The sequence below is a fragment of the Kribbella sp. NPDC054772 genome (assembly GCF_053611945.1).
In genome coordinates this window covers 57,672-115,342 of sequence record NZ_JBSHBJ010000018.1, presented here as the reverse complement: position 1 = coordinate 115,342, position 57,671 = coordinate 57,672, and the positions used below count along the sequence as shown (strand labels likewise).

The following is a 57,671-nucleotide window of genomic DNA, read 5'->3' as shown; positions in this document are numbered from 1 at the left end:
GCCGAGCGGGACGCGTTCGGCCTGCTCACCGACATCCGTACGGTGCAGAACTACAACGAGGCCCGGGTGCTGGTGTCGAAGCTGAAGAACTTCGGGATCAAGGCGACCGCGGCACGGACCAAGGACGGCTGGACGATCTACGTCTGGCCGCGCGACGAGGCCGCCGCGCGCGGCCTGCTCGACCACTCCTGATCCGAACCACTCCTGAAACGAACTACCGATCCGAACTACCGGACGAGCTTGCAGGCACGGTCTAGGGTCGGGGTATGGGGACACTGCTCGAGCTCGATCTGACCCGTGGCGTACTCGAGACGCCGCCCGCTTCGCCGGTCGCCGCGTTCCGTGCGCGGCACCTGCCGACCCTGCGGGAGCTGGTGGGCGCACTCCGGAAAGCCGGGCGGGACGACGCGGTGGTCGGCGTGGTCGCCCACCTCGGCGGGCACCGGCTGTCACTCGCGCAGGTGCAGGAGCTGCGCGAGGCGGTGACCGACTTCCGTACGTCGGGCAAACCGGCCGTCGCGTGGACCGAGTCGTTCGGCGAGACCGGTCAAGGCACGGTGCCCTACTACCTGGCCACGGCGTTCGACGAGATCTGGGTGCAGCCGTCCGGTGACCTCGCCATCACGGGTGTGTCCGTGCAGGCCGTCTTCGTCCGCGGTGCGCTCGACAAGGCCGGCGTGATCCCGCAGTTCGGCAAGCGGCGTGAGTACAAGACTGCTGCGGACACCTTCACCGAGAAGGAGATGACCGGGCCGGCGCGCGAGATGACGTCGCGGCTAGCGGAGTCGGCGTACGAGCAGATCGTCGAGGGCATTGCCGTACGGCGGCGTCTGGACACCGCGCGGGTCCGGGAGCTCGTCAACACCGCTCCTCTGCCGGCGCAGGACGGTCTCGACGCCGGACTGGTCGATCGACTCGGCTACCGGTCGGATGTGTACGACGAGCTCGAGAAGCAGCTGCAGTACGACGACAGGCTGCTCGCCGAGCGCTACATCCGGCGTGGCCCGCGCACCATCGACGAACTCCGCAAGACCCTCCCTTGGCCGCAGAAACCGCTGGTCGCGGTCGTCAGGGTGACCGGCGGTATCTCGGTCGGGCGCAACTCCAACAGCCCGATGGGTGGCCCCAGCTCCGGTTCGGACACGGTTGGCGCGGCGCTCCGGGCCGTCGCCGCGAACGAGCACGTCAAAGCCGTCGTACTGCGGGTCGACAGCCCGGGCGGCTCGTACGTCGCCTCGGACGCGATCCGCAACGAAGTACTGAGGCTCCGGTCCACCGGACGACCGGTGATCGCGTCGATGGGCGGCGTGGCGGCGTCCGGCGGGTACTTCGTCGCGATGCCGGCCGACGTGATCGTCGCGCAGCCCGGCACGATCACCGGCTCCATCGGCGTGCTGACCGGTAAGGGCGTCGTCCGCGATGCGCTCGGGCGGATCGGGATCTCGCGCGAGACCGTGTCCGAGGGCACGAACGCGCAGATGTACTCGGCGCAGGAGGAGTTCACCGACGAGCAGTGGGCGCGGCTGGAGGAGACCCTCGACCGCATCTACAAGGACTTCGTCGCGAAGGCCGCGCAGGACCGTGGACTGGCCGAGGACCGCCTGGAGTCGCTGGCCCGCGGACGGGTCTGGACCGGTGCCGACGCGCACAGTCACAAACTCGTCGACGAGCTCGGCGGCTTCCAGCACGCGCTGATGCTCGCCTGCACCCGGGCCGGTCTGGACCGCGAGGAGATCGGTGTGACCTCGGTCCCGCACCGGAACCTGCTCAGTCAGCTGCGCGCCCCCACGACGACCGATGATCTGGCGGTCAGCGCGGCACCGTTGACGCTTGACGGCCTGACCACCGGTCTCTACACCGCACTCGGGCTGCCGCCGGCCGGTGTGCTCCGCATGCCCTTCAGTTGGGAGATCGGTTAGTCGCGCTCGCCGCCGGGGACCCAGAGGACGTCGCCACCGGACGACAGGTTCGCGACCCGGCCGAGGATGAACAGCAGGTCGGACAGGCGGTTCAGGTACGTGATCGAGAGCAGGTTGACCGACGGGCCGTGCGCTTCGACCGCGGCCCACCCCGCCCGCTCGGCGCGCCGGACGACCGCGCGGGCGACGTTCAGGTACGCCGCGCCCTCGGTGCCACCCGGCAGAATGAACGACCGCAGCTTGGTCAGTCGCCCGTTGTAGTCGTCGCACCAGCCCTCGAGCCGGTCGATGTAGTCCTGCGTGATGCGCAGCGGAGGGTACTCCGGGTTCGGCGAGATCGGGTTGCACAGGTCCGCGCCGACGTCGAACAGGTCGTTCTGGATCCGGGTGAGCAACACCACGATCGCGCTGTTCAGGTGCCCGGCCGCGATGGCCACCCCGATCGCGGAGTTCGCCTCGTCGACCTCGCCGTACGCCGCCAGGCGCGGATCGGTCTTCGAGGTCGTCGAGTTGTCGCCGAGGCGGGTCTCGCCGGCGTCACCGGTGCGGGTGTAGATCCGCGTCAAGTTCACAGCCATGCCAGGACTCTACGCAAACCCCGGGAGCGTCAAACGCTACAGTCGACCGGTGGAACGGTTTCGGATCGCGGGTGAGGCACGGCTCGACGGCACTGTCGAGGTGGCCGGGGCGAAGAACAGTGTGCTCAAGCTGATGGCGGCTGCGCTGTTGGCGGAAGGCACGACGACGCTGCGGCAGGTGCCGGGCATTCTGGACGTCACGTTCATGGCGCAACTGCTCGACACCCTCGGGTGTTCGGTGAAGGTGGACGCGGACAATCAGCTCGCGACGATCGCCGTACCGGGGACGGTCAAGCACCAGTGCGACTACGACCTGGTGCGCAAGCTGCGGGCGTCGATCTCGGTGCTCGGGCCGCTGCTGGCCCGCTGCGGCCAGGCGGAGGTCGCACTGCCGGGCGGCGACAACATCGGCTCCCGCGGGCTGAACATGCACGTCGCCGGCCTGGAATCGATGGGCGCGAAGGTGCACATCGAGCACGGCTTCGTGATCGCCGAGGCCCCGCAGGGCCTGCACGGCGCCGAGGTCTGGCTGGACTTCCCGAGCGTCGGCGCGACCGAGACGCTGATGATGGCCGCGGTGCTCGCGAAGGGTACGACGATCATCGAGAACGCCGCCCGCGAGCCGGAGATCCAGGACATCGCGCAGATGCTGGTCGAGATGGGCGCGCACATCGACGGTGCCGGCTCGCCGCGGATCGAGATCACCGGCGTGGACGGGCTGCTGAACCCGGTGGACCACGTCGTGGTGCCGGACCGGATCGTATCCGGGAGCTGGGCGTTCGCGGCCGCGATCACCAAGGGTGACATCACCGTGGTCAACGGGCACGCGGAGCACCTGGAGTTGCCGCTCGACAAGCTGCACAAGGCGGGCGCCGAGATCACCGTGCTGAACCCCGGTTTCCGGGTCCGGATGCACGACCGGCCGAAGCCGGTGGACGTCGTGACGCTGCCGTACCCCGGGTTCGCCACCGACCTGCAGGCCTTCGTGATCGCGCTGAACGCGCTCAGTGACGGCGCGGCGATGGTCACCGAGAACCTGTTCGAGGGCCGGTTCACGTTCGCGCAGGAGCTGACCCGGCTGGGCGCGCAGATCCAGACCGACGGGCATCACGCGGTCGTCCGCGGCGTACCGCGGCTGTCCGGCGCACCCGTCGTCGCCTCCGACATTCGCGCGGGCGCCGCGCTGGTGCTGGCCGGGCTCGCGGCCGAAGGTGAGACCCGGGTGTCCGCGGCACACCACGTGCACCGCGGCTACACCGACTTCGCCGGCAACCTGCGGCGGCTCGGTGCCGACGTCGTCGTCGAGGCTGACGACCCCGAGATGTATTGGAACTGACGATGACGCAGCGTGTGATCAAGCCCCTGGGCCGTGGATTCCTGTTCCTCGACTCGCATCCGGCCGGCTGCGCCCGCGTCGTCCGCGACATGGCCGAGCAGGTCAAGTCCCGTACGCCGGAACGCCGCACGGCGCTCGTGGTCGGCTCCAGCTCGGGCTACGGCCTCGCCGCGACGATCGCGGGCCTGGCCCGGTACGGCGTCGACGGCATCGGCATCTCGTTCGAGAAGGCCGCGACGGCCCGCCGTACGGCGACCGCCGGCTGGTACCGCGCTGCGGAGACCGCCGCGCTCGCCGCCGAGCTCGGGCGGTCGTGGACGTTCGTGAACGCCGACGCGTTCGCTGACACCACGAAGGACGACGTCCTCGATCTGATCGCCGAGCAGCTCGGCGGGATCGACCACCTGATCTACAGCGTCGCCGCGCCGCGCCGCGTCGACCCGCGCGACGGCGCGACGTACCAGTCGGCGTTGAAGGCGATCGGCGCCCCGCACACCACGAAGAGCCTCGCGTTCGACGACGGTGCGCCGGTGCTGCAGGAGGTCGGGATCGATGTCGCGACCGACGATGAGATCGCGCAGACCGTGAAGGTGATGGGCGGCGAGGACTGGGCCCGGTGGATCACCGCGCTGCAGGAACGCGACCTGCTCAAGCCCGGCTTCAACACGGTCGCGCTGACCTACATCGGCTCGGAGCTGACCGGTCCGCTGTACCGCCAGGGCTCGATCGGCGCTGCCAAGGCGGATCTCGAGCAGACCGCGCTGAACCTCGCGAAGGACGGCGTGACCGCGATGACCTCGGTCAACGGTGCCGCCGTCACCCAGGCGTCGTCCGCGATCCCCGGCATCGGGCTCTACGTCAGCCTGCTGCACAAGGTGACCGGCCTGCAGACCCCGGTCGAGCAGTCGATCGCGCTGTGGGACCAGCTCACCGGTGAGGCCCCGCTCGACCTCGACGACGAGGGCCGGATCCGCCTCGACCGCTGGGAGCTGACGGACGACGTCCAGTCCGCCGTCCGCACCCAGTGGGAGTCGGCGACCCAGGACAACATCGCCGAGGTCGCGGACGCGGCCTGGTTCCTCGCCGAGGTACGCCGGCTCTACGGCTTCGACGTACCGGGTGTGGACTACGCGGCCGAGACCGAGGTCGACGTGGAGTGGCCTACAACGGCTTGAACGAGACCAGTTCGAGGACCAGTTCGGCGGCTTCGTCGGAGGCGTCGAGGTCGACCGTGGCGGTGAGGCGCCAGTCGTGGTTGCCTTCGGGGTCGTCGATGATCTGCTGGACCTCCCAGTAGCCCGGGTGCTCCTCGACCAGGAACAGTGCGGGACCACGGGCGGCCGGACCGGTCCCGACCACGTCGTGTTCGGCGTAGTACGCCGTACCGGCCTCGGCCCAGCGGGCGGCGTCCCAGCCGGACTCGCCGTCGAGCTGACCGAGCTCGGCCCAGCGGTGCAGCGCGAGCAGCTCGACCCGGCGGAACATCGCGTTCCGGACCAGGACGCGGAACGCCCTGGTGTTCAAGGTGATCCGGCGCGGACCTGCCGGCACGACCTCGACGGTCTCCTCGGTGGCCGGGTTGGTGAGCTCCTCCCACTCGTCGAGCAGGCTGGAGTCCGTCTGCCGCACGACCTCACCGAGCCACTCGATCAGGTCCTCGAGATCCTCGTTCGCCTTGTCCGGCGGGACCGTCTGCCGCAGCGCCTTGTACGCGTCGCTGAGGTACCGCAGCACGATGCCTTCGGAGCGCGCGAGGCCGTAGTACCCGATGAACTCGCCGAACGTCATCGCCCGCTCGAACATGTCCCGGACGACGGCCTTCGGTGACAGGCCGGCGTCCGCGATCCACGGGTGCGTCTGCCGGTACATCTCGAAGGTTGCCTCCAGCAACTCCTCGAGCGGCTTCGGCCAACTGACGTCCTCGAGCAGCTCCATCCGCTCCTCGTACTCGATCCCCTCGGCCTTCATCGCGTTCACGGCCTCGCCCTTGGCGTGGTGCTCCTGCGCCCAGAGCACCGCGCGCGGGTCCTCCAGCGTCGCCTCGATGATCGAGACCACGTCCAGCGCGTACGCCGGGTCGTTCGGGTCGAGCAGGTCGAGCGCGGCCAGCGCGAACGTCGACAGCGGCTGGTTCAGGCTGAAGTCCTTCTGCAGATCGACCGTCAGGCGCAGGATCCGGCCGTTCTCGTCCGGTGCGTCGAGCCGCTCGACGACGCCGGCGGTGACGAGCGTGCGGTAGATCTGGATCGCGCGGCGGATCAGCCGGACCTGCGCCCGGGAGTCCTCGTGGTTGTCGCGGAGCAGCTGCCGCATGCTCTCGAACGCGTTGCCATCGCGGGCGATGACGTTGAGCAGCATCGCGTGGCTGACCCGCATCCGGGACTGCAGCGCCTCGGGCTCGGCCGCGACCAAGCGGTCGAAGGTCTCCTCGCCCCAGGTGACGAACCCTTCCGGCGGCTTCTTCCGCTGCACCTTGCGCTGCTTCTTCGGGTCGTCACCGGCCTTGGCCAGGGCCTTCACGTTCTCGACGACGTGGTCCGGCGCCTGGACGACGACGGTGCCCGACGTGTCGTACCCGGCGCGGCCCGCGCGACCGGCGATCTGGTGGAACTCCCGAGCCTTCAGGATCCGCTGGCGGCGTCCGTCGTACTTGCTCAACGCGGTCAGGACGACGGTGCGGATCGGGACGTTGATGCCGACGCCGAGGGTGTCGGTGCCGCAGATGACCTTGAGCAGACCGGCCTGCGCGAGCTGTTCGACGAGCCGCCGGTACTTCGGGAGCATGCCGGCGTGGTGGACGCCGATCCCGTGCAGCACCAACCGCTGCAGTGTGCGCCCGAACCCCTTGCTGAACCGGAAGTGACCGATCAGCTCTTTGATCTTCTCCTTCTCCTCCTTCGAGGAGACGTTGATGCTCATCAGCGCCTGGGCCCGCTCGAGCGCGGCGGCCTGGGTGAAGTGCACGACGTACACCGGGGCCTGGTGGGTGGTAAGCAGTTCCTCGAGGGTCTCGTGCAGCGCGGTGGTGACGTACTTGTAGATCAGCGGGACCGGGCGTTCGCCGGACGCGACGATCGCGGTCGGGCGGCCCGTGCGGCGGGACAGGTCGATCTTGAACCGCTCGACGTCGCCGAGGGTCGCGGACATCAGGATGAACTGCGCCTTCGGGAGCTCCAGGAGCGGGACCTGCCAGGCCCAGCCGCGGTCCGGCTCGGAGTAGAAGTGGAACTCGTCCATCACCACCTGACCGACGTCGGCGGCGTCCCCTTCGCGCAGGGCGACGTTGGCGAGGACTTCCGCCGTACAGCAGATGATCGGGGCGCTCGCGTTGACGGAGGCGTCGCCGGTCAGCATCCCGACCTTGTCGGCGCCGAACACGTCACACAACGCGAAGAACTTCTCCGAGACCAGCGCCTTGATCGGCGCGGTGTAGAACGTCCGCTGCCCGTTCGCCAGCGCCGCGAAGTGCGCGCCGGTCGCCACCAGGCTCTTGCCCGACCCGGTCGGCGTCGACAGGATCACGTTCGACCCCGTCATCACCTCGATCAACGCCTCTTCCTGAGCCGGGTACAGCGAGATCCCCTGCTCCCCCACCCACCTCTGGAAGGCGTCGAACAGGTCGTCAGGCTCAGTGGTCCCGGGAAGTCCCTCAGTCAGCGTCATCGCGGTCCATTGTCCCCGAACAGACAATCCAGCAGGTCCGCCGGGTCCTGCGACGCGGGCCAGTCGCTCACCTGGCCGTCCCCGAGCTCGACCACCCGCCAGGCTCCGTCGGCCCGCCTGACCACGTCAACCGTCACGAACGGCAACCCGAGACCGCGCACGACCGCTTCCAGCTCAGCGATCTCGAGTCCGTCCGGCAGCTCGTCCGGCGTGTCCGGGTGCGGCGTGACCAGCGCACCGCCCATCGACCCACCAGGTCCGCGCCTCGGCCCCCTCGAACTCCTCGAACCGGCGCAGCACGAATCCGCCGACGAACGCGTCCTCCCGCAGCTCCCGGAACCGCCGGGCGACCCGCTCGACTCCGCTGCCGTCGGCGACGTCCGGAACGTAGGCGGCCTCGTGCCAGTAGTGCTTCATCGACTTCACGTAGTCCCGCAGCGTGTCGTACCAACCGGGCAGCTCGTGCGCCGCGCGGTAGTCGGCCGCCGACGTTCGCAGCGCGACCCCGCGCGCGGCGAGCGCGGCCGCGAATCCGTCGTACTCCGTTGCCGTCATCATCCAACCGCGGTACACGGCATCGTCCGACGCCGGCACGCCCGCGACCGCGGCGGCCGGGTCGGCCAACGCGTCGTGGTCGATCCGGGCGACCGGAACGCCGTACTCGCGCGCCGCGCCGGCCTGGGCGGCGAAGTGCGGGTCGACGCGGCGCGGGTTCAGGGGGTCGGCGGGGACGAGGAGCATGGGCCGATCGTCGCACTACCGGCAGGTCGACAGTACGTATACGGCCACTGCGCGGGGATCGGGACGGGCGTCAGGCGTGGGAGTGGCGGCAGTGGGCGTACACGTCCTGTCGAGCTGCCGATCGACCGTTCGGCTCGGGGAATGGGCCGTTCGTCGCGTGATCGAGTGCAAACGATTGCACGCATGGCTATTCGGGGGTGACTTGATGGGCATGATGACTTCTTCTTGGCGCCGGGTCGGCGCGAGTTTGTTGGTGGTGGCGGTGGGCGCGGGCGGTCTGGTGGACTCCGCGGCGTCGTCAGGACCGTCCGAGACCGGGTCGCGACTGGTGACGACCTGGGGTGCGGCGGACGACATCGCCGGCGGGACGCTGAACGACGTGACTGTGCGGAACGTCGTGCGGACCTCCGTCGGCGGGAAGGATCTGCGGATCCGGATCTCCAACGCCAACGGCGACCAGCCGCTGGTGTCGGACTCGGTGTACGTCGGCCGGCAGGACTCCGGCGCGAGCGTGGTCGCGGGGTCGAGCCGGCAGCTGACGTTCAGCGGCAGTACGACGGTGACGATCCCGCCCGGCGCGATGGCGATCAGCGATCCACTCCCCGGGACCGTCCCGGCCACCACGAGCCTGACGGTGAGCCTGCACGTCGTCGGCACCACCGGCATCATCACCGCCCACAACCGCTCCATGCAGCACAGCTACAAGTCCACTTCCGGCGATCACGCCGACGACGAGACGAGTACGGCGTACCAAACCGAGTCCTCGGCCTGGTACTTCGTCAACGCCGCGATCGTCGACGCACCACAACAGGTGGAGACGGTCGCCACCCTCGGCGACTCGATCACGTCCTCGGTCGGTACGGCGATCGACACGAACCGCCGCTGGCCGGACGTCCTCGCCGACCGGTACGCGAAACTGCCCGAGCCGCGCCGGCTGGCGATCTCCAACGAGGGGATCTCGGGCAACCGTGTCCTCGGCGGCGTCGCGAAGGCCGGCAGCGCGGGCGCGAGCGCACTGGCCCGGCTGGACAAGGACGTGCTGACGAAGCCCGGCGTACGGACGGTGCTCGTGCTGGAAGGGATCAACGACATCTACGCCGGCGCCACCACGGAGCAACTGCTCGCGGGGTACCGCCAGCTGATCGAGCGGGTGCATGCGTCCGGGCGGTGCATCGTCGGCGGGACACTGACGCCGATGGGCAGCTCGTTCGTCTACACGCCTGAGAAGGAGGCGATCCGCCAGGCGGTCAACACCTTCATCCGCACCAGCCCTGACTTCGACGGTGTGGTCGACTTCGACGCGGCGACCCGCGATCCCGCCGACCCGTCGCGCCTCGCGGCGGCGTACGACGGTGGGGACGGTCTGCACCCCAACGACGCCGGCAACGCGGCGATGGGTGCCGCGCCTGACCTCGACACCCTCCGCTGCAACTAGTACTGCGAGTAATGCTGACCGCGTGCACCGCCCCGAGAGGCGGTGCACGCGGTCACTTCACTTCCTGCCTTGGACCGACAGAGCCTGCTCCAGCTCGCCCCGGATGGCGTCGCCACCGGACTTCCGCCAGTCGGCCACCGCCTCGTCCCAGGAGTTGATGTCCTTGCGGCCGAGCTGGATGTCCTTGGTCAGGGCATCCATCCGGGTGTCGAGGATCTTGCCCTTGGTGGACTGCGTCGACGAGTACAGGCCGTACGTCGGCGGCAGGATCGCGGTCGGGAGAACCTCCTTGAGGTGCTTGTGGGCCATGTCCACTGCCTCGGGGTGACCGGGGAAGTAGAGCGGGTACGGACCGTCGGCGAGGTACTGGATCGGGAACTCACCCAGGCACACCTCGCTGCCGCCGTCCTTCGTCAGCTGCGGATCGGTCCCGTTCAGCGTGTAGTGCCGGCCGGGCAGACCGAACTTGCGGAACAGGTACTCCTCGGTGCCGAACGGCGCGGCGAACCAGTTCAGCACCCCGAGCAACGTCTTGATCCGGTCCGGCGAGCTCGGCCGGATCGCCGCGATCGAGTTGTTCGGCGACCCGAGCAGCACCCGCCCGACCTTGCCGTCCTGACCGCGCGGCACCGGGATCGTGATGCTGAACTCCTTGTTCGTCGCTCGCCGGTAGAAGCTCTGGATCGACGAGTACGTGTCCTGCGTCAGGACCGCGGAGCCCTGGGTGAACCAGACCTTCTGGTTGGCCTTCGCGATGCCGTCCGGATGGATCAGGCCCTGCGCCTGCATCTGCTTGGTGATCGACAGCATCTGCTTGTGCTCCGGGACCTCCCGGCTGTGGACGAGGCGCCCGTCGCGGACCTCCCAGCCGTTCGGCAGCCCGAGCATCGCGCTCAGCGCCGCCGCCGGCGGGACGGCGAACGCCCACCGGTTCTTCTTCCCGTCGGTGACCGCCGCGGCCACCTTCATCAGCTCGTCGACGTTCGCCGTCTCGAGTTCGACGCCGAGCTGATCGAGCAGGTCCTGCCGGGCCAGCAGCGTGTTCGACGACATCACGCCACGCTGGATCGGCACCGCCCGGATACCGCCGGAGAACACACAGCCCCGCCACGAGTCCGCCGGCGCGTTCGCCAGGAACGGGTAGTCGAGGATCGCGTCGCCGGACAGGTACTCCGTCAGGTCCTGCGCCCGGGCCTCGAGGAACTGCGGCAGGTACGCGAACCCACCGTCGACGTTGAACAGATCGCCGAGCGTGTCACCCGCGACCGCGGTGGCGAACTTGTTCGAGTAGTCGGCCGCCGAGGTGATGTTGAGCTCGAGCGGCGCGCCGAGCCGCTTGTTCAGCTCCTGCCAGTACGGGTTGCGGTCCGCCGTCGGCGGGATCGGGTTCGACGTCGGCGCCGAGCCCGTGACGGCGACGCCGTTGCCCGGTGGCCCGTCGGTCACCTTCGTCGGATCCGCCGGGAACTTGTAGAAGCAGTCCGGCATCAACGGATGGCTCCGCGGCAGGTCCGGCTTCGGTCCCTCGAACCTCTTGTACGTCGGCAACGCGACCGGCTTGTTCAGCGCCGCGATGTCGTCGGAGCGGGTCACCGTGGAGCACCCGCTGAGACCACCGGCCGTCGCCATCGCGGCGATCGATCCGCCGAGGAGTCTTCTTCTGCTGATCGTCATGTCGTTACCCCTTCACCGCGCCGGTCATCATGCCCTTGGCGAAGTGCCGCTGCAGGAACGGATAGACGATCAGGATCGGTACCAGCGACACGACCAGGATCGCCATCTGAATCGACTCCTGCGGCGGCAGCTGATCCGCCCCGGCACCACCGAGGTCACCACTGCTCAGCTCGGTGTTGTTGATGACGTACGTCCGCAGGACCAGCTGCAACGGCCACTTCGCGGTGTCGTTGATGTAGAGCATCGCGTTGAAGAACGCGTTCCAGTACCCGACCGCGTAGAACAACCCGACGACCGCGAGCACCGCCTTGGACAACGGCAGCACGACCGACCAGAAGATCCGGAAGTCGCCGGCCCCGTCGATCCGGGCCGAGTCCAGGACCGAGTCCGGGATACTCATGAAGAACGACCGCAGCACGATCACGTTGAAGCCGCTGATCGCCGTCGGCAGGATCAGCGCCAGCAACGAGTCGAGCAGCCCGAACTCCTTCACCACCAGGTAGTTCGGGATCAGGCCCGGGCTGAACAGCAGGCTGAACAGCACGATCAGCAGGATCGGCCGCTGCCCGAACGAGCCGGACCGGCTGAGCGCGTACGCCAGCATCGTGGACCCGGCCAGGCTGATCAGCGTGCCGCCGGCGGCGATCACGACACTGATCACCAGCGCCCGCTGCACCACACCACCGTTGAAGATGGACTTGTACGCGTCCAGGTTGAACGCGTCCGGCCAGAGCACGAACCCACCGGAGTTCGTGACGTGCTCCTGACTCGCGATGCTGGTCGAGATCACCCCGATGAACGGGATGATGACGATCGCGCAACACACCAGCAGTACGACACCCTTCAACGCCCGCGACGGCATCCCAGGAGCGTCGTCGATGCCTTTCTGCACACTCATATCCGTCGTCATTTCTGGTACACCCCAGACTCACCGAAGATGTGTGCGACCTTGTTGGCGCCGATCACCAGGGCGACGCCGAACAGACCCTTGACCAACCCAACGGCCGCTGAGACTCCCCATTGGCCTGCTAGTACGCCGTTGTTGTAGACGTACGTGTCGAGTACTTCACTGGCTGGTCTGCCGACCAGGTTCTGCTGCAGGATGATCTGCTCGAAACCGACGGTCAGCGAGTCGCCGAGCCGCAGGATCAGCAGCAGGATGATCAGGCTGCGGATGCCGGGCACCGTGACGTGCCACAGCTGGCGCCACCGCGAGGCACCGTCGACGCGCGCGGCCTCGTACAGCCCCGGATCGATCTGCGTCAGCGCGGCCAGGAACAGGATCGTCCCCCACCCGGTGTCCTTCCAGATCACCTGGCTGGTGAGCAGCGCGATGAACCCGTCCGGGTTCCCGAGGAAGTCGATGGTGTTCATCCCGTGCGAGCGCAGGAAGTTGTTGATCAGTCCGCTGCCGCCGAGGATCTGCTGGAAGATCGCGATCACGATCACCCAGGACAGGAAGTGCGGCAGGTACAGCACCGACTGCACGACCCGCTTGATCCGCTCCGACAGCAGGCTGTTGAGCAGCAGCGCGAGCGCGATCGGCGCCGGGAACACGAAGATCACCTGGACGATGGTGATCAGCAGCGTGTTCTTCAGCGCGTTGAGGAACTCGGCATCACCGTTGAAGATGACCGAGAAGTTGTCCAGCCCGACCCACGCGCTGCGGCCGAGCGGCACGAACGGCAGGTACTCCTGGAACGCGATCAGGTTCCCGAGCAGCGGCAGGTAGTGGAACACCAGCAGCAGCACCAGCCCGGGCAGGGCCATCAGCAGCAGCACCTTGTCCCGGCGGGCGCGCGCCCACCAGGACAGCGGCTTCCCTCCCGAACGCCGGCCGGACCTACTGTCCGTAGCCGAACCCGGTGGACCGGATCCCGGCTGGGCGGTGTCTTCCTCCGATGTGGACCGGCCGGTCCGGAGACCGGAAATTGCCTCTGTTCGAGCCACGCGAGACTCCCATGATGGTTGCCGACGCCCTCCAAGGGAGAGCGCTTTCCGTTCCCCTTTGTTCGATATTGTCGCGTCTTGGGGGGTCGCGCAGCTCCGCGCGGTGCGTCTCGCGGGAATCGGCAGTGTCTTCCGGAAGTTCGACTGGTTTGAACCGGTTCGACAGGAAATCGACAGGTTCGGCGGTTCAGCCCCGGTGGTGCCAGCGGGGCTCTGCAGCACCCTGTTGGGCCAGATGTTCGAGATGCGCCCGGGCCATCCGGACGGTCTGCAGGTTCACGCCGCCGTAGGCGCCGAGGTCGGTGCCGATAGCATCGGCCAGGTCACGGACAGTCAGCGAACCTTTCGCTCGCAACAGGTCCGCGGTCAGGGTGTTCACGTCGTCGACCCAGGCGAGGCTCTCCTCGATCTGCCGGCGCCCGGCGGTCGCGTCCAGGGCGTCGCCGTGCGACGGGACGAGCGCGTCGAAGTCCAACTCGAGGAGCCGGCGCAATCCGTTGGTATACCGCACGACGTCGGTGTACAGCGGCGCGAGCCAGACCGAGCTGTCGAGGTACGGCCGTCCCCGCCCCTGTACGTCGTCGAAAGTGAAAAGTGTTCGCGAAGGCTCGTCCAGTACGGCGATGTGCCCCGGACTGTGGCCGCTCGTCGTGATCACCTGCAGACCTCGATCGCCGGGCAGCCGATCCCCGTCGCGCAGCAGCACGTCGATGCGGACCCGGTCGTCGAGCATCTCGAGCAACTCGGACCGCTCGGCCTCGGTCAGATCCAGCGCGTCCGGGTCCGAACCCCACAGCTCGGCCAGCAACCGCTCGTTGTCCTCGAGCCACCCGGCCTCCAGCGCCGGCGCCGCGAACCGCGCCCCACTGTGCTTCTGCAGTACGGCGTTCCCGCCCATGTGATCGGGATGCGCGTGACTGTTCACGACCAACGTCAGATCCGACAGCCCGAGTCCGAGCGCCGCCAGCTCCGGCGCCGTCGTGGACTCCGGGGTCGACGCGATCCCCGCGTCCAGCAGCACCAGTTCGGATCCCGCGTCGATCACATGCAGCCAGAGCGGCAGCCCACACACGTGCGGATAGTCCGTCGCGAGCTGATGGATCCCGGGAGCGATCTCGGTCGCCATATCGTCACCGTCCCTCGAAGTTTCCGGTACGCCGTTCCGCGAACGCCGCCCGTCCCTCGGTCGCGTCCCGGGTGCCCAGGGCAACTGCCTGCAGCTCGCGCTCGTACTGGATCGCCGCCTCCAGCCCCATCGACCAGGCCGCCCGCAGGTTCGCCTTGGCCGCGGCGGCCGCGACCGGCGGCCGGGCGGCGATCCGGTGTGCGAGTTCGGTTGCGACGGGCAACAACTCGTCGGCGGCCACGATCTTGCTCACCAGCCCGATCCGCAGCGCCTCGACGGCATCGATCGGGTCACCGGTCAGCAGCATCGTCGCCGCGTCACTGGCCGGCACCGAGGCCGCGAGCAGCGCCGTCACTCCCCCACCGCCGATCCAGCCGAGCTTGATCTCTGCCGCCGCGAAACTCGCTGTCGACGAGGCCAGCCGGATGTCGCACGACAATGCCAGCTCCAGCCCGCCGCCGTACGCGTAACCGTTGACCGCGGCGATCACCGGAGTGCGCAGCGAGCGCAGGGCGTCGCAATAGTCGCGGCGGTTCCGGAAGTGCCACGGGCCGTCGTACCGGTCGAGTTCGCTGATGTCGCTGCCGACCGAGAACGCGCGCTCGCCGGCCCCGGTCACCACGACCGCACGGATCGACGGGTCCTCGTCGATGCGCGGAATCAGCTCGAGCAGTTCGGTGCTCATCGACCGGGTGGCCGCGTTCAGTTTCGCGGGACGGTCGAGGGTCAGCAGGCCGACGTACCCGTCGGTCTCGAAGCGGATCCGGCCGTCATCCATCGCGCACCTTCCGGTAGTCGTCCTCGATCCGGTCCACCGCGGCGGCCGGATCGTCGTCGTTGTCCAGCAACTCGCGCACCCGCTCGGACAGCTCGTCCTGGAACCCGATCCACCCGTCGAACCGCGGCCGGACGTACGAGGCCCGGACCGTCCCGAGCGTCGCGGAGTAGTGCCCGTTCCAGGCCGCGTCGACCGCCGGCGACTCCCAGACCGCCGTGGTCGCGGACTGCCCACCGACCGCGGACACCAGATCCAGCTGCGTCCGTACGTCGAGCAGGCCGCGCGCGTACTTTGTGACCGCGAGAACCTTCGAGTAGGCCCGCGGCGTCACGGCCAGCCCGGTCCCACCGAGTGTGCCGTTGCCCACCGAGTCTCCAGCGAACAGCCGAGGCGCGGCAGACCACGCCAAGGCGGCCCGGTCAGCGGTCGGCTGACCGTAGTAGGCGTAGCTGTAGACCAGCGGGCAGCACACGAGGTCGCCCGTACCCATCAGCTCGTGGATGCCGATCGGGTCGAGCTCGGCGAACGCCTGCTCACTCCGCGACCAGACAGCACGCAGCAACTCCAGCGCTCCCACAGCACGCTTCTGGTCGAGGAGGTGCTCGCCAGAGCGGTCTCCTGCCATACCCAGCAACATCAGACCGGCATGCGGCCCAGCGATGCAGAGCACTACACCGGACTGCTCCAGCACGTCGGACCAGGACGCTGGCGGCGTAGCCAACCGGTCCGGCCGGTAGAGGCACGTCTGCGTCGCAGCGTCGAGTGGGAGCGCCCACCCGTGCCCCTCCAGCCGATAGCTGTCCCACGTCGGCGGCACTGCCCGCGACTGCCACGTCGCCAGGTCGTCCGCCGAGAACACGTCCTCGACCGGCAGCACTGCCCCGGCCTCGATCGCCGCACCGAGCCCCGGGTGGTCGATGACGAGCAGGTCGTAGCGACTGGCCAACTCCTCCAGCGGAGTGGACTCGAAGCCCGACAGCGGCTGCCGGTCCCACTGCACCTCGACACCTGGGTACGAGAACTCGGCCAGCGGTCGATAGCCCCGCGGGTGGTCCCAGGTGAGGCCGTGTAAGAGCACCGTCACGGCGATACCACCGAGCCCTGGTCGAACAGGGCCTGTCGCTTCGCCGGCGACAGTCCGAGCTCGGCCAGCAGCTCATCGGTGTGCTCACCGACCAGCGGCGCCGGTCGGTCGACTTCGGCCGGCGTCCGGCTGAAGCGGTACGGGAACCCAGGCGTTGTCACCGTGCCTTCTGTCGGGTGCTCGTAGGTCACGAACGACTCGTTGTGCATCACCTGCGGATCAGTGCGCAGATCGTCGTACGACAGCACCGGACCGCACCAGACGCCGCGCTCACGCAGCTTCAGCAGCCAGTGCTCCGTTGTCTCGCGCAGCAGGGCCGTCGACACCGCAGCGGCGATCTCGTCGCGGCGGGCGAACCCGTCCCGCTCCGCGTCCAGACCGGCGAGCTGTGGAGCGTCCAGCACCTCAGCCAGCACCGGCAGGTTGGCGAACGCCAGCGAGATGTACCCATCCGCCGTCGTGAAGATCCCGTACGGCGCTCTGATGTAGCAGTGCGCGTGGACCTCCTCGGACCGTGTCTGGGGCACTCCACCGACGGTGTGCACCGACAGCTCCTGCATCTGCAGAGCAATCACAGCGTCCAGCATGTTCACCTGGACCAGCTGACCTTCACCAGTCCGCTCACGGTGCAGCAGCGCGGCCAGCACTCCTTCGAACGCGCTGTACGCCGTGACCGCGTCGGCCAGGAAGTACGGCGCAGCGACCGGCGGCTCGTCCGGTCGACCGGAGCTGAACAGCGCACCGCTCATGGCCTGCACCAGCAGGTCCTGTCCGGGCCAATCGGAGTACGGACCGCTCTCGCCGTACCCGGAGATGGAGACGTAGACCAGCGACGGCTTCAGCGCGCGCAGGGTCTCGTAGTCGACGCCCAGCCGGGCTGCCACGCCAGGCCGGTAGTTCTGCAGGAACACGTCGGCTGTGCGGACCAGCTCGTACAGGAGCTCGCGGCCCTCGTCGGACTTGAGGTCCACGGCCAGACTGCGCTTGTTGCGGTTCAGCGACAGGAACGACGCGTTCACCTCGTTGCCGGCTGCACCGCCCGCGGACGTGTGCCGCTGCCACTCACCCGACACCGGCTCGACCTTGACCACGTCGGCGCCGAGGTCGCCGAGCCGCATAGCGGCCAGCGGCCCGGCCATCGCCACGGACAGGTCCAGGACCCGGTATCCACCCAGGATCTTCATTGCGCCGTCCATCCCGCGTCGACCGGCAGCACCGCACCGGTGATGAACGACGCATCGTCACTGGCCAGGAACGCAATCGCCGCGGCGACCTCCTCCGGACGGCCGATCCGGCCGAGCGCGTGGTGCCGGTCGACCATCGCCTGCATCGCGCCCGGATCGTCCGCGCCGCCGACCTTGCCGTTGCGGATCAGTGGCGTGTCGATCAGCCCGGGCGCCACGCAGTTCGCCCGGACGCCGGCCCGGCCGTGGTCCAGCGCCATCGCGCGGGTCAGGTTCTCCACACCGGCCTTCGCCGCGCAGTACGCCGATCTGTTCCGCTCCCCGACCGTGCCGATCGCCGACGAGATCGTCACGATCGCGCCACGGCCCTGCTCGAAGAAGCGCGGCAGCACGGCCCGGCACGAGTTGTAGACGCCGGTCAGGTCGACGTCCAGAATCGTCCGCCACTCGTCGGGTGACGTGTTCGGCACGGTGTCGCAGACGTCCACACCGGCCGCACTGACCAGCACGTCGACACGTTCCAGCGACGCGACGACCTCCAGCGTCCGGTCCAGGTCGGTGACGTCCAGCTCGTAGGCCGTGCCGCCGACCTCCGCCGCGACCTTCTCGGCCGCGGCGAAGGAGCGGTCACAGACCACTACGGTGCCGCCCTCGGCGGCGAAACGGCGGGCGCCGGCCGCGCCGATCCCGGAGCCGCCTCCGGTGATCAGCGCGACCTTGCCCGAGAACCTCTCGGTATCCATAGAACTCTCAGAACTCTCAGGGCTTCTCGTAGGGGAAGGACGGCAGTACGCCGATCTGGTCGTACTGCATCGCGGAATCGTCGAACCCGGCTTCCCAGCTGACGTTCGCGAAGGTGTCGCACGGTCCCGCGGACGGCCCGTGGTACGGGTCGCTCTCGGTGTTCGACACCTTGATGTTCGAGAACGCGAACCCACAGCCGCCGAAGTCCATGTGCACGCCGTACGGCTTCGCGTCCGGCATCGACGGGTCGGCGTTCGCGTCGTCGATGATCATCTGCGACACCTGCGCGTCCGGCGTGTACGGCGGCTGGTTGCGGACGCCGTACGCGTAGAACGGACCGGTGTCACCGCTGTCCTGCGCCAGGTGGGACAGCCGCACGTGATGCACGGTGTTGCCACCGGTGTAGTTGTCCGCGTTCGGGATCTCCGGACGGGACTCGATGCTGATGCCGTACCGCGCGCCGTGTTCGACGACGGTGTGACTGACCTCGTTGCCGCCGCTGTTCATGATCTCGACGCCGGCCGAGTCACCGGGCACCAGTTCGCCGATGTGGTGGATGTAGATGTTGGTGAACGTGTTGCCATGGGCAACGTCGCCTTCACCCGGATACCCGCCCTCGACCTTGATGCCGTCGTTGCCGATGTGCTCGAGCAGACTGTCCGAGACCGTGGTCTTCTCGTTCGCGAACAACAGCTCGATCGCGGTGAACCCGGTCTGCTGGATGTGCAGTCCGGTCAGCTTCACCCCGCGGGTGTTGGTCAGGGTGATCGCACCCCACTGGTTCCGCGGCATCTCGATCTGGGTGTCGTACTTCGGGTACTTGTGCTTGACCCCGGAGTCACCCGTGCCGTTCCAGCCGTACCGGTACCAGTCCATGAAGTCGGTGTGCTGGATGGTCAGGCCGTCGAGCGTCAGGTTCTCCACCCGCCGGTTCACGGACGCGCCCTCGATCGAGAACACCTGCGTCTGCGTCGGCCGGTAGACCTTCACACCGTCCATGGTGCCGCCGGCCGGCTTGTAGTACAGCGTCTTCGCCGGGTAGTCCAGGTAGTACTCACCGGCCTGGTCGAGCAGGCTCAGTGAGTTCTGGACGTAGTAGCGGGAGCCGCCACCGGAGTTGATGAAGCCGTACCGCGCCGGGTACACCAGCGTGGTCCGCTTCTTGGTGAAGTTGATGTCGAGCATCGGGATCGTGTCGGTGAACCACGACCACGAGCCGCCCGACCAGACGGTCACCTGCGCGGGCCAGTTCGTCCCCAGCCGCAGGTCCCACGACGGGTCGATGTCACCCGTGTTGAACCCGAGCTGGTCGTGCACCGCTTCCTTGGTCGAGTCGAACAGGATCGACTTCAGGTACGGCGCCCACTTCTCGTCCGACTCCCGGTTCGGGTACCGGGCGGTGGTGGCGCGCTTGCCTTCGGCGTACAGGCTGTAGAAGGGCTGGCTGACGTCGACCGGCGCCTTGAAGATTCCGTCCTTGTACGGCGTCCAGCCGCTGACCTCCCGCCCCGCCTCGAAGACGGCTTTGCCCGGCCCGTCCACGCTCCGGTACGTCACGTTGGAGTCGCGGTCGTCGAAGGTGATCGTGTTGTCGACCTGGTAGGTGCCGGCCTTCAGGTTCACCACCGCCGTACAGCCGGCGTGGCCGCGCATCCGCAGGGTGTCGCGGGCGTGCTCGACCGTCTTCCAGGGCTTCTTCTCCGTGCCCGGACTCTGGTCGTTGCCGTCCGGTGCGACCCACAGCGCGTCACACCGGGTGGCCTCGTTCTTCGGGCCTGCCCCGAGGGCCGTGCCCGCACCTACTACTGCCAGCGTGACTCCGATGACCACTCCGCCAAGGAGCCTCATCCGCGTCACCGCCCCTTGACGTCGTACGGGAACGTGGGCAGCACGCCGATCTTGTCGTACTCCATCTTCGAGGTGTCGAAGCCGGCCTCCCAGTCCACGTTGCTGACCGTGTTGCACTTGTAGGCCTGGTACTTCTGGTCGGTCACCTTGCCGACCTGCACGTTGCTAATCGCGAACCCACAGCCGCCGGCGTCCATGTGCACGCCGCGGGTACCACCCGCGTCTGGCATCGACGGGTCCGGGATGACGTCACCGATCACCATCTGATCGACGGTGTTCTGGATCGGGTGTGGCTCCTGGTTGTCGACGCCGTAGGTGTAGAACGCACCCATGTCGCCGGAGTCCAGGCCCATCTCCTCGAGCTTGATGTACTTGAACGTGTTGCCGCTCGCGTACTGGTCCGGGTCCTGCACCTCCGGCCGCGACTCGAGGCTGATGCCGTAGCGGGCGCTGTGTTTGACCTCGACGTTCGTCACCGTGTTGCTGCCGGTGTCCATCAGCTCGATGCCGGCCGCGTCACCCGGGACCAGCTCACCGATGTGGTCGATGAACAGGTTCGAGAACGTGTGGTGGTTGGTCAGGTCGCCTTCCCCCGGCCAGCCGCCCTCGACCTTGATGCCGTCGTTGCCGATGTTCTCCAGCAGGCTGTCGGTGATCCTGGTGTGGTCGTTCGCATAGAGCATGAAGACGCCGGTGTATCCGGTGTCGGAGATGTGCATCCGGCTGAGGTCGATGCGGCTGGTGTTGGTCAGCGTGATCGCACCGAACTGGTCGCGGGGCAGCTCGATCTGCCGGTCGTACTCCGGGTACTTGTGCTCGACGCCCGAGTCGCCCGGCGCGTTCCAGCCGACGCGGTACCAGCTGACGAAGTCGGAGTACTGCACTCCGAGCCCGTCGAACGTGACGTCGTGGAGCCGGTCCTGTGGCGACTTGCCGGCCAGGTTCAGCACGGTCTTCACCGTCGGCCGCATCACCTTGACACCGTCCATGGTGCCCGCGCGCGGCTTGTAGTAGACCTCACCGCCCTTGAAGTCGACGTAGTACTCACCCGGCTGGTCCAGGAAGCTCAGTGAGTTCTGGAAGTAGTAGCGCGAACCGCCGCGGCTGTTGACCATCGCGAAACGCGTGAAGTACTTCAGGGTGGTTTGGGTCTTCTTGAAGTTGGTGTCCAGCAGCGGAATGGTGTCGGTGAACCACGACCACGAGCCACCGGACCAGATCGTCACCGACGCCTGGCTCATGTCCCAGGTGGGGTCCCAGTCGCCCGGCTTGCCCCACAGCCAGTTGTGGACGTCCATCTTGTCCTCTTGGTAGAGGATCGACGTCAGGTACGGCGCCCAGGTGTCGTCGGTGGCCCGGTTCGGGTAACGGGCGTTGGTGGCGCGCTTGCCGTCCTCGAACAGCGTGTAGAACGGCTTGGTCTTGTCGAAGCTCGTCTTGTAGATGCCGTCCTTGTACGGCGTCCACCCGGTGAGCTCCTCGGCGCCCTCGAGATTCGCCTTCCCGGGGCCGTCGACGCTGCGGTAGATGACCCGGTGGCCGTTCTGCCCGGAGTCCTGCTGGTCGAAGTCGATACTCGACGTGACCGGGTACTCGCCGGCCTTCAGGTTGACCGTGATGTCGCAGTTCATCCGGTCGTTGAGGTGCTTGTTCCGGATCTCGTCGCGAGCCCGGGTGACCGTCTTCCACGCTTGGTCTTCGGTGGTCCCCTTGGCGGCGTCGTCACCGTTCGGCGCGACCCAGAAGGTCTTGCAGTCGACGGCACCTGCGGGCTGGGCGTTCATCTGGACGGCCGCTACCGTCACCAGGGCAGCAGCGACCACCCCGGCGACGGCGCTGAGCGCCGTCCGCCTGGTTCTTTTGGACATGTGGGCGGGGTCCTCTCAGAGGGTCAGTGGTTCCCGTTCTCGGATCGCCAGCGCTCGTACTCGAGACGGGTCTTCTCGGTCAGGGGGTAGTAGTCACGCAGGGGGGCGCCCTCGTCGATGCGGCGCCGGCTGAACTTCTCCCAGGCGTCGTGCTCGGCCGCCGCGTCGACGACGGACTGCGCACGCTGCCGGGGGACGACGACGGCTCCGTCGTCGTCGGCGAGCACCAGGTCACCGGGCAGCGTCAGGACGCCGCCGACCGCCACCGGGACGTTGTACGCCCACGGGAACAGCTCGGACTGGGACGCGTAGTGCGGGGTGGCGCCGGTCGACCAGATCGGTACGTCGAGCTCGGCCACCCGGGGTACGTCGCGGATCCGGCCGTCGACGACGATGCCGGCACCGCCGCGGAGCTTGAAGTAGCGGACCAGCATGTCGCCGAAGCAGCCGGTGGTGTGGCTGCCGTAGGCCTGGACCACCAGGACGTCGCCGGGCTGGATCTCGTCGAGCACGGCCCACAACGCCGTACTGCGCTCGATGTACTCCTGGGTCTGCCCGTCGGCGATGTCCTCACGCTGCGGCATGAACTGCAGGGTCAGCGCGCGGCCGACCACCTTCTTGCCGGGGAACATGCTGGTCGGACCGTCGACGAAGGTCCGGCGGATGCCCTGGTTGTGCAACCGGGCGCAGGCGGTGGCCGACCCGATCTCGGACAGCCGCTCGACCAGTCCGGGATCCGATGCGGGCGGGTTCTCGCCGCGCACCGGCAGGTCCCAGACCGGCGTCACCGGGGCTTGTTCCGTGCTGCTCATATGTCTCCTCAGTCAAGCGCCAGATGGCGGGCGCGATAGGTGTCTCTGGTCAGCCGCAGGTCCAGCCGGATGGTCCGGCCGGGCGGCATCGTCACTTCGAGTCTGTTGCTGTCGACAACCACCGTCCGGGTCCCCGGCGTCGGCGGGACCGAGGTGTACGCCGGTGACGGGCCGGGGTACTCCCCTGTCGCAGTGGAGATCGTGGCCTCGTCGATGCGGTCCGTGCCGAAGCTGCCGGCCTGGACGATCACGCGGCGGGTCTGGGTAGCGGACAGGTTGACCAACTGCAGTCCGGTCCGGTCGGGCTCCACCGTGTCGACCAGTGCGGCGACGTCAGGTGGCAGTCCGGGGCGGCCGCGGTCCGCGTCGCGGTACAGGACGCGCATCGGCAGCAGACCGCCGTTGTAGAGCAGCTGCGGCGTACCGGTGGTCAGCTGGAGCAGGGCCTCGGTGGCGACCGGGTTGTGTCGCTGCCAGTGGTGGATGTTCATCTCGGCCGGGTCGACGGTGTCGACGGCCATCAGGTCCATCCGCCGCTGCACCTGCGACAGGGCGACGCCCAGCATCTCCTCCGGGTAGCTGGGGTTGTCCCCGGCCAGGTAGGCGAGCCAGGGCGCCTCGTGGCCGGCGTCCTCCTTGTTGCGGAAGTCGCGGACCGTACGCCAGTCGTAGCCACTGCGCTCCCGCAGCTTCGTCAACCGGTCCCGGTCTCCCGACTCGAACGCGGCCTGCCACAACCACATCGGCAGTCCGAGCTGCGGGGGCTGGTAGTCGAACCAGCCCTCGTCGTTGTGCCGGTTCGGGATCAGCAGCGTCGGGTTGGCACAGTCCTCGCCGAGCTCAGCTTCCCAACGGTCCCGGATGCTCAGCTCCGTCTCGTCGACGGCACCGCTGATCCCCCGCTCGTACAGGTGGTCCAGCAACTGCCGAGCGAAGTCCAGCCGCTTCGAGTCACCAGTCAGTACGACGCCGTTCAGCGCGGCGACGCAGGCGGCCGAGCCGACGCTGTAGACACCGTGCGGCCAGTTCCAGCCGTAGTTGCCGCCGTACCAGCGTCCGTCGTGCAGCTCGCCGACGATGCCGTTCGGGCCGACGTTGTCCGGCAGCAGGCCGTCGTTCGCCTTGGCCCGCTCCTCCCACGCGTCCAGGTACTCCAGCGTCCACGCGGCGAACCGGTCGCTGTGGTCGTAGAGCCAGGCGTTCGCGGTCAGAGTGGTCGCCGCGAGGTTGACTGCGGTGTCACCAGCACCGAGTCGGCGGATCATCTCCGCACCCATCAGCCGCGCGTTCGCCGGATCCTTCAGATCGTCCCAGGCGTTGATCCCCGGTACGCCGGCCAGCGGCAGACCGAACAACGACATCTTGGCCTGGTTGGCGCCGAACGTGTGCCACTCGTCGTTGGTGCCCCAGCGCGGACCACCGGCGCCGTTGTGCGGGGCGCGGATGATGCGGTGCACCGGGTCGTAGTTGCCGGCCGGCGACTCCGGCAGGTAGAGCTCCGCGAACCGGTACGCGCGCTCGCGGAACACCTCGTCGGTCGGGTCGGCCGCGCACAGCGAGTAGAAGAAGATCATCGACTCGCCGATGTGGAACCAGTCGTACCCGCGCTCGAACTCGTCGACCAGGAAGCCCATCTCGGTGAGCTGTCGCGTCACGCCTTCCCAGTGCCACTTCGACACGTCGATCAGGTCGTCCGCGCCACCGAGCTGGTAGAGCACCGGCCAGTTCACGAACGCCTCGTAGAAGTCGTCCGCGCCGTCGCGGCTCTGCATCGGACCGGCGTACCGCAGGCTGCCGTCCGGGAGGCAGTAGCGCTCGCGGAACAGCCACCAGCCCTCGTCCATCACGTCGAACAGGCGGCGTTGCATGATCGCCCACGCGGGCGGCGTACCGACCGGGGTCTGGGCAATGATCGGCTCTTGGCTCATCCCTTGGTCGCCCCCGCGGTCAGGCCGCTGATCACGTGCTTCTGGAGCAGCACGAAGAGCACCAGCAACGGAGCCACCGCGAGCAGCAGCGTCGGGAAGACCACCGTGTAGTCGGTGGAGTACTGGCTCACCGCGGCGTACACGCCGGTGGTGACCGTGTAGAGACCGCTGCCCGGGCCGAGGATGATCTGCGGGTTCACGAAGTCGTTCCAGACCGAGAACGTGTTCAGGATGACCATCGTCACCACGGCCGGCTTCATCAGCGGGAACACGATCGACCAGAACACCCGGTGCTTACCGGCCCCGTCGACCGCGGCCGCCTCGTCCAGGCTGGCCGGGATCGTCATGATGTACCCGGCGTACAGGAAGATCGAGAACGGCAGCGTCAGCGTGGTCTCGAACAGGACGAACCCGGGGATCGTGCCCATCAGGCCGAGGAACTTCAGCGTGTAGACGACCGGGATCACCAGCACCTGGCTGGGGATGAACGTGCCGGCCACGAACAGCAGCAGGAGCATCCGGTACCGCTTCTCGCTCCGCCGGGCGATCACGTACGAGACCGGGCCGGCGAGCGCCACGGACAGCACGTTCACCGAGACCACGAACAGGATCGTGACGGCGTACCCCTTGAGGATGTTGAAGTCGGGGTTGGTCGCGGCCTTCTTCAGGTACTCCGTGGTGATCTGGTCCGGTGACAGCGAGAACGGGTGCGCCAGGATGTCCTGCTGCGACTTGAACGCGCTGACGACCAGCAGGTACATCGGCACCAGCATCAGCACGCTGACGACGACCATGAACGCGACGCGCCCCCAGCCCTTGCTGCGTACCGGTTTGAACTGCAACGTGGCCACCCTGGGCATCCGGAGCGCGCTCATGCCTGCACTCCTTGGTCAGCGCGCGCTCGCAGCCGGGCGACGGTCAGGGCGAGGCCGGCAGTGATGACCATCAGTACGACGCTCTGCGCCGAGCCGAAGCCCAGTGCGTTGTTGTGGAACGAGTCCCACAGGATCAGGTACGCCGCGGTCTGCGTGGATCCAGCGGGACCGCCTCCCGTCAGCGACACCACGAGGTCGTACGTCTTCAGCAGCGTCACCAGCGACAGCACCAGGTTCACCGTCACCACAGGAGCCAGTGCGGGAAGCGTGACGTTGAAGAACGTCTGCCGCTTCGACGCCCCGTCAATACGAGCCGCCTCGAGCAGGTCCTTCGACACCGTCTGCAGCCCCGCGAGGTACAGCACCACGTTCACACCGAACCCGGCCCACACCAGTACGGCGATCAGACTCGCCAGCGCCCACTTCGGGTCGGACAAGAACGGCAGGACCGCAGCGCCCTTGGACGTCAGCCAGCCGTTGACGACTCCCGACGTACCCAGGACGGCGCTCCAGAGGAAACCGACGACCAGTGCGCTCAGCACGTGCGGATAGAACAGCACGATGCGGAACAGCGAGTTCAGCCGGGACGCACCGTTCACCAGCAGGGCGAAGCCGAGTCCGAGGAAGCTGAGCAGGAGCGTGCCGACAGCGGCGATCAGCAGCGTCACCCAGCCGGCCCGGATCGCCTCGGCGCTGTGCGTCAGGCTGACGTAGTTCTTCAGCCCCACGAACGCCGGATTCGCGCTGTAGCCGTCCCAGTCGGTCAGGCTCAGGTAGAGCGACAGACCGACCGGGACGACCAGCATGACGACGAACAGCACCAGGGCCGGGCCGACCATACTGAGGGTCGTCAGACGGGCTCTCACGATTTCGAGCCCATCCAGCTGTCGATGCGGGTGGCGACGTCCTTGGCACTCTTCCCCGTGTAGAGGCTCTGGACCGCCTTGTTCCACTCACCGTTGAAGCCCTGCGGCAGCGTGTTCGCGCCGTACCCCTCGCCCTGGGCGACACCCTTCGGCGCCTGGTCGAGAATGTCCTGCACCTGCTTGCCGAGCGGCGACAGCTTGTCGGTGTAGCCCTTGCGGAAGTTGCCGTCCTGCGCGAGCTGGCTCTGCACGGCACCCTTGTCGGTGACCAGCCACTGCACCAGCTTCACCGAGAGGTCCCGCTGCTTGGTCGACTTCAGCACCATGTACGGCGCGGCCATCGTGACACCCTGCGGGCCCGGCGACGGCTGACCGGCGGCCGGCGGCGCCGCGAACACACCGAGGTCGAACTTCGGCTTCGCGTCGTCGGCGGTCCGGACGAACCAGCTGCCCATGATGTACATGCCGGCCTTGCCGGACAGGAAGTTGGTCTGCGCGCCGACGTCCTTCAGACCGAGCGCGTTCTTGTCGACGTACCCGTTCTTGATCCAGGACTGGTAGCGCTCCAGCAGGGGCTGCATGGTCTTGCCGACGGTGAGCTCCTTGGACTTGACCTTCTGGTACCAGTCCGGGTGCTCGGTGGCGATCGACGGGTCGCTGAGCTGCAGCAACTGGAGGCCGGTCACGTAGTCACCGGCGGTCTGCAGCGGCAGGTAGCCGGCGGCCTTCAGCTTGCCCATGGCGGCGGTCAGCTCGTCCAGGTCCTTCGGCGGCGCGGCGATGCCGGACTTGGCGAACGCGTCCTTGTTGTAGAAGACCAGCGACTGCGCCTGCTGGCCGACACCGACGGTGTAGACCTTGCCGTCCACCGCGGCCTGCTCGGCCAGCGGCGTGTCCTTGGTCCACGCCTCGCCGGTCAGGTCGAGCATCTGCGGGGCCAGCACCTTGTCGGCCATCAGCGTCTCGACGACATCCGGCGCGTTGCCGGCCGCGAGCAGCTGCGGCAACGTGTCCTTCACACCGGAACCGGTCGGCGCCTCGATCTTCACGTCGACACCCGGGTTGGCGTCCTCGAAGGGCTTGACCAGACCTTCCCAGTAACTCTTCGTGAGGTTGGGGGTGATGTTGACGAGCATGCGTACTTCGCCGGTGCTGCCACCAGCAGCGCCCTTGGTGTCGCTGAAGCCACCACCACATCCCGCCGCGCCCACCAGGATCACAACGGAGGTCAGCAGGCCGAGCTTGCGGCGTACCGAACGAGCCATTTCGAGGTCCTCTCACATCGTCCCGGCGTCGGGGGCGGCCGGGCGTCGTTATCGAGTGACGATGCAGAGCGCGGCGCCCAAGTGTCAACGATTACGCGGCAAAGTGGACATTCTGAGTCACAAGTCCGTGCCAGAAGGGGTTGGCAGAACGCTGTGAACGGGGTCACCATGCAGCCATGCCCGATGCCGGAAGACCCAAGTCGCCGCTGACCCTGTCGGTGGCCGAGCGGACCGCGCTCAGCCAACTGGCGGCCGCCGCGCGCACCACCGACGCGATGCGGCTGCGGGCCCGGATCGTGCTGGCCAGCGCGGAAGGGCGCTCGAACAAGGCGGTCGCGGACCTGCTCGACGTCACGCCGGGCACGGTGGGCAAGTGGCGCCGGCGGTTCCTCCGGATGGGGATGGCCGGTCTCGACGACGGGATGCGCAGCGGCCGCCCGCGGATGGTGGATCGGGTCCAGCTCGGCGGGACGGCGACAACATCGATGGCCGATTCCGGACATCGCCTCTCAACCCGGGAGCTGGCGGCGGCGTACGGCGTCTCGCAGTCGACCGTCTCGCGCCGGCGCCGGGAGGAGGCGCAGCACTATCGCTCCGCCGGCGTGTCCCTCGGGGTCGGTCACCCGGCGCCGCCGGTGGCCAGTGACACCGAGTTGCTGTCCGACCGGGTCTACGAGGCGATTCGCGACTGGATACTGTCCGGCGAGCTCGCTCCGGGGATGCGGGTGGTCGAGTCCGAGATCGCCCGGGTCCTCGGCACCAGCCAGACCCCGGCCAGGGAAGCAGTACGGCGCCTCGCGCACGAAGGGCTCGTCACGTACCGTCCCCGGCTGGGGAACTTCGTCACCGAGATCTCCCAGGTCGAGGCCCGCGAGGCGCGGGAGGTCCGCGTGCTGCTCGAGTCCGCGGCCGCACGGCGCGCCACCGGGCACGTGCCGCCGGAGGAGCTCGACCTGCTGCGGATCGAAGTACAGCGGATGAGCGAGGCGGCCGACCACCACGACATCGGCGCGTTCCGGGAGTCCGACCTGCGGTTCCACCGGCAGGTGCTCGCCACCAGCGGCAACTCGATGCTGCTGCGCGTGTGGCGGACGCTGGAGCCGGCGCTGTGGAGCCTGCAGGTGGTGTCGAACGCGATGTACGCCGGTGACTGGGGCCTGATGGCCCGCCGGCATGTGGACCTGATCGAGGTCCTGGCCGGTACCGACCCGGAGGACTCCGCCCGCCTGTTCGCCGCCCACGCCCGCGGCGAGAGCTCCATCACCAGACCGGCCGGCCACAATGGGTGACCCCCACGACGGCGCGGCGCTGCTCGACGCCCACGACCCACCGCCCCTCGACGCCCATGTCCACGTCTGGGACCTCGCCCGCCGGCCACTCCCCTGGCTCCGGCCGGGCCATCCCCTCCGCCGTGACTTCACCCTCACCGACTTCGCCGGCGCAGCCGGCGGCCGTCTCCCGGACGTGGTGCTCGTCCAAGCCGACGCGGATCCGACCGAGGTCGGGGACCTGCTCGCTCTGGCTCGGGAGACGCCTTCGGTGGTCGGTGTGGTCGGGTGGTTCGATCTGCTCGACTTTCCGGACCGGTTGCCTGACGACCCGCGGCTGGTGGGCGTCCGCAGTCCACCCGCGGACCAGACCGATCCCGACGCCCTGACCAATCCCGCGCACGTGCGCGGCGTGCGGGCCGCCACCGACGCCGGCCTCGCCATCGACCTCCTGCTCCGCCCCTCCGCCCTGATCGGGGCCGCCCGGCTCGCGTCCGCCGTACCCGACGCGCGGCTGGTGCTCGACCATCTCGGTAACCCAACTACCGCTACACCGGACTGGCTCGCCGGACTGCGGGCGCTCGCCGAGTGCCCGAACGTGACCGTCAAGCTCTCCGGTACCGCCCACCTCGCGACCGACGACCTCCGCGTGCTGGTCGACGTCGCCCTAGAACTCTTCGGCAGTGAACGGTTGCTGTTCGGCTCGGACTGGCCGGTGTGCACGCTGGCCGCGACCCGCGCCGAGGTACTGCGACGTACCACCGCACTGCTGCCTCCTGCCGCGCACAACGACGTGTTCCGCGGCACCGCCCAGCGCATCTACCGCCCCAGGGAGACCGCCCATGAACGAGTACACCCGCCGCCAGGTCCTTAGGACCGCAGGCGCCGCGGCCGGCACCGCAGCCGTCGCCGGCTCGCTCGCTCTCACTCCGTCCACCGCCGCTGCCGTCCCGCCCCCGGGCAGCGACACCAACCCGCTCAAACTCTGGTACACCACACCCGCCACCGAGTGGCTGCAGGCACTTGCCATCGGCAACGGCCGGCTCGGCGCCATGGTGTACGGCGGAACCGCCACCGAGCAACTGCAACTCAACGAGGACTCGATCTGGGCCGGTGGCCCGCACCAGTACGACGACCCGGTCGGCAAGGACGTTCTGCCGGAGATCCGCCGGCTGATCGCCGAGGAGAAGTACCTCGACGCGCAGAACCTCGCCGACCAGCACTTCATGGGGCGTCCGACCGAGCAGATGCAGTACCAGCCGGTCGGGTACCTCTCACTGGCCTTTCCCGGCATCGACGCGGCCGCCGTCACGACGTACCGGCGGGAGCTCGATCTGACCACGGCGATCACGTCGGTCAGCTACGAGCACGCCGGCGTGCGGTACACGCGGGAAGTGTTCGTGAGCCACCCCGCACAGGTGCTGGTGATGCGGTTGACCTCCAGCCAGGCCGGTGCGCTCACCTTCGACGCGACGTACAGCACTGAGCAGGCTGCGACGCCTGCGCGCTTCGACGACAAGACGCTGGCGCTGAACGGCATCAGTGGGGACGCCGAAGGGCTGAAGGGCTCGGTCAAGTTCACCGCACTGCTCCGCGCCTTCGCCGACGGCGGGACCACTACGGTTGCTGACGGCAAGCTGTCGGTCGCCGGTGCGGACGAGGTCACGCTGGTGTACTCGGTCGGCACCAGCTACCGCAACTACCTGGACGTCGGCGCTGACCAGGTCGCTCGGGCCGTCGCACCGCTCACCGCGGTCGGTCGCCCGGCGTACGGGAAGCTGCGGCACGAGCACATCGAGGACTACCAGCGCCTGTTCGGCCGCCTGGACCTGGACCTCGGTACGTCGGACTCGATCGCACTGCCGACGGACCAGCGCGTGACGGCGTTCCGCAACGGTGGCGACCCGCAACTGGCCGCCCTGTACTACCAGTTCGGCCGCTACCTGCTGATCTCCAGCTCTCGTACCCCGGGCCAGCCCGCGAACCTGCAGGGCATCTGGAGCTACAAGATGCTGCCGGAGTGGCAGTCCAAGTTCACACTGAACATCAACTGCGAGATGAACTACTGGCCGGCCGGTCCTGCCAACCTGGCCGAGTGCTGGGACCCGCTGTTCCAGATGATCGGTGAACTGTCGGAGTCCGGTGCCCGCACGGCAGCCACGATGTACGACGCCCCCGGCTGGGTAGCGCACCACAACACCGACGGCTGGCGTGGCAGCGCACCTGTGGACTTCGCGTACTACGGTGTCTGGCCGACCGGTGGTGCCTGGCTCTCGCTGCTCTTCTGGGAGCGGTACGAGTACACCGGCGACCTGGAGATGCTGCGGAAGTACTACCCGGTCCTGCGTGGCTCGGTGGAGTTCTTCCTCGACCAGCTGCAGACCGACGCCAAGACGGGCTGGCTGGTGACCAGCCCCTCGCACTCCCCCGAGGTCAAGCACCACGACTACGACAACGTCGGTGTCAGCATGTGTGCCGGGCCGACGATGGACACCGAGATCCTGCACGACCTGTTCAAGGTGTTCGGACAGGCCGCCGCGTTGCTGGGCGAGGACTCCGCGATGGCGGCGCAGGCAGCCGACGCACGGTCCAAGCTGGCCCCGCTTCAGATCGGGTACCTCGGTCAGATCCAGGAGTGGCTGATCGACTGGGAAGAGGCCGCCCTGGAGACGAGTCGACATGTCTCACACCTGTGGGCCGTCTTCCCGAGCGACCAGGTGACACCCCGCAGTACGCCGGAACTCGCGAACGCGGCGCGGAAGTCGCTGGAGCTGCGTGGACCGGCAGTGACGGCCGGCTGGTCGCTGGCGTGGAAGCTGAACCTGCGGGCCCGCCTGCTCGAGCCGGACAACGCGTACAAGCACCTCACGCAGCTGCTCGGTCCGGGCCGGACAGCGCCCAACATGTTCGACCTGCACCCGCCGTTCCAGATCGACGGCAACTTCGGCGGCATCTCCGGGATCACCGAGATGATCATGCAGAGCCACTCCGGCGAGGTCGCGCTGCTGCCGTGTCTGCCGACTGCGTTCCCGACCGGCAGCGTGCGCGGCATGCGGGCGCGTGGCGGCTTCGACCTGGAGTTCTCGTGGGCCGACGGGAAGCTGAAGAAGGCCAAGATCCAGTCGCTGCTGGGTAACCGGCTTCGGCTGCGGACCGGTGCCGCGGTCGACGTGAAGTCGTCTGTCGGTCCGGTGGCGTTCGGACGGCCTGAAGACGGCGTCGTCGAGTTCCGCACGCGTCCCGGTGTCGATTACTTCATCGAGCCGCGCGCATGATCTCACTGGGCCGACTCGGGCTCGGCACGGCTTTCGTGACCGGCCCGGACGTTGTCGAGACGGCGTTGTCGGTCGGCATCGACTACTTCGACACGGCTCCGCTGTACGGCGCCGGCGCGGCTGAGCGTCGCGTCGGCGCCGGACTGGCCGGCGTACCGAGGGCGTCGTACAAGGTCTCGACGAAGGCCGGTCGGCGAGTGGTGGGCGATCGGGTCGAGTACGACTTCAGCGCGGACGGGATCGCCCGGTCTGTGGAGGAGAGTCTCGGCCGGCTCGGGCTGGATCGCGTCGACGTCGTCCACCTCCACGACCCGGACAACCACGTGCAGCAGGCGCTGGACGAGGCGTACCCGGCGCTGGAGGACCTGCGCCGACAGGGCGTGATCGGTGCGATCGGGCTCGGCATGAACAGCTCGGCGATCCCGGCACGGTTCGTCCGCGAGACCGATCTCGACGCGGTGCTGATCGCCGGTCGGTACACGCTGGTCGACCGGTCCGCCGCGGACGACCTGCTGCCGGCCGCCACCGAGCACGACGTCGCGGTCATCGCAGGCGGCGTCTTCAACTCGGGCGTGCTCGCCGGAGGTTCGACGTACGACTACCGTCCCGCGTCGCCGGAGATTCTCGCGCGGGTCGCCGTACTGGAGAAGGCGTGCGCGGAGTACGGCGTACCGCTGCGGGCCGTTGCGATGCAGTTCCCGGGCCGGCATCCGGCGGTGTCGTCGGTGCTGATCGGCTGCGCGACCGCGGCCGAGGTCCGAGAGAACGTCGCGCTCTGGCAGGAGCCGATCCCACCGGAGCTGTGGACAGCCCTCTGAACTTTCACCGCCCCGAAAGGTTCATCGAATGCTTCGACTTGCACTACCTCTACTAGTAACGCTGATGACCGTGGGCGCCTCTGCCTTGCCGGCGGTCGGTGCTGACGCTGACGAAGCTGAAACAACGGCGTGGCACGACGGCGCGCTGCAGGCCGACACGGCCGGGCTGGTGTCGCGGTCGGACCTCGTCCAGGAGGGACCGGCGTGGCAGACCTACCAGGCGATGCCGTTGGGGAACGGCGTGCTCGGTGCGGCAGTCTGGGCCGAGAAGGGTTACAGCGCCCAACTGAACCGCGTTGACACGTTCCCCGATCTCAAGTCCGCCGGGCGGCTCGTCGTACCCGGTCTGGACTCACTGATGCGTGCTGACGACTACAGCGGGCGGTTGGCGCTGTACGACGGTCAGGTCGTGCAGAGCGGCGGTGGGATGACTGCGCGCTCGTACGTGCGAGCTGATGCTGATCAGTTCGTGCTCGAGGTGACCGGTGCGGATCCTGCGAAGACCCAGACCGCCGACCTGAAGCTGTGGGCCGGTCGGACGCCGGCTGTCAGCGCGGCCGATGGGATCGCTGCGTTGGCGGAGACGTTCCACGACAAGGCGTCCGGCAGCATCACCGGAGCGGTCGCCGCGTTGACCGCGCAGGCATCTGGCGTGACAGCAGCTGTTGTGGACCCGCTGACGGTCCGGTTGACGTTCCGGCCGCGCGCTGACGGCAGCTACCGGCTCGTGGTCGGCGTACCGTCGTACCGCGGTGGTGAGCTCCGTACTGCGGCTCGCAAGGCCGTGGCGGAGACGCCGGACCACCACCTGCAGTGGTGGCACTCGTACTGGGCCAAGGCGGCCCCGATGCGGATCACGTCGGCCGATGGCTCCGGTGAGTACGTCGAGAACCTGCGCGCACTGCAGCTGTACACGATGGCTGCGTCGATGCGTGGCGACGTACCGAGTACCCATGGTGCTGTGGTCCGGATGTTCTCCTCGTCCGGGGACCAGGCGGACTGGGCGCAGGACTCGTACTGGCACTTCAACCTGCGCATGCTGGTGTCCGCGAACCTCGGTGCGGGCGTCGGCGAGCTCAATGCGCCGTACTTCAAGTTCTACCAGGACAGAGCCGAGCTGATGCGCGAGTGGACACGCACGCACTGGACCGGCGGCGAGGGACTCTGCCTGCCCGAGTTCATGCGGTACGACGGCACTGGTGACGGCTGCGACAACATCAACGAGCCCAGCTGGACCAGGCGCATTCTGACGAGCGGTCCGGAGCTGGTGAACAACATCTGGCAGCAGTACCGCTACACCGGCGACAAGGCGCTGCTGAACCGCAGCTACCCACTGATGCGGGACGTGGCGCGCTTCTACCTGTCGGCGATGACAGTTGGCACCGACGGCTACCTGCACCTGGAGCACGTCAACGCGCTGGAGGTGCAGTGGGACACCAGCGACCCGGTGCCGGACATGGCAGCGATGCGGGTGATCTTCCCACTCGTTGCCGACCTGGCAACGTCGCACGGCGACACTGCGCTCGCTACGCAACTGCGTGCCGCGGTTGGCAAGCTGCCGCCGTTCCGGACCGTGCAGCGTGGTGGTGAGGAGGTGCTGGCGTGGTCCGGCACAGACGAGGCGTCGCACAACACGCAGAACCCGGAGATGGAGGCGCTCTGGCCCTGGGGTGTCTTCGACAAGACCTCCGAGCTGATGCAGGCGACGTACCGGCAGCGCGTCTACCCGCAGGACAAGGACTGGGGCATGGACTCCACCTGGGCCGCGCGGCTCGGGCTGTCCGCCGAGGTGAAGCGCCTGCTGCTCAAGGGGATCGCTGACTTCCAGATCTACCCCAACGGGTTCACTGTGCACCGCACTGGTCAGGAGGCCGTCCGCAACCACAGCTTCTACAACGAGTGGGGCGGAGTACTGACCACCGGCCTGCAGGAGGCGCTGGTGCAGTCGTACGACGGGGTCGTGCGCGTTGCACCGGCCTGGCCGAGCGACTGGGACGTTTCGGGGTCGGTGCAGATCCCGGGTGGTCACCGAGTCAGCACTGAGGTCCAGGACGGCGTACCGAGTGTTGTCGGGATCCAGGCAGGCAGCCGGGAGACGTTGAAGGTCGCTAACCCGTGGGCCGGTCAGCAGGTGCGGGTTGTGGACTCTCACGGTCGCGTTGTCGTCTCGCCAACTTCCAGCGACGTTGTCTCGGTCGCGGTGACTCCGAATACGTCGTACACGGTCGAGCGGGTCGCCGTACCGCTGTCGTCGTTCGACTTCGCGCCACTGACCGGTCAGCCGGCATCTCAGGTCAAGACGGTTGGTAACCGAGTACTGGGGATCACTCGGAGCGAGCCGCCGCTGGTGAGCGACCTGGTGTCGGTGCGGTCGCCGGAGAAGCTAACCAACCTGGTGAAGGCGCAGACTGGTGCGCAGACGTACGTGGACCGGTCGTACAAGATCACCGACCTGCCTGATCAGCTGAACGGGCAGGCGTTGATCCAAGGCGCGAACGACGACTCCAAGGCGACCACTCCGGCCGACTACCTCACGCTCAACCTGACGCGACCGGCGACCGTCTACGTGGCGTTCGACGCGCGCGGCGAGAACGTGTGGTGGCCCAGCTGGCTGTCCGACTTCACCCGCACCGGCGAGACAGTAGGCACCACGGACCAACGCCTGGTCCTGTTCAAACGCGACGTACCCGCGGGCCAACTGGCCCTCGGCCCCAACTCCGGCGTCGCAGGCAAGGGCAACTCCACCTACATCACCTTTGTGATACCACGCTAACCATGTTGACTGCCTTTTCTGCCGGCTAGCCGCCGGCGGCGAGGACCACCTGACGAGGCAACGCGACGTAGTACGCCGCACCGACGGCGCCCTCGCGTTCGTTGCCTCGCGCTGGTGGCCCAACAACCCGGGCCACGTCCTGGTCGTGCCAACCGCCCACCACGAGAACCTGTACGACCTGACCGCCGAATCCGGCCACGCCGTACAGGACCTGGTCCGCGAAGTAGCCATAGCCATCCGCACCACCTACGACTGCACCGGCACCTCCACCCGCCAACACAACGAACCCTCCGGCTACCAGGACGCCTGGCACTACCACGTCCACGTCTTCCCCCGCTACAACTCCGACAACCTCTACAACACCCGCCCCCTCCCAACCCCAGCCACCCCAGAGTCCCGAGCCCCCTACATCCACCAACTCCTCGAGTACTTCGCCACCCACCCACCCCACTAACCACGCCCCCTAACGCCCGTCCACCCACCCCTCCACAGCCACCCGCCTCACGACCACCCGCCCGCGGCAACCCCAACCCCTAGCGCCTAACCACCCAACCACCCGTTTCACGGCAACCCCACGACCCGTCTAACGGCCACCCCACCGCATCGCCCCGATCCCGCGCACCTCCACCGACGCCAGCCAAGTCCCCTGGTGCCCCACCGCAGGCCACGCCCGGCAGCACCCCGCACCACCAGCTCGCACATGGCAGGTCGCGAACGCCGCCCCACGCACGCCACCTCGCACGTGGCGGGGTCGCACACGTCAGGCATGCGGCAGACCGCAGACGGAAGGCGTACGGCGGGTCGCGCATGTCAGGTCGCATACGGCACGTCGCCCGTGGCCCCGCGGCAGGCAACTCGGTCCTGCGGGGCGCGGCAGGGGAACCCAGCAGCGCGTGGCCCGGAGCTGCACGACCTGGAGTTCCACAGCCAGGAGCTGCGACCGCCGGTGATGGGAACCCGGCGACGTACAAACACGTGCAGCAGGACCGGTCTGTACGCCGCGGCGGGGCGACAAGAGCCCGGCGCCGCCGCTCCCGGTGGTGCGAGCGGTTGTGCTGCGGTAGCCGTCGGATGCGGCGCTTGTCGTGGGCGAAGACGCTTGGGCTCGCAGCACCCCCCGGCAACGTGTACGCGGGCCGACGCGTGGGCTCGCAGCACCCCCGGCCACGTGTACGCGGGCCGACGCGTGGGCTCGCAGCACCCCCGGCCACGTGTACGCGGGCCGACGCGTGGGCTCGCAGCGTCGGCTGCGGCAGGTACGTACGCGGACGAATGCGTACGAATGCGTAGAGCCGCGTCCATCGGCGATCCCGGCGCCCGAGTCGAGGTCGACGGCGACCGCGTCGATCAAGCCGCGGTCCCGGTGGTCCTGCGCTACAACCCGGTGAAGCGCGCGGCCTGCGTCGGCAGCCCGACGAGGGACATGGCGCGTCACGAGGTGCCGCTGTACTCGTGTCTGGAGAGGCGCGAGTACGCCGACAGGGTCAGATTGTGGCGAAGGACGGCGGGTCTGCGGCGGAGTGTGCCAGGTTGGCATTCGGTACACCGGGTTTGCGTGCCTGGGCGGTCCCCCACAAAGCGAATCGTGCCGCTTCCGCGCGGGTCGCATCGTCGGCCGACCATCGGCCGCCCCGCACAACCGGCTGACTCGCGCCGTCCCACGTACTCGTTCGGGTCTGCTGAGCCTCCGCCTTGGGCAGGGCTCGGTCGACGCCCGGTTCGATGCATTGATCAATGCGTTGATCAACGCACCTCTCAGCGCACCTCTCAGCGCACCGCTCAGCGCAACGGTCAGCGCATCGGTCAGCGCATCGGTCGGTGCGTCCGTCGGCGCGTGAATCGCCGCGTCCGTCGGTGCGTGGGTCGGTGCGTGGGTCGGCGTTGAGTGAGGCGGTGGGACGGGTTAGGGGTGGGTGGGTTGTGGTGGTGCCGGGGTGGGTTAGGGGTGGGGTGGCCCAGGTTGGGCGGGTGACGGTCACTTGGCCGTTGGTGATGGTGATGGTCCAGCGGCCGGCGTGGAGGTCTGTGTGGTGGCGGCGGCAGAGGAGGGCCAGGTTCGCGATGTTGGTTTCGCCGCCGTCGATCCAGGAGATCAGGTGGTGTGCGTCGCATTGGATCGGTGGGGCTCCTCAGACAACGCAGCCTTTGTCGCGGGCGTTCAGGGCTTTGCGCATGGATCGCGTGACGAGGCGCTCGGAGCGACCTACGTCGAGCGGCTCGGAGTTCGATCCGAGGACGAGGGGGATGATGTTGGCGTCGCAGGCTAGGCGCCTGATCGCGGCGGCTGATAGTCCGTCGCCGTATACGAGATCACCAACTGCACCTGCGGTGGCGGCTTTCAGGTCCTCGAGGTCAATCGTCACGGTGATGTTGGCTTTTGCTCCGTACCCCGGCACTCGGCTTCCCGTCCCGCCACCACTGCATGATGCCCGGGCCACATCACCACGCGACGACACACCGGACGTTGCGTCCGACGAGGCGTCGGGCATCGCGGCCGCGCTTGCTGACGTGCGGCTCGGCTCGTCGTCCGACGCATCGGGCGGGGCATCAGGCGTTGCGTCCGACGGCGCGTTGGGCGTTGCCGCCGACGGCGCGTTGGGCGTTTCGTCCGAGGGCGCAGCGGTCATCGCGGCCGCAGAGACATCGGTGTCGTACGGCAGGGCATCGGCGGTGGGCTGGCTCGGTCGCGTGCCCGTGTGTTTGACGGTGGTGTCGGCTGGGTCGGATTGTGCGGCGCTGGACGGTCTGGCACCGGCCTCCCGGGCTGCGGCAGCTGATGCGGTGCCGGAGGGCTTGTTCCCGGTCTCCCGGGCTGCGGCGGACCGTGCCGTGCGGGAGGGTGGGGTTCTGGTGTCCCGTGCTGGGGTAGATCGTGCGGTGCCGGAGGGCTTGGTTGTGGTGTCCCATGCTGGGGTGGATGGTGCCGTGCGAGAGGGTCGGGTTCCGGTGTCCCAGGAGGTGGCGGCGGTGGTTAGGGCTGTGGTTAGGGCGTCGGCTTGTCGCTTTTCTCGGGAGCGGGGGTCTAGTTCGCCATCGGTGGTTTTGTGGGGGCGGGCGCCGGCGTGGATGATCGCGCGGAGGAGTTCGGCGTTCTCATTGGCTAGGTAGCCGCGGAACTTTACGCCGTTGTCGGCGGTGGAGAGGCTCAGAGACTCTCGTGCGTAGGCCTTGTGTTCTTCGGGTTCGGGGCCGTCGGAGTCCAGGAGGTCGCAGATCTTTCGGGCGGCGCTGCGGAGTTCGCGGGCTGAGAGGTGGCCGGCCAGTGAAACCAGTTGCTGCTCGGCGACATCGAGGTGCTCGACGGGTACTCGCGATCGCACCCGTTCCAGCGCGGAGACGATCGCCGCTGCCTGCGCTGGACGCATTAGTCGAACACCGTGCCCGGATCCATCGTTGACGGCTCCTGCGTCGGCACGATCCCCACCGACAGCCCCGGCATCGCCATTGGCGTCGGCGTCCGCAGCACCATCGCAACCGGTGCCGGTGTCGAGGCCAGCGCCGGTGTCGAGGTCGAGGTCGAGGTCGGCAGTGTCGTGGGCCGGGACGGTGTCGGTGTCCGCAGCTCCGTCCGCGCCGGTGTCGGTGTCGGCGGGGGTTTTGATGCCGTGTTGTAGGGCGTTGGTGATGGTGGGGTACTTCGGGAGGGCTCGGGAGAGGTGGACGTCTCGCCAGGCTTCGGTGCGGTCTAGGCGGTAGCGGAAGGATAGGAGGTCTACGGCGTCGCGGGCGCCTAGCTCCTGGGCGTAGCCGGTGTCTTCGATGCGGGCTATTACTTGCAGGCGGTAGCTCTGGAGTTGGGTGATCTGCGCGTCTAGCGCGTCTAGGGTCGATAGGAGGTCGCTGCCTCCCATCGACCAGACCGGCCGTACGCCTAGATCATCCATGCCCGCAACAGTAGACGTCGCTACCGACAGTTTTCACGGTCGGGAAACCCTTATATACAAAGGGATTATGTCGCTTGCCGAAAGGTAAGACCAAAGGTGTAGGGCGCGACTTCCAGCGTGTGGGCTGCGGTGGCGGCGGGGCCGCAGGAGGCGGAGCCTAGGCCGTTCTGGGCCAGGTCCAGGTTGAGGTAGATGTGGTCGCGAGGGGTGAGGTCCGAGCGGTGGCGGGCGTGTTCTAGGTCCTCGGTGGTCCAACGGCGGGCGGTGAGCTGGAAGTATGGTGCGCCGGTGACGCGTAGGCCATTGCCTTCAGCATCGGTTAGCTCGGCCCAGCGGATGTCGGTGCGAGAGCCGTTCTCCTGCGGGACGACGTATGGCGTCTGCAGTTCGTCGACGGTGCGTTCGTAGCGGCCGACTCGGGCAGCTTGCCGGCTGTCGGAGTACGCCTCGCCTGGCCCGCCGCCGTACCACTGGACGTTCACCAGCGCCTTCGGCAGCACCATTCGTACGCCGACGCGCGGCCAGCTTCCGCAGCGCGGCGTTACCTCCGTGCCACCCCACTCGCCCTCTGGCACCAGGTCGACGGTCAACCGCAGGCCAGCGTCTACAGCAGTCCAGTGGTAGGTCGTTCGTACGCTGACGCCTAGGCCTTCAGGAGCGACGCGCGTGCGCACCACCACTGAGTTGTCGGTGAGTTCCACTCCGTCGACGCGTTCCAGCAACCGGTCGAGCCCAGCAGCGCGCCACTCTTGAGTGACGCCGTTGCGGCCGCCCTGCCCATTGTCGTTGTCGGTGGGCGCGCGCCAGAGGTCCAGACGCAGACCGTCCACCGGTTGCCCGAACAGTTGAGTCAGCCGGCCGGTACGGCGCTCGAACTCGGCGCCACCGAGCCGCACCACATCCGCCTCCTCCACCACAACGCCTACAGGACGGTCCGTACTGTCAGCAGCAGACGCAAGCACGAACTGGCCCCACGCCACCTCATGTCCCGCGACTGCCCAGGCTGTGTCCTTCGCCAGCACCGCGCACACAGTCAACAACCGCTCGGACTCAGAAGAGCTCTCGCCCGTTGGCGACGCCAGCTCGACAGACTGACCCGGGGCCAGCTCAGGGACCTCCAGCCGTCCGGACTCCACCTCGACACCGTCGAGTGTGACCGACCAGAGGAACTCCAGGTCGTCCACGCCGGCGAAGGTTCTGAGGTTCTGGATGGTGAGCGGGCTGGGTCCGGTGATGCGGACCGGTTCCAGGACCTTCTTGTATTCGAGCAGCCCCGGTGACGGGGTGCGGTCGGGGAACAAGAGGCCGTCGATGCAGAAGTTGGTTCCGTGCAGCCGTTCGCCGAAGTCACCGCCGTACACGTGGTCCGTTGCGCCTGGCAACAGCAGGCCGTGGTCGATCCACTCCCACAGGAAACCGCCCTGCAGCCGCGGATAGTGTTCCAGCACGCGCTGGTAGTCCGCCAGCCCACCGGGACCGTTGCCCATGGCATGGGCGTACTCGGCGAGGATGAACGGCAGTGCCCGCCGACGCGCCTCCAGCTCGGGGTGCTCTGCGGTCTCCTCCGGCACGTCCTCCGTACGGGTTCCGATCGCCTCCAGGTCCTCGAGCGGCGGGTACATCAGGCTGTAGAAGTCGGAGAACTCGTACGTGCGGTCGCGCTCGTAGAACACCGCCCGCTCCGGATCGCGCTGCCGTACCCAGGTGGCCAGCGTCCCGAAGTTCTGCCCGCGGTGGCTCTCGTTGGCCAGCGACCAGATGACCACGCTCGGATGGTTCTTGTCGCGTTCGACCATCCGCTGCATCCGGTCGAGCATCATCGGCGCCCAGTCCGGGTCGTCGGCCGGGTTGCCGCGCCAGTCGGTGTAGATGAACCCGTGGGTCTCGATGTCGCATTCGTCGATGACCCACAGCCCCAGCTCGTCGCAGAGGTCCAGGAACGCGGGGTGCGGCGGATAGTGCGCCGTGCGTACGGCGTTGATGTTGTGCTGCTTCATCAGCACCACGTCCTGCCGCATCGCCTCGACCGTCATGGCGCGACCGCGGCGCTCGTCGTGCTCGTGGCGGTTGACGCCGCGGAAGAACAGCGGCTGCCCGTTCGCGGTGAACACGCCGTCCACCATCGCGACGGTCCGGAACCCGATCCGCAGCTCGACCGTCTCCCCCGGCACCTCGACGGTCGCGTCGTACAGGCGGGGTACTTCGGCCGACCACGGCTCGACCGCCGCGATTGGCACGGACACTCCGGGCTCGGCGACGATCCCCAGCTCGGGCACTCGGACCACTGCGTCCGGCGCCGTCTCGACCCGCAGCGCGCCGGCACCGGTCAGGTGGTCGTACGACGCATGCACGAACACGTCGTCGATCAACGGCCGGGCCAGCAGCGTCACGTCGCGGAAAATGCCCGGGAGCCACCACATGTCCTGGTCCTCGAGGTACGAGCCCGAGGACCACTGGTGCACACGCACAGCCAACGCGTTGCGTCCCGGGCGGAGCAGCTCCCCGATCACGAACTCGCTCGGGAGCCGGCTCCCCTTCGACGTCCCGGCCTCGACCCCGTTCACCCACACCTTGAAACACGAGTCGACGCCCTCGAACCGCAGTACGGCGCCGTCCAGCGGCCAGTCCTCGGGTACGTCGAACCAGCGGACGTGATCGCCCGTCGGGTTCGTGTCCGGGGCGTACGGCGGATTGATCGGGAACGGGAACGCGGTGTTGGTATACCGGGGCCGCTCGTGGCCCTGCAGGACCCAATGCCCGGGAACCTGTAGGTCGGTCCAATCATCGTCGACCGCTGGTATACCATCCGGCGCGCTGTCCCAGAGCTTGAAGCTCCACTGGCCGTTCAGGCTGATCCGCGGTCGCGACGAATGCATCGATGCCCGGGGCTCCCTCGCCCCGGTACTGGGCGTCAGATCCTCGAAATACCTCACTGCGCCTCCTTGAACACCTGAACATCCCAAGGACCCAACTCAACTAACCCCAGCGACTCCGCAGAGCCCGGGGGATCCAGCGGTATCGGCGGTGCGAATGCGACTGCTGTTGACGACCAGTTGTGGAGGAACCAGAGGCGGTCGCCCAAAGGGTTCACGGCTGACAGCGCGGTGACCGACGGGGACCAGAGGCGCGATTCGCCGTACAGGGCTGCTGCGAGCTCCGCGTCGGGAACCGTGCCGACGTACGTGACTCGGCCGGCGCCGAAGGGCTTGGTGGTGACGATCGGGCGTTGTTCGCCACCCGGATGGGTATACCGTGCCAGCACCTCGGCGTCGTTGACTAGCAGCGTCTCGGCCCAGCGCGTCGCGTGACCGGCGAGGCCGCTCACCGGCAAGTCAGTCACCAGGTTCTCGTACTCCTGGTATACCAATCCGGCCGCCTCCCGCAGGCGCGGCGGTCCGTCCTCGACGCGCGGCCGTGCCTCCAGGTCGGCGTACCCGGTCCGTGGTCCGACGATCAGATGCCCACCGCCGCGCGCGTACTCAACCAGCCGGTCCAGCACTGCATCAGAGGCAACGTAGAGCCCAGCGGCAACAACAACCGGCGCATCCAACGCCGCTTCGAGCCGCTCGACCGGCACCACCCCGGGCCGCAACCCTGCGTCCAGAACCCCTGCGTAGAAAGCACCAACGATCGTCCGGTACGACGCCTTGTCCGGTATACCACCCGCAGTCGCCAACGGCGGCTGGAACTGCAACGCCCAGTCGCTCTCGTTCGACCACAGCACCGCGACATCGACATCAGGCGTCAACCCGACGATCGATTCACCCGCCGCAGCCAACTCAGCCCCGAGACCCGCGATCTCTTGGTATACCCGTCCCGGCTGCAGACCGTGCCCGAGGATCCCGCCCCAGAACGTCTCCGCCCCGTGGTTGATCGAATGCCAGTGCCAGTACTCGACCATCCGCGCGCCCCGCGAGACCATCGCCCACGCGAACTGCCGGAGCTGGCCGTCGTACGGCGGCTTGTTCTCGTGGGATCCACCGATCGACGTGGCGTTCGTCTCGGTGACCAGGAACGGCTCACCCCGCGACCCGTACATGCGATCCGCCGCGAGGAACAGCTCCGCGACCGACCGCCCGATCCACCCCGGCGACAACCGCGACGGCACCGCCGGCCGCGCCAGCCCGTCCTGCACGTCCACATAAATGTTGCCCGCCGCAACGTCCAGCCCAGCGGTCAGCGGTACGTCGGCCACCGCGGGCCGGTCGTACGCGAGACAAGTCGTCACGAACTGCCCCGGCCGCCGCAACGCCCGGACGAGTTCCGCCTGCCAGCCGATGAACTCGGTCGTCCGCGAGGCCTGGAAGCGTCGCCAGGCCAGGTCGTACGACGGCGTACTGTTCCCGTCCGGTCGCCACAACTCCGACCAGTCGCTCAAGCGATGCGACCAGTACGTCAGCCCCCACGCCTCGTTCAGCGTCTCGACATCGCCGTACTCACGCCGCAAGCCGGCCACGAAGGCATCGAAAGCAGCCTGGTTGTGCGCGAGCAGCACACCCGGCTCGTTGTCGACCTGGTACCCGATGACGGCCGGGTGGTCGCGATACCGCTCCACGATCCGCCGCACCACCCGCTCCGCATGGAACCGGAAGGCCGGCTGCCCGTAGTCGATCTCCTGCCGGATCCCCCACGGCACCGGTCCGCCGGTGCGCCGTTCGGCCGCGATCTCGGGATGGGCCCGTTGCAGCCACGGCGGTACGGCGTACGTCGGGGTCCCGAGGATCACGCCGAGCCCACGGTCCTTCGCACCATCGAGCACCGGGCGGATCCACTCGAGGTCGAAGACACCGTCCCGGGGTTCCCAGGTCGACCAGACCGACTCACCGACACGGATCGCGGTGATCCCGGCCGCGACCATCAGATCCAGGTCGGTCTTGGTCCGGTCACCGAGCGAGCGCGGCAGGTACTCCGGGTAGTAGGCCGTCCCCAGCACGACATGTGGCGGCAGCATGCGCCAACGCTAACCGACACATCGCCGCCCGTGCAATCGTTTGCACAAAGGGATTTCTCAACTCATGCCAATCTCTTGACGCGCCGAACCCTCGCGCAGATCAGTGAGCGCGCAGCTCAGCTCGCGCGGATCTCTTGGCGCGTAGTTCCTCAGCTAGCGCGGATCCGCGCCCGCCGCCGGACCGGCCCGGTGCTGGCCCGCACCACAAGCTCCGGCGTCAGCAAATCCGGCGCCGGCCACTCGGCACCCCCGAGCCGCGCAGTCAGCTGCTCCCACGCCAGCTCACCAAGCTTCGCCCGCTCGTTGCGCAACGAGGTCAACGGCGGCCGCGAGTACGCCGCGATCGGAATGTCGTCGTACGACGCGACCGACAGCTCGGCCGGCACCTCGACGCCGTTGTCGTACATCCAGCTCAGCAACCCGATCCCGACCAGGTCGTTGAACGTGATGACGGCGGTCGCCCGGCTGCGCAGTACGGTCGGACCGGCGTCGTACCCGTGGTTCCCGGACCAGCCGCCGTCGATCTCGTCGAGCGTGACATCGAGCGAGCGCGCGGTACGGCGCAACGTCCGGCGGCGCTCGCCGTCGGACCAGGAGCTCGCGGGACCACCGACGTACAGCACTCGTCGGTGGCCTAGACCGGTGAGGTGTTCGAGCAGCAGCCGGCTCGCGGCGCGGTAGTCAATCGCGACCACGCCCGCGTTCTTCACGCTGCGGTTGATGCACACCACGGGCACCGGCTGCGCGAGTGCCTTCTCCAGACCGGCGCGGGTGAGCCGCGAGCTGCACAGCACCAGCGCGCCCGAGTAGTCGACGAGCTCGTCGACGAGCCGCAGTTCCTCGGCCGGGTCCTCGCTGCTCTCACCGATCAGCAGGCGGTAACCGCCCGCCCGCGCGGCCGCGTTCAGCCCCTTCAGGACCTCGGAGAAGAACGGGTTGGTCAGGTCGGGGACCGTGACGCCGACCGTCAGCGGCCGGCCGAGTTTGAACTCCTGCGCCCGCTTGTCGGCCCGGTACCCGAGCTGGCCGGCCACGGCCCGCACATGCGCGACCACCTCGGGCGAGATCAGGTCGGAACCGTTCAGCGCCCGCGACACCGTCGAGACCGAGGTACCGGCCTGCTTTGCCACGTCGATCAACCGAACGCGTTCCGCCACTGTCGTCCCCTAAGGCCGATTTCTTTAGGTCTGGCCGATCCGCACGTTCCGGATCGTGACGTCGTCGGCGTACTGTACGACAGCTTCCGCCGCCACCTCGTCGAACCGGCTGTTGGTGATCGCCACGGCCCGAACGTGCTGTGTCTCCGCACCCACGATGCGGTACGCCCGCTCGGCCCGGGCCACCCGGACCCGGTCGAAACGGATGTCGCGCACGTCGGGGAACAGCGACTGGTCGCCACCACCCTGGTAGCTGAAGGTGATCTCCAAAGGACGATACATCCAGGCGCCCGAATCCACGTCTCGGACATCGACATTGTGCACATAGCCACCGCGTGTCGAGGTCGACTTCACACACAGCAGCCACTGCAGGAACGCCTCGTCCGCAGCCGGATCGGCGAGCGCGGTCAAGCGGCGGACGAACACGTTCTCGATGCCGCCGCTCATCTCGCTGCCGACCGCGACCGCGGCGCCACCGCTGACGAACGTGCAGTCCTCGACGATGATCCCCTTCGACGGCAGTCCGAGCCGCCGGCCGTCGGCGTCCCGGCCGGACTTGATCGCGATGCAGTCGTCGTGGGTCGCGAACGTGCAGTCCCGGATCAGGACATCGGTGCAGGACTCCGGGTCGCAGCCGTCGCCGTTCGGGCCGAGGTTGTTCACGGTGACGCCCTGCACGGTGACGTTGCGGCACTCGAGCGGATGGATCGTCCACATCGGCGAGTCCTTGATGGTCACGCCCTCGATCAGCACGTTCGTACAGCGGAACGGCTGGATGAAGCTCGGGCGCAGGTAGTGCCCGGCGCCGAACACCCGCTGCTCGACGGGGACCTGCTCGTTGTTCATCCGTTCGAGTTCGGCCCAGTCGGCGCGCTGGTTCGGCAGGCCGTTGTGCCAGCCGTACTTGCCGCTGCCGATCAGGTACCACCAGTGCTCGTTGTCGCCGGCACCGTCGAGCACACCCTTGCCGGTGATGCCGATGTCGGTCTGCCCCTCGGCCCGGATCAGGGGCGAGTAGTTGTACACCTCGACGCTCTGCCACCGCGTTCGCACCACCGGCAGGTACGCCGCCGGGTCGGTACTGAACCGCAGCGTCGCTCCCTCCTCGAGGTGCAGGTCGACATGACTCAGCAGGTTGATCGCCCCGGTCTGCCACAACCCAGCAGGTACGACGACGTGCCCGCCGCCGGCCTGGTGGCAGGCGGCGATGGCGGCAGCGATCCCGGCGGTCGCGTCGTCGGGCGTGGCGCCGTACGCCGTGATCGGGAACCAGGCGTCGCGGAACCGGGGCGGCCGGATCCGCGATCGCACCAAACCTTCGATACTCGGATCGGCAGCACTCGGATCGCCAGTACTCGGATCAGCGGCAGCCGGCAGGCCGATGCCTGCAGCAACCACTCCACCGAGACCGGCACCAAGCAGTAGACGACGGGTGGGACGCATGGGCGGGGCCCCTTCCTCAGGAGAAGCAGGTAAACCTTTGCCCGCAAGTATCCAAGAGATTCCGGGCCGGTCAAGAGTTCGCCCGCACCAGGCGTTGACACACCAGCGCACTGCGGGCACGATCGGTTGCAATCGTTTGCATGCTAGGAGGCCGAGGATGACCGCCCCCGTTCGTCGCCGTACTGTCCTGCTCGCCGGCGGAGCACTCGCCCTGTTCGGCGGCGGTACCGCCCCGGCCGCCGCCGGCCTTGCTCCGGGTGCTGCTCCCGGCCCCACCCCGGACGCCGCCGCCGACGCGCAGGTCGCGGCGATCCTCCGCCGGATCAAACCGCCACGCTTCCCGGACCGTTGGTTCGACATCACCGATTTCGGTGCCGTCGGCGACGACGCGACGGACTGTACGGCGGCGATCCGAGCGGCGATCGAGACCTGCCATCAGCGCGGTGGCGGGCACGTCGTCGTACCGGCGGGTGATTTCCGGACTGGTGCAGTACATCTGCTGAGCCGGGTGGACCTGCACCTCGAGGACGGTGCGCGGCTCGCGTTCAGTCAGGAGCCGTCGGCGTACCTGCCGGTCGTGCCGACGCGGTACGAGGGGACGGAGTGCTACAACTACTCCGCCTTCGTCTACGCGTACGGTCAGCGCGACATCGCGGTCACCGGCGCCGGTGTGCTCGACGGCCGCGCCGACGCGACGCACTGGTGGGACTGGACCGGCGGACCGCCTCCCAACGAGGGGCCGGACAAGACGCTGCTGATCCAGATGTCGGAGGCCGGCGTTCCGGTCGAGGAGCGGGTGTTCGGCGACGGACACTTCCTCCGACAGAACCTGCTCCAGTTCAACCGCTGCGAGAACGTGCTGCTCGACGGCGTGACCGTCAAGGACTCGCCGATGTGGAACATCCACCCGGTGCTGTGCCGCAACGTCACGATCCGCGGCGTGACCGTCGACAGTCCCGACGGGCCGAACAACGACGGCATCGACCCGGAGTCGTGCACCGACGTACTGATCGAGAACTGCACGATCTCGACCGGTGACGACTGCATCGCGTTCAAGTCCGGCAAGGACGCGGACGGTCGCCGGGTCAACGTGCCGGCCCGGTACGCCGTCGTGCGGAACTGCACGATGGCCGACGGGAACGGCGGCGTGACGGCCGGCAGCGAGACCAGCGGCGGCGTGATGGACATCTTCGTCCGGGACTGCACGATGAGCAGCCCGCACCTCGAGCGGGCGATCCGGATCAAGTCCAACCCGGCCCGCGGCGGCACCATCGCGAACATCGACGTACGCCGGGTCACGGTCGGCCAGGCCGCGGATTCTGTGGTCGAGATCGTGCTCAACTACGCCAACGTCACCACCGGTGCGTACCCGCCGGACGTGCACGGGATCAGCATCAGCCAGCTCACCGTGGCGTCCGCGCCCCGCGCCCTCAACCTGCTCGGCCTGACCGACGACCCACTGCGCGACATCCGCCTGCACCAGTGCCGCTTCGACGGGATCACCGACGACAACGTGATCCAGAACGTCGAGGGTTTGCGCCTGGACCAGGTCTGGATCAACGGCGCCCGCGTCGACAACTGAAGGAGCCCCTGATGGACAACTTGAGCCGCAAGAACTTCCTGCGCCTCGGCGCCGGCGCCGCCCTCGCCCCGACCGCCGCCGCGCTCGTCACCAACCCCGCCTGGGCCGAGGCGGCCCCCGGCGACCCGGGTCCAGGCTGGGGCCAGGTCGGTGACATCCTCGCCAACACCCGCCCGCCGCACTTCCGCCCGCGCGACTTCTCGATCACCAGCTTCGGCGCGGTCGCCGACGGCAAGACCCTGGCGACCGACGCGATCGCGAAGGCCATCGACGCCTGCAACCGCGCCGGCGGCGGGCGCGTCGTCGTACCGGCGGGCACGTTCCTGACCGGCGCGATCCACCTCAAGTCGAACGTCAACCTCTTCGTCTCCGCCGGTGCGACGCTGTTGTTCAGCACCAACCCGGACGACTTCCTGCCGGTCGTGCTGACCCGCTTCGAGGGCGCCGAGTGCATGAACTACTCGCCGCTCATCTACGCCCGCAACTGCGAGAACATCGGCGTCACCGGCTCCGGGACCCTCGACGGCGGCGCGACCTGGGACAACTGGTGGTCCTGGGTCACCCCGTCCGGCCCGGACGCGCAGGCGCTGCAGCAGATGGCCGCCGACGGCGTATCGGTGGCCGAGCGGGTGTTCGGCGCCGGGCACCACCTGCGTGCCGCGTTCATCGAGACCCAGTCCTGCCGCAATGTGCTGATCGAGGGCGTGACGATCCTGCGCTCGCCGTTCTGGGAGATCCACCCGGTGCTGTCGCGGAACATCACCGTCCGCGGGATCCACATCGACAGCCGCGGCCCGAACAACGACGGCATCGATCCCGAGAGCTCGCAGTACGTGCACATCCAGGACTGCACGCTGGACTGCGGCGACGACTGCATCGCGATCAAGTCCGGTCGCGGCGCCGACGGCCTGCGGATCAACGTGCCGTCGGAGAACATCCTGATCGAGAACTGCACCCTGAACATCCGGTACGGCGCGATCACCATCGGCAGCGAGATGACCGGCGGCGTGCGGAACGTGTTCGTCCGCAACTGCACGATCGGCAGCCCGAACCTGTACTTCGGTCTGTACATCAAGACGAACTCGGTCCGCGGCGGGTTCGCGGAGAACATCTACCTGCGTGACCTGGAGATCTCGAACCTCACGAAGGAAGTCGTGTCCTGCAACTTCTACCGCAGCGAGGGTGACGTCGGCCCGCTGACGCCGCGGGTGCGCAACGTCGAGCTCCGGAACGTGAACGTCGGGCACGCCCGGAACGCGTTCTCGATCTTCGGCTACCCCCGCTCACCGATCCAGGACTTCCGGATGATCGACTGCACCTACACCAGCATCGACGCGGCCAGTTCGATCCAGGACACCGACCTGACGTTCCGGAACTTCACCGTCAACGGCAAGGTCATCACCGACGCGAGTCAGCTCACGTGACGAATGCTCCCGGCTGGCCGGACGCCGACCGCATCCTGCGCGACGTCCGGCCGCCTGTCTTTCCCGCCGTCGACTTCCCGATCACGTCCTACGGTGCGACCGAGGACGACGCCGGCCCGGGGATCGCGGCCGCCATCTCGGCGTGCAATGCGTCAGGTGGCGGCCGTGTCGTCGTACCTCCAGGGACCTGGCGCACCGGCGCCATTCGTCTGCTGTCGCAGGTCGAGCTGCATGTGTCGGAGGGGGCGACGCTGCTCTTCAGTACCGATCCGGCCGACTACCTCCCGGTTGTCGAGACGCGGTACGAGGGGCTCGAGGTGCTCAACCACTCCCCGATGATCTACGCGAACGGCTGCACCGACATCGCGATCACCGGCACCGGGACGCTCGACGGTCAGGGTTCGTGGGACAGCTGGTGGCAGTGGTTCCACGAGTGCGACGACGAGTTCAAGGTGCTGCGGGAGCAGAGCTTCTTCGGCGTACCACTCGAGGACCGCATCTCCGGCCGGCGCCTACGCTCGAGCTTCGTGCAGCCGTTCGACTGTACGAACGTGCTGATCGAGGGCGTCACCGTCGTGCGCTCCCCGTTCTGGCAGATCCACCCGGTGCTCTGCCGCAACGTCACCATCCGCGACGTCGTGATCGACTCACAGGGCCCGAACAACGACGGCATCGATCTCGAGTCGTGTCGTTCGGTCGTGGTCAGCGGGTGCGTGATCGACGCCGGCGACGACTGCATCGCGCTCAAGTCCGGGCGCGAGGCCGACGGTCTGCGGGTCGACGTACCCACTGAGGACGTGCTGATCGAGGACTGCGAGCTGCGGGTCAAGTACGGCGCGATCACGCTCGGCTCGGACCTGACCGGCGGCATCCGGAACGTCTACGTGCGCAACTGCCGGATCAGCGGTCCGTACTTCGCTCTGTACATCAAGACCAATGCGGTCCGGGGTGGTTTCGTCGAGAACATCTATCTCCGCGACATCACCGTTACGAGCGTGCTGAAGGAAGTTGTCCAGTGCAACTTCCACCGCGGCGAGGGCGACAACGGCCCACTCACTCCGTCGGTCCGCAACGTCGAGCTGCGCAACGTCAAGGTCGAGCAGGCCCGGAACGCGCTCCTGCTGCGCGGTTACCGCCGTTCACGGATCGAGGACTTCCGTCTGGTGGATTGTGAGTTCACTGTCGACCAGCCCAGCACCGTGCAGCACGCGGTGCTGGGCTTCGACGGCGTCACCGTCAACGGACATCCGGTGAAGGATGTCCACCAGATCCGCTGACTAGGGCAGGTGCGCGCAGTGCACGTCGAGATCCCACAGGATGACCGACAGCGCGTACGGGCTGATGGCGTGCTCCTGGTGGGTGGCGTCCTCCAGGAGCTCCCAGTGCCCGTTGGACTCGTTGCTGACCGCATCCGTCCCGATCACCGCGATCCGCTGCCGCACTGCCGCCTCGTACGACCGGTGTCCGACACCGTTGAAGCAGCAGTCGTCGAAGCGATTCAGGATCTGCATCTGACGCCGGTTCGGGCCCACCGAGGCGAGTGCGTAGAAGTCGGGGAAGTCGGCCAGGCCGTAGAACCCGGGCTGCATGTCCAGCCGCTGTTCCCAGTCGCCGCGCGTCGGGCTCGGCTTCGGCGACCCCGGCCGCACGAAGAATGGCAGCGAGCCGGCTGTCGGGTAGGACCTGGTGATGCGCGTGTCCAGCGCCGGGTAGATAGTGGTCGCCCAGCCGCCGCCCGACAGGCCGACCATTTGCACCGACGACGGCCGGTACGTCGCCTGCACGTAGTTCATCGCCACTGACAGCGGCTCCAGGAACAGCGCGAGCGGCGAGTACGTGTCCGACGCCCACTGCGGCAGGTCGTTGTGCGACGGCTGTAGCTGCTTGCTCGGGTCGGCCGGGTCCTGCAGAGTCTTCGGGTTCCAGTGGTAGAACGGCATCGCGAACAGCAGCACGGTGTACCCGTGGTCGAGCAGGCCCTGGGTGACCGGCTGCATCGTCTCCGGACCTTCACCGTGGCCGTTGTGGTAGAACGCGACCCGCCGATGCGTGCTCTGCGTCGGCTCCAGCACGAACACGGTCGAGACGTACCCGAACCGCATCGACACCTCGAGCTTGTCGTACCGCCGTACGCCGGTGAACGCGGGCAACTCGGCCGGCACACCGACATCCCGCCGTACCGTCGGCAACCCGGTCGGCAGCACGCCGGTGTCCTTGAACACCTGCGCGACCAGTTGCGGGCGCAGCGCGTCGGCGTCAGCGGCGGTGTGGATCTTCATCAGATCCTCGACATCGACCCCGACGACGACCTGCGGCAGGGTCCTGTACGTCGCGGCGTGGGCGGCCGCGATCTCGGCGTTCACCGGCGCGACGGGACGCGGCGCGGGGTGCGGTTGCACTCCCCCCGCGGGGACCTCCGTCGCGGCCGCGTTCAGCGGCCATCCGGTCGCGCTGCCGGCAGTCACGGCGAGAGCACCTCCGAGAACGGTCCGACGGTTGACGTTCTTCATCTTGGGTCACCTTTCAGGGCGGGGAACAACCGGGTGCCATCCGCCGAACACCGACGCCGGGTCGCGCAGCTGCGCGGCCTCCTCGTCGCCGAGCTGCCGGGAGCACGCCAGTCGTGCGGTGGTGTCGAGCGGGCGGCCGGCCAGGTCGGTGCTGTGGTACTCCCAGAACCGGATCTGACCGGCGGCCGCGCAGTCGTTGGGGCTGGTGATCTGCCAGCCGGTCTTCTTCACCTGGCTGTCCATCGCGGAGTCGATGAACACCACCTGGCTGGTCGGGAACCGGCTCAGCTCGGCACGCGCCAGGAACACGCTGTCGTCAGGTACGCCGGGCCCGCGGGTCAGCTTCACCCGGACGAAGATGTTGCCGGGCCCGTTGTCGATGTTGCGGACCTGGTTGTAGTAGCCCTCGTGCAGCGCCTTCAGCTCGGAGTCCTGCATGAACACGCCGCCGGTCCCCCAGACGAAGTCGACGTCACCCTCGACGTAGCTGTTCGTCACGAACGTCTGGCCCTGCAACCTCAGGCTGTCCTGGTACCCGAGGATGCGGACCCGGGCCAGCACCATCCGGCTCCCGTTCCCGAAGAACGCCTCGGCCTGCGAGCCGCGGTACGGCGTGAGGTTCTGCACGGTCACGTCGCTCATCGTGAAGTCGTCGGCGAACACGGCCATCGCCGAGCGCCAGCAGTTGAACCGGTCCGACTGCGGGATCACGCGGCGCTGGCAGTACGACTGCTCCTGCGGGACGCTGCCCATCGCGGAGTCGCCGTTCAGCAGGTTGTTGTTCGGGTAACCGATCACGGTCTTGCCGGCGCCCGCACCGCTGATCGTGATGCCGGGTTTGGTCGGCGGGACCCAGACGAGCTCGCGGTACAGGCCGGGCGCGACGTCGATCGTCGACTTGTCGCCCTCCTTGACGAAGTCGATCGCTGCCTGGACCGTGCAGAAGTCCTTGCCCTTGCCGACGGTCAACCGGCTGTCGCTCTTCGGGTCCTGCTGCGTGCGGAAGCGCCAGTTCTTCACCCCGGGGTCGCCGACCACGAAGCCGGGATCGACTGTCGCGTAGTACACCTGGCCGGGTGCGAGTCGCTGGTGCGGGTAGACCGTGATCGTCCGCCCGTCGACGACGACCGCCTGGTAGGCCCAGGTGTGCACCTGATCGAAGTCCGTCCGCGCGCCACCGACGGTCCGCTGGTACGACGCGAGGCTCGCGAGGTCGATCGTGTCGACGACGTCACCGTTCGCCTGGTGGATCTGGAGCTTGCCGGTGACACCGAGCCGCACGGGTCCCTGGAACGTGAGGCTGAGTGGCGTGTCGGAACAGGTCGCGTCCTCGGGGCCTTGCGGCGCGAGTTTCGGCGTACCGACGGGGCCGGTGGACCAACCGGTGAGGCGCTTGAGGACCGTGGTGAGTTTCGCGGCGGCGACCTCGTGACCTTGGACGTTCGGGTGGGTGCTGCCGTTGAAGTCGTCCGGGCCGAGCCAGCCGGTCGTGTCGACGTACACGATCTTGCGGTCGTTCGTTGCGGCGACGGCCGCCTTGATGTCGTCGGCGTGGGTGCCGTTGAACGGGCGCAGGGCAACGATCAGCGCGTGCGGATCGGTGGCGCGGATTTTCTGCAGATAGGCGAGGTACGCCGGGGTGAACTCGGCGCTGTCGTAGGCGGCGTCGTTCGTGCCGAAGTTGACGACGACCGCGCCGGGGTCGGAGCTCGCGGCCGGGAAGCCGGCGAGGTTCCAGCCGAAGGAGTCGATCGCCGTACCGACGTTGCCGTGGCCGGGCTGCAGGATGCCCTGCTTGCCGAAGCCGACCTGGTTGGTGTCTGCGCCGAACGTCTCGCCGACCAGGTGCGGGTACGCCTTGGTGCCGTCCGCGCAGTCGGTGCCGAGCTGCGGGCAGAGCGCCATCACGCCCTGGGTGATCGAGTCGCCGTAGAACTCGATGCGGTGCTCGGCGGTCGTCGGCAGCGGAATCAGCTTGGCATCCGGAGCAAGCTCGATCTTCTTCAGCACGACACCGGTCTGCAGCGGGACGTTCCAGCGGTTCTCGTACTCGTCGACGTCCTTGACCAGGATCTCTGCGGTGTGCGCGACGCTCGCGTCGAGGCCGTCCGCGAAGATCTTGTGGTCCGCGTCGACCTTCTGCAGCGTCGGGGCCTGGCCGTCGATCGACACGTACAGCTGGGCCGGGACGGTGATCGACGCGGTGTCGAACAGGGCACCGAGGTGCGAGCCGGTGAACCGGAAGCGGACCGACGAGCCGGAGTTCACCGTGATCGCGACGTCGTCGTCGCGGCCCCAGTGCCCGTCGAGCTCGATCCGCGGGTCGAACGGGCCGTACGTCGCCGGGTTCGCGCCGGTCGCTGCGGCCGCGGCTCCGGCCGACAGACCGGCCGACGCGGTCAGCAGGACCGCTCCGGCCAGCACGGCCAGACACAGACTGATCAGACGATTTCGCACGGCGTCTCCTCGCGCGGACCGCCGCACAGAAGCCCGGGGCGGTGGGCGGGTAATCCTTTTCCTGGCTACCGTCGCAGCGCGCCGCAGTCGCGTCAAGAGCTCACGGCGAGAAAGCAGGAAAAGGTTTACATCCGCGTGGATCTGCCGGGATCGGCAGCGTTTTCCGGTCTGGTCGTGGTCCAATGGCCCGGTGAGACCGCGCAAATCATCAAAGCCGGCCAACGACCGCGCCGCGACGACCGCCCGCGCCACGATCCACGACGTCGCCCGGCTCGCCGAGGTGTCGACCGCGACCGTGTCCCGGGTGCTGAGCGGCGGCAAGGCCGTGTCGCCCGAGGTCTCCGACCGCGTCCGCGCGGCCGCCCGCGACGTCGGCTATCGCCCAAACCCGGCGGCCCAGACCCTGTTGCGCGGCAGCAGTCGCACGGTCGGCGTCGTCGTACCCGACCTCGGCAACCCGTACTTCGCGGAGATCCTCAAAGGCGTCGCCGCGGAAGCCGCCGCCGACGAGCACCACACGCTGGTCGCCGGCACCGAAGAAGACCCGGAACAGGAGTACCGCTCCGCCCTCGAGCTCGCCCGCTGGGTCGACGGCCTGCTGCTGTGCGCACCGCGGATGAGCACACCTCGCCTCCGCGAAGTCGCCGAAGCAGCTCGCCGGCTCGTCCTGATCAACCGGGTACTGCGGCATCCCGCGGTCGGCTCGGTGGTTGTCGACTACCACCTCGGCGTCCGCGCACTGTGCGAACACCTGGCGTCGCTCGGGCACAAGCGGATCGCATACCTGCAAGGACCGACCGCGGCGTGGTCCGATCAGCAACGCCAACGCGGCTTCCGCTCCCCCGAGGCCTCCGGGCTCACGATCATCCGCGTACCGTGCGGCTCGACGCTCGTCGACGGGCGCGAGGCGGTCGACGAGGCGCTCACCTACAAGCCGACCGCGATCATCTGCTTCAACGACCACGTCGCCGTCGGCGTCCTCAGCCGCCTCCGCGAACTCGGTCTCTCCGTCCCCACCGACATCTCGGTCGCCGGCATCGACGACGCCCCGATGAGCGCCCACACCGACCCCGGCCTCACCACCTACGCCGTCTCCACCGTCGAACTAGGCCGCCAGGCCTGGCAACGCTTCGCCCCCACCCTCGCCCCCGCCACCACCCACATCCAAGGCACCCTCACCATCCGCGCCAGCACCGCCCGCCCACCCCACTAGCCCACCAACCCGCGGTCGGTTATCCCCTGGCGTGAGGGGTTCTCTGCTCGTATACGAGGGGAGAACCCCCAACACGCGGGGTTATCCGTTCCTGCGAGGTGGGCGCACGGGGCGCGGACGAGCTGCGTGCGGGCGGGTGAATGCCGCGCGGCTGGATCGCGGGTGGCGGGTGGGTGCCTGGGTGCGGGGTTAGGCGCGGGCGGTGAAGTGGTAGGTGCCGGACGGGGCTTTGCAGCAGGCTGCCTCGGCGGTGGGGGTTAGCGAGGTTAGAGCCGGCACTTCGGCTAGGGGGCGGCCGGATTCTTGGACTGAGGTGGGGTCTGTGGTGGGGATGTGGATTGTTGCCTCGGCGCCCGGAGGCACCGTGACGGTCAGCTCGAGTTCGCCGTCGGTCACCTGCCAGCGCGTGGAGACCCGGCCCGCCGGGGTGTCGTACGACGCCTCGGCCCAGGTCAGCCGTCCGCCCGGGCGGGGGTTGATGACGAGCTCGCGGAAGCCGACCGAGTCCGGCGCCTGGCTGATGCCGGCGACGTCGGCGTAGAGCCACTCGCCGACCGAGCCGAGTGAGTAGTGGTTGAAGGAGTTCATCGCGACCGGGCCGAAGCCGTTCTCCTCGGTCCAGCCGTCCCAGCGTTCCCAGATCGTCGTGGCGCCGTGCTTGATCGAGTACCCCCACGACGGGTAGCGGTCGTCGTGCAGCAGTTCGTACGCCAACTCGGCGTACCCGTATTTCGTCAGGATCGGGCACAGCAGCGCGACCCCGGCGAACCCGGTGGTCAGTGATCGACCGCGCCGTTCGAGGTCGGCGACCAGGTGCTTCACCGCCGCCTGCTCGGCCTGTTCCGGCAGCAACCCGAACGCCAACGGCAACAGGTACCCGGTCTGAGTGTCCCCGCGAACCTTGCCCTCGGCATCGACGAACTCCGTGACGAACGCCGCCGCGATCCGGTCCCACAGTTCGCCGTACGCCGCTGCCTCGTCCGTCAGCCCGAGCACCCGCGCGGTCGCCGCCGTGAACTCGACGCTGCGCGCGAAGTACGCCGTCGCCAGCAGGTCCCGATCGGTTACCACACCGACCTGCAGCCAGTCGCCGTAGTGACCGCTCGTCCGGTTGCGCCAGATGAGGTCCGGGTTGGCGCGGTGCACGTAGTCGACCCAGCGCCGCATCACCGGCCAGGCCGTCCGCAGCACCCGCTCGTCGCCGTAGATCCGGTACAGGGTCCACGGCACGATCGTCGCCGC

Annotated in this window: 41 protein-coding genes and 1 pseudogene (2 of these 42 cut by a window edge); 15 read left to right on the top strand and 27 right to left on the bottom strand. The window is 68.2% G+C overall.

Translation table 11 applies throughout. The features are described from left to right. Positions 1-192 carry the 3' portion of a hypothetical protein gene (locus tag ACWGID_RS25830; RefSeq protein WP_452200668.1) on the top strand. It extends 141 nt beyond the left edge of the window, so 192 of the gene's 333 nt are visible here — the last part of the coding sequence; its start codon lies beyond the left edge, outside the window; its stop codon occupies positions 190-192. Positions 193-266: 74 nt separating this feature from the next. Then, positions 267-1,919: a signal peptide peptidase SppA gene (gene sppA, locus ACWGID_RS25825; RefSeq protein ID WP_452200666.1), complete on the top strand. Its 1,653-nt coding sequence runs from the start codon at positions 267-269 to the stop codon at positions 1,917-1,919. Here the strand turns inward: sppA and ACWGID_RS25820 are convergent. Beyond that, positions 1,916-2,497 (bottom strand): cob(I)yrinic acid a,c-diamide adenosyltransferase, encoded by a 582-nt coding sequence (locus ACWGID_RS25820; RefSeq protein ID WP_452200664.1) that lies wholly within the window; start codon positions 2,495-2,497, stop codon positions 1,916-1,918. The two genes, sppA and ACWGID_RS25820, sit on opposite strands and share 4 nt — an antisense overlap. A 49-nt stretch (positions 2,498-2,546) precedes the next feature. Between ACWGID_RS25820 and murA the strand changes: the two genes are divergently transcribed. Next, entirely contained in the window at positions 2,547-3,833 is a 1,287-nt protein-coding gene (gene murA / locus ACWGID_RS25815; protein WP_452200662.1) for a UDP-N-acetylglucosamine 1-carboxyvinyltransferase, read from the top strand. A 2-nt stretch (positions 3,834-3,835) separates the two neighbouring features. After that, entirely contained in the window at positions 3,836-5,008 is a 1,173-nt protein-coding gene (fabV, locus tag ACWGID_RS25810) for an enoyl-[acyl-carrier-protein] reductase FabV (protein WP_452200660.1), read from the top strand. Here fabV and ACWGID_RS25805 read toward each other — a convergent pair. Together ACWGID_RS25805 and ACWGID_RS25800 are read right to left on the bottom strand one after the other, a co-directional pair. After that, on the bottom strand, positions 4,995-7,496 hold the full coding sequence (locus tag ACWGID_RS25805; protein ID WP_452200659.1) for a DEAD/DEAH box helicase: 2,502 nt from the start codon (positions 7,494-7,496) through the stop codon (positions 4,995-4,997). The genes fabV and ACWGID_RS25805 overlap by 14 nt on opposite strands. Beyond that, positions 7,493-7,913: pseudogene (locus tag ACWGID_RS25800) on the bottom strand (ATP-grasp domain-containing protein). The gene ACWGID_RS25805 and the pseudogene ACWGID_RS25800 overlap by 4 nt, the downstream one beginning before the upstream one ends. A gap of 535 nt (positions 7,914-8,448) precedes the next feature. On the opposite strand from ACWGID_RS25800, the gene ACWGID_RS25795 reads away from it, so the two are divergent. After that, positions 8,449-9,672, top strand: coding sequence for an SGNH/GDSL hydrolase family protein (locus tag ACWGID_RS25795; protein WP_452200658.1), 1,224 nt, complete (start codon positions 8,449-8,451; stop codon positions 9,670-9,672). Positions 9,673-9,729: 57 nt separating this feature from the next. Here ACWGID_RS25795 and ACWGID_RS25790 read toward each other — a convergent pair whose 3' ends face one another. From ACWGID_RS25790 to ACWGID_RS25720, 15 genes are all read right to left on the bottom strand, one after another. Beyond that, on the bottom strand, positions 9,730-11,346 hold the full coding sequence (locus ACWGID_RS25790; RefSeq protein WP_452200656.1) for a hypothetical protein: 1,617 nt from the start codon (positions 11,344-11,346) through the stop codon (positions 9,730-9,732). 4 nt (positions 11,347-11,350) lie between these two features. Beyond that, positions 11,351-12,244, bottom strand: a complete 894-nt coding sequence (locus ACWGID_RS25785) for a carbohydrate ABC transporter permease (protein WP_452200654.1) — start codon at positions 12,242-12,244, stop codon at positions 11,351-11,353. A gap of 8 nt (positions 12,245-12,252) precedes the next feature. Further along, complete coding sequence (locus ACWGID_RS25780) at positions 12,253-13,116, bottom strand: ABC transporter permease (RefSeq protein WP_452200653.1); 864 nt, start codon at positions 13,114-13,116, stop codon at positions 12,253-12,255. A gap of 367 nt (positions 13,117-13,483) precedes the next feature. Then, positions 13,484-14,422, bottom strand: coding sequence for an MBL fold metallo-hydrolase (locus ACWGID_RS25775; RefSeq protein WP_452200651.1), 939 nt, complete (start codon positions 14,420-14,422; stop codon positions 13,484-13,486). Between the two features lie 4 nt (positions 14,423-14,426). After that, positions 14,427-15,200, bottom strand: coding sequence for an enoyl-CoA hydratase/isomerase family protein (locus ACWGID_RS25770; RefSeq protein ID WP_452200649.1), 774 nt, complete (start codon positions 15,198-15,200; stop codon positions 14,427-14,429). Next, positions 15,193-16,284, bottom strand: coding sequence for a hypothetical protein (locus ACWGID_RS25765; protein WP_452200648.1), 1,092 nt, complete (start codon positions 16,282-16,284; stop codon positions 15,193-15,195). The genes ACWGID_RS25770 and ACWGID_RS25765 overlap by 8 nt, the downstream gene beginning before the upstream one ends. Further along, complete coding sequence (locus ACWGID_RS25760; RefSeq protein WP_452200647.1) at positions 16,281-17,468, bottom strand: CaiB/BaiF CoA transferase family protein; 1,188 nt, start codon at positions 17,466-17,468, stop codon at positions 16,281-16,283. Before ACWGID_RS25760 ends, ACWGID_RS25765 begins: the two co-directional genes overlap by 4 nt. Then, complete coding sequence (locus ACWGID_RS25755) at positions 17,465-18,211, bottom strand: SDR family NAD(P)-dependent oxidoreductase (RefSeq protein WP_452200645.1); 747 nt, start codon at positions 18,209-18,211, stop codon at positions 17,465-17,467. Before ACWGID_RS25755 ends, ACWGID_RS25760 begins: the two co-directional genes overlap by 4 nt. Before the next feature lie 16 nt (positions 18,212-18,227). Continuing rightward, positions 18,228-20,060 (bottom strand): right-handed parallel beta-helix repeat-containing protein, encoded by a 1,833-nt coding sequence (locus tag ACWGID_RS25750; RefSeq protein WP_452200644.1) that lies wholly within the window; start codon positions 20,058-20,060, stop codon positions 18,228-18,230. A gap of 5 nt (positions 20,061-20,065) precedes the next feature. Then, the gene (locus ACWGID_RS25745) at positions 20,066-21,928 is read right to left on the bottom strand and encodes a right-handed parallel beta-helix repeat-containing protein (protein ID WP_452200642.1); all 1,863 of its coding nucleotides are present in this window, start codon (positions 21,926-21,928) and stop codon (positions 20,066-20,068) included. Positions 21,929-21,951: 23 nt separating this feature from the next. Continuing rightward, positions 21,952-22,740 carry an RraA family protein gene (locus ACWGID_RS25740; protein WP_452200640.1) on the bottom strand — a complete coding sequence of 263 codons (789 nt, stop codon included), beginning with the start codon at positions 22,738-22,740 and terminating at the stop codon, positions 21,952-21,954. A gap of 8 nt (positions 22,741-22,748) precedes the next feature. Next, positions 22,749-24,668, bottom strand: a complete 1,920-nt coding sequence (locus tag ACWGID_RS25735) for a hypothetical protein (protein WP_452200639.1) — start codon at positions 24,666-24,668, stop codon at positions 22,749-22,751. Beyond that, positions 24,665-25,543 carry a carbohydrate ABC transporter permease gene (locus ACWGID_RS25730; protein ID WP_452200637.1) on the bottom strand — a complete coding sequence of 293 codons (879 nt, stop codon included), beginning with the start codon at positions 25,541-25,543 and terminating at the stop codon, positions 24,665-24,667. Before ACWGID_RS25730 ends, ACWGID_RS25735 begins: the two co-directional genes overlap by 4 nt. Further along, the gene (locus tag ACWGID_RS25725) at positions 25,540-26,409 is read right to left on the bottom strand and encodes a carbohydrate ABC transporter permease (protein WP_452200635.1); all 870 of its coding nucleotides are present in this window, start codon (positions 26,407-26,409) and stop codon (positions 25,540-25,542) included. The genes ACWGID_RS25730 and ACWGID_RS25725 overlap by 4 nt, the downstream gene beginning before the upstream one ends. Further along, complete coding sequence (locus ACWGID_RS25720; RefSeq protein WP_452200633.1) at positions 26,406-27,674, bottom strand: ABC transporter substrate-binding protein; 1,269 nt, start codon at positions 27,672-27,674, stop codon at positions 26,406-26,408. Before ACWGID_RS25720 ends, ACWGID_RS25725 begins: the two co-directional genes overlap by 4 nt. Positions 27,675-27,850: 176 nt before the next feature. On the opposite strand from ACWGID_RS25720, the gene ACWGID_RS25715 reads away from it, so the two are divergent. The 6 genes from ACWGID_RS25715 (at position 27,851) to ACWGID_RS25690 (ending at position 36,262) form a co-directional block, all read left to right on the top strand. Further along, the gene (locus tag ACWGID_RS25715) at positions 27,851-28,963 is read left to right on the top strand and encodes a GntR family transcriptional regulator (RefSeq protein WP_452200631.1); all 1,113 of its coding nucleotides are present in this window, start codon (positions 27,851-27,853) and stop codon (positions 28,961-28,963) included. After that, positions 28,956-29,816, top strand: a complete 861-nt coding sequence (locus ACWGID_RS25710) for an amidohydrolase family protein (RefSeq protein WP_452200629.1) — start codon at positions 28,956-28,958, stop codon at positions 29,814-29,816. The genes ACWGID_RS25715 and ACWGID_RS25710 overlap by 8 nt, the downstream gene beginning before the upstream one ends. Further along, positions 29,785-32,217: a glycoside hydrolase family 95 protein gene (locus tag ACWGID_RS25705; protein WP_452200627.1), complete on the top strand. Its 2,433-nt coding sequence runs from the start codon at positions 29,785-29,787 to the stop codon at positions 32,215-32,217. The genes ACWGID_RS25710 and ACWGID_RS25705 overlap by 32 nt, the downstream gene beginning before the upstream one ends. Continuing rightward, the gene (locus tag ACWGID_RS25700; RefSeq protein ID WP_452200626.1) at positions 32,214-33,035 is read left to right on the top strand and encodes an aldo/keto reductase; all 822 of its coding nucleotides are present in this window, start codon (positions 32,214-32,216) and stop codon (positions 33,033-33,035) included. The genes ACWGID_RS25705 and ACWGID_RS25700 overlap by 4 nt, the downstream gene beginning before the upstream one ends. A gap of 70 nt (positions 33,036-33,105) precedes the next feature. Then, positions 33,106-35,808, top strand: coding sequence for a glycosyl hydrolase family 95 catalytic domain-containing protein (locus ACWGID_RS25695; protein WP_452200624.1), 2,703 nt, complete (start codon positions 33,106-33,108; stop codon positions 35,806-35,808). A 49-nt stretch (positions 35,809-35,857) separates the two neighbouring features. Then, the gene (locus tag ACWGID_RS25690) at positions 35,858-36,262 is read left to right on the top strand and encodes an HIT family protein (protein WP_452200727.1); all 405 of its coding nucleotides are present in this window, start codon (positions 35,858-35,860) and stop codon (positions 36,260-36,262) included. Positions 36,263-37,292: 1,030 nt separating this feature from the next. Here the strand turns inward: ACWGID_RS25690 and ACWGID_RS25685 are convergent. The 6 genes from ACWGID_RS25685 to ACWGID_RS25660 all read right to left on the bottom strand — a co-directional run bounded on the left by ACWGID_RS25685 (position 37,293) and on the right by ACWGID_RS25660 (position 47,243). Continuing rightward, positions 37,293-37,892, bottom strand: coding sequence for a hypothetical protein (locus ACWGID_RS25685; RefSeq protein ID WP_452200725.1), 600 nt, complete (start codon positions 37,890-37,892; stop codon positions 37,293-37,295). Positions 37,893-37,937: 45 nt separating this feature from the next. Continuing rightward, positions 37,938-39,692 carry a DUF222 domain-containing protein gene (locus ACWGID_RS25680; protein ID WP_452200622.1) on the bottom strand — a complete coding sequence of 585 codons (1,755 nt, stop codon included), beginning with the start codon at positions 39,690-39,692 and terminating at the stop codon, positions 37,938-37,940. A gap of 65 nt (positions 39,693-39,757) precedes the next feature. Beyond that, the gene (locus ACWGID_RS25675; protein ID WP_452200620.1) at positions 39,758-42,568 is read right to left on the bottom strand and encodes a glycoside hydrolase family 2 TIM barrel-domain containing protein; all 2,811 of its coding nucleotides are present in this window, start codon (positions 42,566-42,568) and stop codon (positions 39,758-39,760) included. Between the two features lie 53 nt (positions 42,569-42,621). After that, positions 42,622-44,643, bottom strand: coding sequence for a beta-galactosidase (locus ACWGID_RS25670; RefSeq protein WP_452200619.1), 2,022 nt, complete (start codon positions 44,641-44,643; stop codon positions 42,622-42,624). Positions 44,644-44,792: 149 nt separating this feature from the next. After that, on the bottom strand, positions 44,793-45,800 hold the full coding sequence (locus ACWGID_RS25665; protein ID WP_452200617.1) for a LacI family DNA-binding transcriptional regulator: 1,008 nt from the start codon (positions 45,798-45,800) through the stop codon (positions 44,793-44,795). 24 nt (positions 45,801-45,824) lie between these two features. Continuing rightward, on the bottom strand, positions 45,825-47,243 hold the full coding sequence (locus ACWGID_RS25660) for a glycoside hydrolase family 28 protein (RefSeq protein WP_452200615.1): 1,419 nt from the start codon (positions 47,241-47,243) through the stop codon (positions 45,825-45,827). Positions 47,244-47,400: 157 nt separating this feature from the next. Between ACWGID_RS25660 and ACWGID_RS25655 the strand changes: the two genes are divergently transcribed. Genes ACWGID_RS25655 through ACWGID_RS25645 form a run of 3 tightly spaced genes read left to right on the top strand, consistent with a single transcriptional unit; the run spans position 47,401 to position 51,526 of the window. Continuing rightward, on the top strand, positions 47,401-48,825 hold the full coding sequence (locus tag ACWGID_RS25655; RefSeq protein WP_452200613.1) for a glycoside hydrolase family 28 protein: 1,425 nt from the start codon (positions 47,401-47,403) through the stop codon (positions 48,823-48,825). Between the two features lie 11 nt (positions 48,826-48,836). After that, a complete protein-coding gene (locus ACWGID_RS25650) occupies positions 48,837-50,249 on the top strand; it encodes a glycoside hydrolase family 28 protein (RefSeq protein ID WP_452200611.1) in 1,413 nt (470 codons plus the stop codon). After that, the gene (locus ACWGID_RS25645; RefSeq protein ID WP_452200609.1) at positions 50,246-51,526 is read left to right on the top strand and encodes a glycoside hydrolase family 28 protein; all 1,281 of its coding nucleotides are present in this window, start codon (positions 50,246-50,248) and stop codon (positions 51,524-51,526) included. Before ACWGID_RS25650 ends, ACWGID_RS25645 begins: the two co-directional genes overlap by 4 nt. On the opposite strand, the gene ACWGID_RS25640 is transcribed toward ACWGID_RS25645, so the two are convergent. Together ACWGID_RS25640 and ACWGID_RS25635 are read right to left on the bottom strand one after the other, a co-directional pair. After that, positions 51,527-52,759 (bottom strand): hypothetical protein, encoded by a 1,233-nt coding sequence (locus ACWGID_RS25640; protein ID WP_452200607.1) that lies wholly within the window; start codon positions 52,757-52,759, stop codon positions 51,527-51,529. 6 nt (positions 52,760-52,765) lie between these two features. Beyond that, positions 52,766-55,216, bottom strand: a complete 2,451-nt coding sequence (locus ACWGID_RS25635; RefSeq protein WP_452200605.1) for a pectinesterase family protein — start codon at positions 55,214-55,216, stop codon at positions 52,766-52,768. 190 nt (positions 55,217-55,406) lie between these two features. Between ACWGID_RS25635 and ACWGID_RS25630 the strand changes: the two genes are divergently transcribed. Next, positions 55,407-56,429, top strand: coding sequence for a LacI family DNA-binding transcriptional regulator (locus tag ACWGID_RS25630; RefSeq protein ID WP_452200604.1), 1,023 nt, complete (start codon positions 55,407-55,409; stop codon positions 56,427-56,429). A gap of 189 nt (positions 56,430-56,618) precedes the next feature. Here the strand turns inward: ACWGID_RS25630 and ACWGID_RS25625 are convergent, their stop codons facing one another. Then, positions 56,619-57,671 carry the 3' portion of a family 78 glycoside hydrolase catalytic domain gene (locus ACWGID_RS25625; RefSeq protein WP_452200602.1) on the bottom strand. It continues 1,662 nt past the right edge of the window, so 1,053 of the gene's 2,715 nt are visible here — the last part of the coding sequence; its start codon lies off the right edge, out of view; the stop codon is at positions 56,619-56,621.

Coding starts and splice junctions, on each gene's coding strand:
- ACWGID_RS25680 (WP_452200622.1), bottom strand. CDS start 39,692: ATGGATGATCTAGGCGTACGGCCGGTCTGGTCGATGGGAGGCAGCGAC.
- ACWGID_RS25795 (WP_452200658.1), top strand. CDS start 8,449: ATGATGACTTCTTCTTGGCGCCGGGTCGGCGCGAGTTTGTTGGTGGTG.
- ACWGID_RS25715 (WP_452200631.1), top strand. CDS start 27,851: ATGCCCGATGCCGGAAGACCCAAGTCGCCGCTGACCCTGTCGGTGGCC.
- ACWGID_RS25650 (WP_452200611.1), top strand. CDS start 48,837: ATGGACAACTTGAGCCGCAAGAACTTCCTGCGCCTCGGCGCCGGCGCC.
- ACWGID_RS25705 (WP_452200627.1), top strand. CDS start 29,785: ATGAACGAGTACACCCGCCGCCAGGTCCTTAGGACCGCAGGCGCCGCG.
- ACWGID_RS25780 (WP_452200653.1), bottom strand. CDS start 13,116: ATGGCCCTGCCCGGGCTGGTGCTGCTGCTGGTGTTCCACTACCTGCCG.
- sppA (WP_452200666.1), top strand. CDS start 267: ATGGGGACACTGCTCGAGCTCGATCTGACCCGTGGCGTACTCGAGACG.
- ACWGID_RS25730 (WP_452200637.1), bottom strand. CDS start 25,543: ATGAGCGCGCTCCGGATGCCCAGGGTGGCCACGTTGCAGTTCAAACCG.
- ACWGID_RS25785 (WP_452200654.1), bottom strand. CDS start 12,244: ATGAGTGTGCAGAAAGGCATCGACGACGCTCCTGGGATGCCGTCGCGG.
- ACWGID_RS25790 (WP_452200656.1), bottom strand. CDS start 11,346: ATGACGATCAGCAGAAGAAGACTCCTCGGCGGATCGATCGCCGCGATG.
- ACWGID_RS25655 (WP_452200613.1), top strand. CDS start 47,401: ATGACCGCCCCCGTTCGTCGCCGTACTGTCCTGCTCGCCGGCGGAGCA.
- ACWGID_RS25660 (WP_452200615.1), bottom strand. CDS start 47,243: ATGCGTCCCACCCGTCGTCTACTGCTTGGTGCCGGTCTCGGTGGAGTG.
- ACWGID_RS25720 (WP_452200633.1), bottom strand. CDS start 27,674: ATGGCTCGTTCGGTACGCCGCAAGCTCGGCCTGCTGACCTCCGTTGTG.
- ACWGID_RS25755 (WP_452200645.1), bottom strand. CDS start 18,211: ATGGATACCGAGAGGTTCTCGGGCAAGGTCGCGCTGATCACCGGAGGC.
- ACWGID_RS25670 (WP_452200619.1), bottom strand. CDS start 44,643: ATGCTGCCGCCACATGTCGTGCTGGGGACGGCCTACTACCCGGAGTAC.
- ACWGID_RS25710 (WP_452200629.1), top strand. CDS start 28,956: ATGGGTGACCCCCACGACGGCGCGGCGCTGCTCGACGCCCACGACCCA.
- ACWGID_RS25770 (WP_452200649.1), bottom strand. CDS start 15,200: ATGGATGACGGCCGGATCCGCTTCGAGACCGACGGGTACGTCGGCCTG.
- ACWGID_RS25820 (WP_452200664.1), bottom strand. CDS start 2,497: ATGGCTGTGAACTTGACGCGGATCTACACCCGCACCGGTGACGCCGGC.
- ACWGID_RS25775 (WP_452200651.1), bottom strand. CDS start 14,422: ATGGCGACCGAGATCGCTCCCGGGATCCATCAGCTCGCGACGGACTAT.
- ACWGID_RS25760 (WP_452200647.1), bottom strand. CDS start 17,468: ATGAAGATCCTGGGTGGATACCGGGTCCTGGACCTGTCCGTGGCGATG.
- ACWGID_RS25675 (WP_452200620.1), bottom strand. CDS start 42,568: ATGCATTCGTCGCGACCGCGGATCAGCCTGAACGGCCAGTGGAGCTTC.
- ACWGID_RS25735 (WP_452200639.1), bottom strand. CDS start 24,668: ATGAGCCAAGAGCCGATCATTGCCCAGACCCCGGTCGGTACGCCGCCC.
- ACWGID_RS25745 (WP_452200642.1), bottom strand. CDS start 21,928: ATGTCCAAAAGAACCAGGCGGACGGCGCTCAGCGCCGTCGCCGGGGTG.
- ACWGID_RS25805 (WP_452200659.1), bottom strand. CDS start 7,496: ATGACGCTGACTGAGGGACTTCCCGGGACCACTGAGCCTGACGACCTG.
- ACWGID_RS25750 (WP_452200644.1), bottom strand. CDS start 20,060: ATGAGGCTCCTTGGCGGAGTGGTCATCGGAGTCACGCTGGCAGTAGTA.
- fabV (WP_452200660.1), top strand. CDS start 3,836: ATGACGCAGCGTGTGATCAAGCCCCTGGGCCGTGGATTCCTGTTCCTC.
- ACWGID_RS25640 (WP_452200607.1), bottom strand. CDS start 52,759: ATGAAGAACGTCAACCGTCGGACCGTTCTCGGAGGTGCTCTCGCCGTG.
- ACWGID_RS25700 (WP_452200626.1), top strand. CDS start 32,214: ATGATCTCACTGGGCCGACTCGGGCTCGGCACGGCTTTCGTGACCGGC.
- ACWGID_RS25740 (WP_452200640.1), bottom strand. CDS start 22,740: ATGAGCAGCACGGAACAAGCCCCGGTGACGCCGGTCTGGGACCTGCCG.